The organism is Streptomyces deccanensis (genome assembly GCF_022385335.1).
Lineage (GTDB): Bacteria > Actinomycetota > Actinomycetes > Streptomycetales > Streptomycetaceae > Streptomyces > Streptomyces deccanensis.
In genome coordinates this window covers 5311635-5367629 of the sequence record NZ_CP092431.1, presented here as the reverse complement: position 1 = coordinate 5367629, position 55995 = coordinate 5311635, and the positions used below count along the sequence as shown (strand labels likewise).

At 71.2% G+C, this 55995-nt stretch carries 53 protein-coding genes and 1 pseudogene (2 of these 54 running past the window's edge); 30 read left to right on the top strand and 24 right to left on the bottom strand.

Translation table 11 applies throughout. The annotated features are described in order from the left end of the window. A protein-coding gene (locus L3078_RS23930; RefSeq protein ID WP_239756005.1) for a DUF5753 domain-containing protein crosses the window boundary here: on the top strand, positions 1 to 95 show its 3' portion. Its footprint begins 760 nt before the window's first position; only the last 95 of its 855 coding nucleotides appear in the window; its start codon lies beyond the left edge, outside the window; it ends in the stop codon at positions 93 to 95. A 414-nt stretch (positions 96 to 509) separates the two neighbouring features. On the opposite strand, the gene L3078_RS23925 is transcribed toward L3078_RS23930, so the two are convergent. Beyond that, positions 510 to 851 (bottom strand): hypothetical protein, encoded by a 342-nt coding sequence (locus tag L3078_RS23925; RefSeq protein WP_239756004.1) that lies wholly within the window; start codon positions 849 to 851, stop codon positions 510 to 512. Positions 852 to 1009: 158 nt separating this feature from the next. Between L3078_RS23925 and L3078_RS23920 the strand changes: the two genes are divergently transcribed. Together L3078_RS23920 and L3078_RS23915 are read left to right on the top strand one after the other, a co-directional pair. Then, a complete protein-coding gene (locus tag L3078_RS23920) occupies positions 1010 to 1282 on the top strand; it encodes a GntR family transcriptional regulator (protein WP_239756003.1) in 273 nt (90 codons plus the stop codon). 319 nt (positions 1283 to 1601) lie between these two features. After that, positions 1602 to 3089 (top strand): MFS transporter, encoded by a 1488-nt coding sequence (locus tag L3078_RS23915; protein WP_239756002.1) that lies wholly within the window; start codon positions 1602 to 1604, stop codon positions 3087 to 3089. An 86-nt stretch (positions 3090 to 3175) separates the two neighbouring features. Here L3078_RS23915 and L3078_RS23910 read toward each other — a convergent pair whose 3' ends face one another. Further along, positions 3176 to 4975, bottom strand: a complete 1800-nt coding sequence (locus L3078_RS23910; protein ID WP_239756001.1) for a lysyl oxidase family protein — start codon at positions 4973 to 4975, stop codon at positions 3176 to 3178. 420 nt (positions 4976 to 5395) lie between these two features. Between L3078_RS23910 and L3078_RS23905 the strand changes: the two genes are divergently transcribed. Then, complete coding sequence (locus L3078_RS23905; protein WP_239756000.1) at positions 5396 to 6511, top strand: SCO2400 family protein; 1116 nt, start codon at positions 5396 to 5398, stop codon at positions 6509 to 6511. A gap of 57 nt (positions 6512 to 6568) precedes the next feature. Here the strand turns inward: L3078_RS23905 and L3078_RS23900 are convergent, their stop codons facing one another. Then, entirely contained in the window at positions 6569 to 7042 is a 474-nt protein-coding gene (locus L3078_RS23900; RefSeq protein ID WP_239755999.1) for a MarR family winged helix-turn-helix transcriptional regulator, read from the bottom strand. 316 nt (positions 7043 to 7358) lie between these two features. Here L3078_RS23900 and L3078_RS23895 point away from each other — a divergent pair, with 316 nt between their 5' ends. Both L3078_RS23895 and L3078_RS23890 read left to right on the top strand, forming a co-directional pair. Beyond that, on the top strand, positions 7359 to 8567 hold the full coding sequence (locus L3078_RS23895) for a cytochrome P450 (protein ID WP_239760445.1): 1209 nt from the start codon (positions 7359 to 7361) through the stop codon (positions 8565 to 8567). Positions 8568 to 8593: 26 nt separating this feature from the next. Continuing rightward, positions 8594 to 8794, top strand: coding sequence for a ferredoxin (locus L3078_RS23890; RefSeq protein ID WP_239755998.1), 201 nt, complete (start codon positions 8594 to 8596; stop codon positions 8792 to 8794). A 26-nt stretch (positions 8795 to 8820) separates the two neighbouring features. On the opposite strand, the gene L3078_RS23885 is transcribed toward L3078_RS23890, so the two are convergent. Next, positions 8821 to 9516, bottom strand: coding sequence for a TetR/AcrR family transcriptional regulator (locus tag L3078_RS23885; protein WP_239755997.1), 696 nt, complete (start codon positions 9514 to 9516; stop codon positions 8821 to 8823). Between the two features lie 242 nt (positions 9517 to 9758). Here L3078_RS23885 and L3078_RS23880 point away from each other — a divergent pair, with 242 nt between their 5' ends. Then, a complete protein-coding gene (locus L3078_RS23880) occupies positions 9759 to 11174 on the top strand; it encodes a lipase family protein (RefSeq protein WP_239755996.1) in 1416 nt (471 codons plus the stop codon). 487 nt (positions 11175 to 11661) lie between these two features. Here the strand turns inward: L3078_RS23880 and L3078_RS23875 are convergent. Together L3078_RS23875 and L3078_RS23870 are read right to left on the bottom strand one after the other, a co-directional pair. Continuing rightward, positions 11662 to 12452 (bottom strand): annotated as a pseudogene (locus tag L3078_RS23875) (dienelactone hydrolase family protein). Positions 12453 to 12552: 100 nt separating this feature from the next. Next, positions 12553 to 13305 carry an NADPH-dependent F420 reductase gene (locus L3078_RS23870; RefSeq protein ID WP_239755995.1) on the bottom strand — a complete coding sequence of 251 codons (753 nt, stop codon included), beginning with the start codon at positions 13303 to 13305 and terminating at the stop codon, positions 12553 to 12555. Positions 13306 to 13456: 151 nt separating this feature from the next. Between L3078_RS23870 and L3078_RS23865 the strand changes: the two genes are divergently transcribed. Next, complete coding sequence (locus L3078_RS23865; RefSeq protein ID WP_239755994.1) at positions 13457 to 14056, top strand: TetR family transcriptional regulator; 600 nt, start codon at positions 13457 to 13459, stop codon at positions 14054 to 14056. 88 nt (positions 14057 to 14144) lie between these two features. Here L3078_RS23865 and L3078_RS23860 read toward each other — a convergent pair whose 3' ends face one another. Then, a complete protein-coding gene (locus tag L3078_RS23860; RefSeq protein WP_239755993.1) occupies positions 14145 to 15368 on the bottom strand; it encodes an RNA-guided endonuclease InsQ/TnpB family protein in 1224 nt (407 codons plus the stop codon). 25 nt (positions 15369 to 15393) lie between these two features. Here L3078_RS23860 and tnpA point away from each other — a divergent pair, with 25 nt between their 5' ends. Beyond that, positions 15394 to 15810: an IS200/IS605 family transposase gene (gene tnpA / locus L3078_RS23855; protein WP_239755992.1), complete on the top strand. Its 417-nt coding sequence runs from the start codon at positions 15394 to 15396 to the stop codon at positions 15808 to 15810. A gap of 136 nt (positions 15811 to 15946) precedes the next feature. Here tnpA and L3078_RS23850 read toward each other — a convergent pair whose 3' ends face one another. After that, on the bottom strand, positions 15947 to 16561 hold the full coding sequence (locus tag L3078_RS23850; protein WP_239755991.1) for a hypothetical protein: 615 nt from the start codon (positions 16559 to 16561) through the stop codon (positions 15947 to 15949). 166 nt (positions 16562 to 16727) lie between these two features. Between L3078_RS23850 and L3078_RS23845 the strand changes: the two genes are divergently transcribed. From L3078_RS23845 to L3078_RS23835, 3 genes are all read left to right on the top strand, one after another. Beyond that, positions 16728 to 16916: a hypothetical protein gene (locus L3078_RS23845; RefSeq protein WP_239755990.1), complete on the top strand. Its 189-nt coding sequence runs from the start codon at positions 16728 to 16730 to the stop codon at positions 16914 to 16916. 182 nt (positions 16917 to 17098) lie between these two features. Beyond that, entirely contained in the window at positions 17099 to 17293 is a 195-nt protein-coding gene (locus L3078_RS23840; RefSeq protein ID WP_239755989.1) for a hypothetical protein, read from the top strand. An 85-nt stretch (positions 17294 to 17378) separates the two neighbouring features. Continuing rightward, entirely contained in the window at positions 17379 to 19025 is a 1647-nt protein-coding gene (locus tag L3078_RS23835; RefSeq protein ID WP_338059519.1) for a HEAT repeat domain-containing protein, read from the top strand. 109 nt (positions 19026 to 19134) lie between these two features. Here the strand turns inward: L3078_RS23835 and argG are convergent, their stop codons facing one another. The 4 genes from argG to L3078_RS23815 all read right to left on the bottom strand — a co-directional run bounded on the left by argG (position 19135) and on the right by L3078_RS23815 (position 22632). Further along, positions 19135 to 20589: an argininosuccinate synthase gene (gene argG / locus L3078_RS23830; protein ID WP_239755987.1), complete on the bottom strand. Its 1455-nt coding sequence runs from the start codon at positions 20587 to 20589 to the stop codon at positions 19135 to 19137. Between the two features lie 138 nt (positions 20590 to 20727). Continuing rightward, on the bottom strand, positions 20728 to 21150 hold the full coding sequence (locus L3078_RS23825; protein ID WP_239755986.1) for a VOC family protein: 423 nt from the start codon (positions 21148 to 21150) through the stop codon (positions 20728 to 20730). A 72-nt stretch (positions 21151 to 21222) separates the two neighbouring features. Further along, positions 21223 to 21705: a hypothetical protein gene (locus L3078_RS23820; RefSeq protein ID WP_239755985.1), complete on the bottom strand. Its 483-nt coding sequence runs from the start codon at positions 21703 to 21705 to the stop codon at positions 21223 to 21225. Positions 21706 to 21723: 18 nt separating this feature from the next. Further along, positions 21724 to 22632 (bottom strand): hypothetical protein, encoded by a 909-nt coding sequence (locus tag L3078_RS23815; protein ID WP_239755984.1) that lies wholly within the window; start codon positions 22630 to 22632, stop codon positions 21724 to 21726. A gap of 268 nt (positions 22633 to 22900) precedes the next feature. Here L3078_RS23815 and L3078_RS23810 point away from each other — a divergent pair, with 268 nt between their 5' ends. Next, a complete protein-coding gene (locus L3078_RS23810) occupies positions 22901 to 23899 on the top strand; it encodes an ArsR/SmtB family transcription factor (protein WP_239755983.1) in 999 nt (332 codons plus the stop codon). Here the strand turns inward: L3078_RS23810 and L3078_RS23805 are convergent. The 4 genes from L3078_RS23805 to L3078_RS23790 form a co-directional block, all read right to left on the bottom strand. Continuing rightward, the gene (locus L3078_RS23805) at positions 23874 to 24497 is read right to left on the bottom strand and encodes a 3'-5' exonuclease (RefSeq protein WP_239755982.1); all 624 of its coding nucleotides are present in this window, start codon (positions 24495 to 24497) and stop codon (positions 23874 to 23876) included. The two genes, L3078_RS23810 and L3078_RS23805, sit on opposite strands and share 26 nt — an antisense overlap. Before the next feature lie 30 nt (positions 24498 to 24527). Further along, the gene (locus L3078_RS23800) at positions 24528 to 25856 is read right to left on the bottom strand and encodes a serine hydrolase domain-containing protein (protein ID WP_239755981.1); all 1329 of its coding nucleotides are present in this window, start codon (positions 25854 to 25856) and stop codon (positions 24528 to 24530) included. A gap of 176 nt (positions 25857 to 26032) precedes the next feature. After that, on the bottom strand, positions 26033 to 26974 hold the full coding sequence (locus tag L3078_RS23795) for a hypothetical protein (protein WP_239755980.1): 942 nt from the start codon (positions 26972 to 26974) through the stop codon (positions 26033 to 26035). Between the two features lie 98 nt (positions 26975 to 27072). Continuing rightward, a complete protein-coding gene (locus L3078_RS23790; protein WP_239755979.1) occupies positions 27073 to 27942 on the bottom strand; it encodes a class I SAM-dependent methyltransferase in 870 nt (289 codons plus the stop codon). 110 nt (positions 27943 to 28052) lie between these two features. On the opposite strand from L3078_RS23790, the gene L3078_RS23785 reads away from it, so the two are divergent. After that, a complete protein-coding gene (locus L3078_RS23785; RefSeq protein ID WP_239755978.1) occupies positions 28053 to 28535 on the top strand; it encodes an Lrp/AsnC family transcriptional regulator in 483 nt (160 codons plus the stop codon). An 8-nt stretch (positions 28536 to 28543) separates the two neighbouring features. Here L3078_RS23785 and L3078_RS23780 read toward each other — a convergent pair whose 3' ends face one another. After that, complete coding sequence (locus L3078_RS23780; protein ID WP_239755977.1) at positions 28544 to 29401, bottom strand: DMT family protein; 858 nt, start codon at positions 29399 to 29401, stop codon at positions 28544 to 28546. Positions 29402 to 29642: 241 nt separating this feature from the next. Here L3078_RS23780 and L3078_RS23775 point away from each other — a divergent pair, with 241 nt between their 5' ends. Then, positions 29643 to 33620: a glycoside hydrolase family 2 TIM barrel-domain containing protein gene (locus tag L3078_RS23775; RefSeq protein ID WP_239755976.1), complete on the top strand. Its 3978-nt coding sequence runs from the start codon at positions 29643 to 29645 to the stop codon at positions 33618 to 33620. A 216-nt stretch (positions 33621 to 33836) separates the two neighbouring features. Here the strand turns inward: L3078_RS23775 and L3078_RS23770 are convergent, their stop codons facing one another. Continuing rightward, the gene (locus tag L3078_RS23770) at positions 33837 to 34397 is read right to left on the bottom strand and encodes a peptidoglycan-binding domain-containing protein (RefSeq protein ID WP_239755975.1); all 561 of its coding nucleotides are present in this window, start codon (positions 34395 to 34397) and stop codon (positions 33837 to 33839) included. A gap of 174 nt (positions 34398 to 34571) precedes the next feature. Continuing rightward, entirely contained in the window at positions 34572 to 35453 is an 882-nt protein-coding gene (locus tag L3078_RS23765; protein WP_239755974.1) for an NAD(P)-dependent oxidoreductase, read from the bottom strand. A gap of 98 nt (positions 35454 to 35551) precedes the next feature. Between L3078_RS23765 and L3078_RS23760 the strand changes: the two genes are divergently transcribed. The 4 genes from L3078_RS23760 to L3078_RS23745 all read left to right on the top strand — a co-directional run bounded on the left by L3078_RS23760 (position 35552) and on the right by L3078_RS23745 (position 39915). Beyond that, positions 35552 to 35890 (top strand): winged helix-turn-helix transcriptional regulator, encoded by a 339-nt coding sequence (locus L3078_RS23760; protein ID WP_239755973.1) that lies wholly within the window; start codon positions 35552 to 35554, stop codon positions 35888 to 35890. 11 nt (positions 35891 to 35901) lie between these two features. After that, positions 35902 to 36228 (top strand): hypothetical protein, encoded by a 327-nt coding sequence (locus L3078_RS23755; protein ID WP_239755972.1) that lies wholly within the window; start codon positions 35902 to 35904, stop codon positions 36226 to 36228. A gap of 256 nt (positions 36229 to 36484) precedes the next feature. After that, complete coding sequence (locus tag L3078_RS23750; RefSeq protein WP_239755971.1) at positions 36485 to 38494, top strand: ricin-type beta-trefoil lectin domain protein; 2010 nt, start codon at positions 36485 to 36487, stop codon at positions 38492 to 38494. Continuing rightward, positions 38491 to 39915, top strand: a complete 1425-nt coding sequence (locus L3078_RS23745) for a glycoside hydrolase family 43 protein (RefSeq protein ID WP_239755970.1) — start codon at positions 38491 to 38493, stop codon at positions 39913 to 39915. Before L3078_RS23750 ends, L3078_RS23745 begins: the two co-directional genes overlap by 4 nt. A gap of 34 nt (positions 39916 to 39949) precedes the next feature. On the opposite strand, the gene L3078_RS23740 is transcribed toward L3078_RS23745, so the two are convergent. Then, positions 39950 to 40513: a DM13 domain-containing protein gene (locus L3078_RS23740; RefSeq protein ID WP_239755969.1), complete on the bottom strand. Its 564-nt coding sequence runs from the start codon at positions 40511 to 40513 to the stop codon at positions 39950 to 39952. A 176-nt stretch (positions 40514 to 40689) separates the two neighbouring features. Between L3078_RS23740 and L3078_RS23735 the strand changes: the two genes are divergently transcribed. After that, positions 40690 to 41424, top strand: a complete 735-nt coding sequence (locus tag L3078_RS23735) for a hypothetical protein (protein ID WP_239755968.1) — start codon at positions 40690 to 40692, stop codon at positions 41422 to 41424. Positions 41425 to 41622: 198 nt separating this feature from the next. On the opposite strand, the gene L3078_RS23730 is transcribed toward L3078_RS23735, so the two are convergent. Continuing rightward, complete coding sequence (locus L3078_RS23730) at positions 41623 to 41940, bottom strand: hypothetical protein (RefSeq protein ID WP_239760444.1); 318 nt, start codon at positions 41938 to 41940, stop codon at positions 41623 to 41625. A gap of 282 nt (positions 41941 to 42222) precedes the next feature. Between L3078_RS23730 and L3078_RS23725 the strand changes: the two genes are divergently transcribed. Then, a complete protein-coding gene (locus tag L3078_RS23725; RefSeq protein WP_239755967.1) occupies positions 42223 to 42693 on the top strand; it encodes a DUF6174 domain-containing protein in 471 nt (156 codons plus the stop codon). Here L3078_RS23725 and L3078_RS23720 read toward each other — a convergent pair. Then, positions 42675 to 43109, bottom strand: coding sequence for a hypothetical protein (locus tag L3078_RS23720; protein ID WP_239755966.1), 435 nt, complete (start codon positions 43107 to 43109; stop codon positions 42675 to 42677). The two genes, L3078_RS23725 and L3078_RS23720, sit on opposite strands and share 19 nt — an antisense overlap. Positions 43110 to 43408: 299 nt before the next feature. Here L3078_RS23720 and L3078_RS23715 point away from each other — a divergent pair, with 299 nt between their 5' ends. Genes L3078_RS23715 through L3078_RS23705 form a run of 3 tightly spaced genes read left to right on the top strand, consistent with a single transcriptional unit; the run spans position 43409 to position 44644 of the window. Next, positions 43409 to 43909 (top strand): hypothetical protein, encoded by a 501-nt coding sequence (locus L3078_RS23715; RefSeq protein ID WP_239755965.1) that lies wholly within the window; start codon positions 43409 to 43411, stop codon positions 43907 to 43909. 44 nt (positions 43910 to 43953) lie between these two features. Beyond that, positions 43954 to 44238: a YciI family protein gene (locus L3078_RS23710; protein WP_239755964.1), complete on the top strand. Its 285-nt coding sequence runs from the start codon at positions 43954 to 43956 to the stop codon at positions 44236 to 44238. A gap of 19 nt (positions 44239 to 44257) precedes the next feature. After that, positions 44258 to 44644 (top strand): hypothetical protein, encoded by a 387-nt coding sequence (locus tag L3078_RS23705; protein ID WP_239755963.1) that lies wholly within the window; start codon positions 44258 to 44260, stop codon positions 44642 to 44644. Between the two features lie 72 nt (positions 44645 to 44716). On the opposite strand, the gene L3078_RS23700 is transcribed toward L3078_RS23705, so the two are convergent. Continuing rightward, positions 44717 to 45685, bottom strand: a complete 969-nt coding sequence (locus tag L3078_RS23700) for an alanine and proline-rich secreted protein Apa (RefSeq protein WP_239755962.1) — start codon at positions 45683 to 45685, stop codon at positions 44717 to 44719. A 406-nt stretch (positions 45686 to 46091) separates the two neighbouring features. Here L3078_RS23700 and L3078_RS23695 point away from each other — a divergent pair, with 406 nt between their 5' ends. The 6 genes from L3078_RS23695 to L3078_RS23660 all read left to right on the top strand — a co-directional run bounded on the left by L3078_RS23695 (position 46092) and on the right by L3078_RS23660 (position 55657). Next, positions 46092 to 47063 (top strand): ATP-binding protein, encoded by a 972-nt coding sequence (locus tag L3078_RS23695; RefSeq protein WP_239755961.1) that lies wholly within the window; start codon positions 46092 to 46094, stop codon positions 47061 to 47063. A gap of 28 nt (positions 47064 to 47091) precedes the next feature. Next, positions 47092 to 47484, top strand: coding sequence for an SCO5389 family protein (locus L3078_RS23690; protein ID WP_239755960.1), 393 nt, complete (start codon positions 47092 to 47094; stop codon positions 47482 to 47484). Between the two features lie 442 nt (positions 47485 to 47926). After that, the gene (locus tag L3078_RS23675) at positions 47927 to 51211 is read left to right on the top strand and encodes a SpoIIE family protein phosphatase (protein WP_338059518.1); all 3285 of its coding nucleotides are present in this window, start codon (positions 47927 to 47929) and stop codon (positions 51209 to 51211) included. A gap of 283 nt (positions 51212 to 51494) precedes the next feature. Next, the gene (locus tag L3078_RS23670; RefSeq protein WP_239755959.1) at positions 51495 to 54164 is read left to right on the top strand and encodes an SdrD B-like domain-containing protein; all 2670 of its coding nucleotides are present in this window, start codon (positions 51495 to 51497) and stop codon (positions 54162 to 54164) included. A gap of 161 nt (positions 54165 to 54325) precedes the next feature. After that, on the top strand, positions 54326 to 55033 hold the full coding sequence (locus L3078_RS23665; protein ID WP_239755958.1) for a L,D-transpeptidase family protein: 708 nt from the start codon (positions 54326 to 54328) through the stop codon (positions 55031 to 55033). 111 nt (positions 55034 to 55144) lie between these two features. Further along, entirely contained in the window at positions 55145 to 55657 is a 513-nt protein-coding gene (locus tag L3078_RS23660; protein WP_239755957.1) for a DUF3515 family protein, read from the top strand. 36 nt (positions 55658 to 55693) lie between these two features. Here L3078_RS23660 and L3078_RS23655 read toward each other — a convergent pair whose 3' ends face one another. After that, a protein-coding gene (locus tag L3078_RS23655; protein ID WP_239755956.1) for a hypothetical protein crosses the window boundary here: on the bottom strand, positions 55694 to 55995 show its 3' portion. 130 nt of this gene lie beyond the right edge of the window; only the last 302 of its 432 coding nucleotides appear in the window; its start codon lies beyond the right edge, outside the window — the gene reads right to left on this strand; the stop codon is at positions 55694 to 55696.

Below are 55995 nucleotides of genomic sequence, written 5' to 3'. Positions count from 1 at the left end.
TGTACTTGCGGGCGTTCGCCCGGCTTACGGAACTGGCCGTGTACGGAGCCGACGCGCGAGCCCTGATCGTGAAGGCCATCGACGCCCTGAGCTGACACCGGTGCGGCCGCGATCGCCCGGCGTCTGTGCGCATGGGCACCACCCCGGTCCGGCCGTGGCCGTACCGGGGGCTGGTCAGTTCAGGCGGGCGCCCGGTGCGAGGGCGTTCCGGCGTTCCCCTTCATTCCTGGCGGTTGGAACCGGCACTCCGACCACGTGCATGACCGCTCATCTCTCACCCTCGCCTCGGCGGGCCGCAGACGGCAGCGACAGCATGTCCGGCACGCACGGGAAGTGCGGGGCGCAGGCCCGGCACGCGTACACCGTGAAGCCGGGACCGGTGCCCTGGTGGACCTCGGAGACGACGACCGGTGCGTCAGTGATCGCACAGCAGCGCACGCACATACGTACCGGCGCGCGTGTCCCGCCCGGGGCCGTCCCGGGACGCTCGCCCTGCTCGCTCGGCTCGCTCACCGGGCCACCGCCTCGGCGCCCACCACATGCAGGTCGAGGTCGATACCGAAGTCCGCCGCGAGAACCATGGCGACACGGCGCCGCCGTTGTCGCGCCCGTTCGCACTCCCGCTCGGCGAGAACGACATACGGCCGGACCACGACCGTCGCCTCACCGGGCAACGGCTCTTCAAGACCGTACGGCGACCGCCGCAGCGGCGGCCACGGCGCGGCCGCGCAGGGCGCCTCGGACCCCAGGGTCCGCGCCGCGGCCCGCCCTTCCGCCCGACGTCGGCCGGTACCGGGCGCGAACACGCCCAGGATCCACAGCGCGAGCGCGTGGATAATGCTCACTGTCATCAGCTCCTCAGAGGCTGGTGGCCATGCCCCCGGACGTTCGCCGCGTCGCGGGGGTTCTTGCGTCACGGGAACCGTACCTCCATCTTGTCTACCTCGTCTAGGACGTCTGTGACGTTGCCAATATGCGCAGCGTAGGGAACGTATCTAACGTCCCGGACATGGAAATTGACCGCTTCGATCCGACGCCCATCTACAAGCAGGTGGCGCGAGTCATCCGCACCAAGATCGAGTCCGGCGAACTCCGACCGAAGGACCCGATCCCCTCCGAGTCGAAGATGGTCGCCGACTACGGCGTGGCCAGAGACACCGCACGCCAGGCCGTTGCGCTACTGCGTTCCGAGGGATGGGTGATCACCCTTCCCCAGCGAGGCATATTCGTCAGCGAGCGGCCGCCCGCCGACGCGCCCGAGAGTGGCGAGTCCGCCGACTGACGCACGGCGACCTCTCCCCTGCCCCCTGCCACCCATAAGCTCGCCCAGCCTCGCGCGCTAAAAATTGCTTGACTCAAGTAAGCCAACTGTGATTGCCTAAGTCAAGCAACAAGGAATCGCCGAGCGTCTCGGTGGCACGACCGATCGACCCCCATCGAGCGCATGGACCGGGTCACCCTGAGCGGAGGGCGACCCCAGCGCGCCGGACCCGTGGGGACGGGGCTCGGCGCGATCGGTGGGCCCGGCGGCCGGAACACTCCCCGTTCCGCCGCCGGGCCCGCTGGTACCCACACCGCACTCTCCCTACGAAAGGCCCGCCATGTCCCACGCCCTTGCCCGACCCTCCGACGCGGGGGCCGGTACCCCGTCGCGGCCGAACGCCGTGGTGGCGGTGCTGGCGCTGGCCGGGATCGTCGTCGCGCTGATGCAGACGCTGGTCATCCCGATCGTGCCGGAACTGCCGAGACTGCTGGACGCGCCGGCGTCCGACACCGCCTGGGCGGTGACGGCGACCCTGCTCGCCGCGGCCGTGGCCACCCCGGTCGTCGGGCGGCTCGGCGACATGTTCGGCAAGCGGCGGATGCTGCTGCTGAGCATCGTGCTGCTGGTGTCCGGCTCGGTGGTCTGCGCGCTGGCCGACTCGCTCGTGCCGATGATCACCGGCCGGGGTCTGCAGGGACTGGCGGCCGCCGTCATCCCCCTCGGCATCAGCATCATGCGGGACGTGCTGCCCGCCGAGCGGCTCGCCGGGTCGACCGCGCTGATGAGCGCCTCGCTGGGTGTCGGTGGCGCGCTCGGGCTGCCCGCCGCCGCGTTCATCGCGGACAACTGGAACTGGCACCTGCTGTTCTGGACCTCCGCCGCCCTGGGCGCCCTGTCGTTCCTGCTGGTCCTGACCGTCGTACCGGAGTCGAAGGTGCGCACCGGCGGCCGTTTCGACCTGGTCGGCTCGCTCGGGCTGTCCGCCGGGCTGGTCTCGCTGCTGCTGGCCGTGTCCAAGGGCGGCGACTGGGGCTGGACGAGCGGGACGACGCTGGGCCTGTTCGCCGGGGCCGTCGTGATCCTCGCGTCGTGGGGTTTCTGGGAGCTGCGGGCGAAGCAGCCGCTGGTCGATCTGCGGACCACGGCCCGCCCCCAGGTGCTGTTCACCAACCTGGCCTCGGTGGCGCTCGGGTTCTCGATGTTCGCGATGTCGCTGGTCCTGCCGCAGCTGCTCCAGCTGCCCGAGCAGACCGGCTACGGCCTCGGCAAGTCCATGATGACCGTGGGTCTGGTGCTGGCCCCGCAGGGTCTGGTGATGATGGCGATGTCCGCGGTGTCCGCCGGGCTCACCAAGGCCAAGGGTCCGAAGGTGACGCTGATGGTCGGCGCGCTGATCGTCGCCGCCGGTTACGGCCTGAACATCGTCCTGATGAGCGAGGTCTGGCACATCGTCCTGGTCTCCTGCGTCATCGGCGGCGGCGTCGGCTTCACCTACGGCGCGATGCCCGCGCTGATCATGGGTGCCGTGCCGGAGTCCGAGACGGCCGCCGCCAACAGCCTGAACACGCTGATGCGTTCGCTCGGCACGTCGTTCGCCAGCGCCCTCGCCGGCGTCATCCTCGCCCAGATGACCACCGACTTCGGCGGCTACGCGCTGCCCTCCGAGAACGGCTTCAAGGTCGTCATGGCCATCGGCGCCGGTGCCGCTCTCGTCGCCTTCCTCCTCGCCTCCTTCATCCCGAAGCGCCGCGCGGCCGTCCCGGCGACGGACGTCCAGGGCCCCGCGCGGTCGGCGGAGGCGGAGGTCGCCGCGGCGAAGGCGTGACGCCCCCACGCCCCCGCCACTCACGGCGAAACCCCCAGGCCCAGGGCCTGGGGGTTCGTTGTCGCCGGGGGCGGATCAGACCGCTGTCACTTGGCGTCGATCAGGTCGTGCGGCGGGACCTGGACCGTGCGGGCGCCCTCCGTGCCGCCGAGGATCACCTTGCGGAGCGCGACGTTGTTCTTGTGGTTGGCCTCCTGGAGACGGTTCTCCGGGTTGGCGATCACCTGGATGTAGTACGTGCCGTTCGGCAGGTCGGTGATGTCGAAGGACTGGCCGGGACGGTACTGGGTGTACGTGTCGCCGGAGCCGACGTCGAGGACCTCACGGACGTTGATGGCGTCCTCGGAACCGCACGCGGTGGACAGGTCGGTGTTCTCCGGGTGCCAGTTGGCGTTCTTCACCGTGTAGTCGATGGCGTCGGTGTTGGCCAGGCAGAACGCCTCCTTGCCGGAGCGCACCTCCTTGGTCTGGTCCGCGCTGAGCAGGCGGTAGCTGGCGAAGTCCGTGAAGTGCCAGTGCTCGTGGCCCTCGCGCGGGTCCCACTCCATGGTGCCGGCGGGTGCGTAGCCGACCTGCTTGCCCTTGGCGTCGTAGAAGTACTGGTACGAGTCCATCAGGTTCGCGCCCGGCTTGCGGAAGCCGTCGACGACGAGCGGCGCGGGGCCGGCGTTCCACACGTTGGCGCTGAAGGCGAGGTAGTCCTTGCCGGGTGCGTCGCCGTCCTCGCCGTCGGTGATGGCGATGTCCCAGGCGGGGAGCGAGCGCAGGTCCGGCTTGGGGGTGTTCGCCGGGGCGCCCGCCTTGCCGGTGGGACGCTTGGGGGCGGCCTGCAGCGCGGGTGCGATGCGGGAGCCGTCGGTGTGGCCCTTGCCGTCGCCGAGGTGGTTGGCCAGGCCCCGGTCCTGAAGGGCGAAGGACAGCTCGGGCGGCGTCGGGGCGTCGGCGCCGCGCGGGCCGTAGTGGTGGCTGTCCGGGGCCGGCTGTCCGGCCGGGGCGGACTTCGCGTCGTGACCGCCGTGGGCTCCGCCGTGGTGGGCGGAGGACGACGACTTCGACGGGGCCATGCCCACGCCGCCTTCCCCGCCGTCCTCGCCGGCGGGCTCCTCCCGCACCGTCACCTTGATGGTCGGCCGGTCGTCGGGGATGCCGAACAGGTCGCGGTACTTCTTCGCGACGCCGACCTTGGCGGTGTACTCGCCGGCCGGCAGGTCCACGCCCCTCTCGTAGTCGAACTGGGTGGTGTTGGTGGCCCAGCCCTTCTCGATGCCCCACACCGAGCCCAGCGTCCACGGGTTGGTGGAGCAGCTCTGCGGATAGTGGTTGAGGTCGGGGGCGTCCGGACGGATGCGGCCCGAGGCGTTGTTCGGGCAGAAGGTGTCCGCGCTCTTCAGGACCTCCTCGCCCGCCGCGTTCTTGATCGACATCTCCAGGAAGCCCTTCAGCCCGGAGAAGTCGTCGACGGTGCCCTTCGGCAGCGTCTTCGTCTTGGTGGTCTTGCCGTCGCGCAGGAACTGCTTGACGACGATGGGGTCCTTGTACGACTTGCGCGTCACCTGGAGCTCCAGGGGCGCGTTGTCGACCGACAGGTAGGTCCCGAGCTGGAGGCTGACGCCGCCCATCCACTCGGAGCGGGTGAGCGTCACGGAGTTCGACGCGGCGATCAGCTTGATCTGCGGCGTCCCGGGCTTGGCGGCGGGCGCGGCACCGGCGCCGGGGGCGGCCCCGGCCACGGCGGCGACCACCGTGAGCGACGCCAGGGCGGCGAGGCCCGGGCGCTTCAGGCGACGGCGGCGGTCCTGGCCACCGGACGGGCCGGACGAGCTGGTCGCGCTCGCCGGACCGGTCTCGCCGGTCGGGCTGGAGGAGTTGGTCATCTGGCTGGTCATCGGTTCCTCGTCTGCGAGTGCCCTGGTCAGGGGCATCGGACTGGACAGCCCACGGACGACGGCCGACCGGTGGCCGGCCGAACGGATGCACCCCCACGCACCCCGGGCCGACCGGGCTCGGTCCACTCGTCCTGTGAGCAACCTGTGAGACCGGCAAAAGGCGTGCCCGGGTTGCCTGTTGGGACGGAATTCAACGGAACGTGTGGCGAGCACGGCTCAAACACACGCCCGCACATCCCTGCGGAACCGGTTCCAAGTCCCCGGGGAATCCGCGCAGGAGCGTCACACAGCCTGCACACAGCCCTGAGAATGGCTCGTTAGCGTTGCTGACCGCTCGATCCGCTCGATCCCACGTGCGAACGTGATGTGACCGGGCCGCGGCCCGGCGGGTCGACGGCATGCCAACACAGGAAGACCTCGATGGACTACTGCTCCTCATGTCGCCGACATCTCAACGGCGCCCTCGTGTGCCCGGGCTGCGGCGCCTACGCGCCCGACATAGCCCCGGCCGCGATCGACAGCCGTGTCGACCCGTCCGGGCCCACCGGGGAGGCGACCTCACCGCTGATGATCCCCCTGCCGCCGACGACACCGGCGGCACCGGTGCTTCCGGCCGCGACGTGGGAGTACGGGGCGACGGCGGACGAGGGGTGGCACGGCGGGACGCCGGCGGACGAGCCGGCGGGCATCGACGGCGGGCACCTCGGCCGGAGCACTGACGGGACCGCTGACCGGGCCGCGGACCGGGCCGCTGACGCGGATGGCGCTCGCGACGTGAACGGCGTGAACGGCGTGGATGTCGTGAACGGCGTGGACGTCGAGGGCGTGGACGTGGTGCCGCAGGGGCGGGCCGCGCGCCGGCGTCAGTTGGCGCGGTGGAAGAAGAACCAGCGCCGGGCCGTCGTCGCGACCGCCGTGGCGCTGGTCGGTGGCGGACTGACCGTCATGGGCATGGACCGGCAGTCCACCGACCGCACCCAGGCGGCCACGGCCCCGGACGCCGAGAGCCTCGGCTCCGTCGAGCAACAGGGCTCGCAGCGCGACCGGACGTCGGCGACGGAGACCGACGACGCCCGGCGCACCCCGGACGACTCCCCCTCATGGACCCCGTCCGGCGACCCCGTACGCGACCGCTCCACCGCGAGCCGGTCGAACTCCCGCGCCGAGCACCCCAATGTGCCCCGTACGGACTCGGCCACGCCGTCCGCCCAGGACGCGCGGACCGGCTCCTCCGGCGCCGGCAGGTCGGCCGCCGACGACACCGCCGCCACCCCGTCGGACGGAACGACCACGCCGCCGGCCACCGACGACCCCGGCGCCTCGTCGGACGCGGGCACCGGCACGGGATCGGGCTCCGGCGCGGACAACGGCTCGGGCACCGGCTCGGAAGCGGGAAGCGGCTCGGGCGGGGACACGGGATCGGGCTCCGGCTCGGGCTCCGGTTCGGACACGGGCGCATCCGACGGTTCGAGCTCCGACACGGCGACGACGTCCCCCTCGGGGCTCTGCCTGCTCGGGATCGTGTGCGTGAACTGACGCACGGCCGCACACCGCCGCACGCAGGACACCAGAGGGCTGACCGTTGCCAGGCGGTCAGCCCTCGGCCATGGGACGTGGCCAAGAACGTCCGCTGATACGTTCGATGTCGGTGTTGAACTGCTCCAGGTCGGCGACGAAGCGCCGGAGGCGTTCGGCGGGCCAGTCGGCGATGACGCCGGTGAGCCCGGCGACGAACTCCTCGCGCTGCTCGGTGAGGCGCGCCGACCCCTTGTCGGTGATCCGGAACTTACGGGCCACTCCCCCGTCGGGGTCGAGGGTCCGCTCCACCAGCCCCTCCCGCAGGAGCGCCGAGGTCTGGCGGGTGAACGTGGACGCGTTGAACCCGAACGCCTCCACGAAGTCCGGGATGGACATGGGCCCTTGGGCCTCCAGCCTGGTGAGCAGAACATAGGCGCTGCGGTCCAGGGCACCGCCGTCGCGGACGCCACGGGGCGTCGACGTCTCGCGGTTCCGCGTCAGGATCAGCAGCTCCCGCTCGATGCGCTCCCCCGCCTCTCGGGCATCCACCGGTCTCCTCCTGCCTGTGTGGCCTCCATGGGCCCCTCACCCTACGTCGAGATTGCGCCATGCATGGAGAGTGCATGATGCACCATTGATGCACGATGCACTACCCGTGTAGCGTGCATTGCCATCTCCCTCCCTCCCCCCACTAGGAGATGCCGAGATGAGCAAGGTCGAAACGGGCGACACCGAGACGGGCAAAGCCGAGACAGGCACGGTCGGGACAGGAGTAGCCGAGACAAGCACGGTCAGGTCAGGAGCGGCCGGGACTGGAACGGTCGGGACGAGCGGTGGTGGTGGTGAGGAAGTGGTCCGGCTGCCGATGGTCAGCGACGGGCCACTGGACCCGCCCGCCGCGTGGGAGCGGCTGCGCGCCCGCTGCCCGGTGGCCACGGTCGAGCTGCCGAGCGGCGACCGGGCGAAGTTCGTGAGCCGTTACGACGACGTCCGCGCCCTCCTCTCCGACCCCCGCTTCGCCCGCCCGCGCGCCGGCGAGGACACCGCGCGGCTCTCCGCCGACGGCTCCGGCGGCGTCGCGGCCGACGCGAGCCCCGAGTACGCGTTGGCGATCCCCGAGCACGGCGAGCAGCATCTGCGCTGGCGGCGCCAGGTGGGCCGGTACTTCACCGCGAAACGCATGGCTGCCCTGCGCCCCGGCATGGCGCGGATCGCGGAGTCCCTGCTCGACGACATGATCGAGCAGGCCACGCCGGGTGAACCGGCCGACCTGAAGGCGGCCCTCGGCTTCCCGCTCCCGGTCTACGTCATCTGCGACCTGCTCGGCGCTCCGGCCGAGGACCGCGACCGCTTCTCGCACTGGTCGGACGCGTTCCTGAACGTCAGCCGCTTCTCGAAGGAGGAGACCCGGGCGGCGTTCACGGAGTTCGCGGGCTATATGTCCGCCCTGGTCGAGGCGAAGCGCGCCGCGTCGGGTGAGGATCTGCTCAGCACGCTGATCGTGGAGAGCGCCGCGCTGCCGGAGGAGGAACGCCTCACCGACGCCGAACTCCTCGCCACCGGCATGGGGTTGCTGGTGGCCGGCCACGAGACCACCGCGAACATGATCGGCAAGATGGTCGCGCTGCTGCTGGCCGACCGCGGCCGCTGGGAGCAGTTGCTCGCCGATCCCTCCCTGGTCCGTACGGCGGTGGAGGAGGTGCTGCGCTTCGACGCCAACCTCGGCGCGTTCGGGATGCGGCGCTATCTGAGCGAGGACGTGGAGCTGGACGGGGAGCTGCTGCCGGGCGGCACCACCGTGTTCTGCGGGATGTCTTCTGCCAACCGGGACGACCGGGTCTTCCCCTCGCCCGACGAGATGGACCTGACCCGCAGCCCCAACCCCCACCTCACGTTCGGCGCCGGGCCGCACTCGTGCCTCGGCCAGGCCCTCGCGCGCACGGAGTTGCAGGTCGTCCTCGAAGTCCTCCTCCGCAAGCTGCCCACCCTCGAACTCGCCGTCCCCGCCGATGAGTTGCGCAAGGTCGAGGGCCTCCTCGTCGGCGGCCTGCGCGAGGTCCCGGTGCGCTGGTGACGAGGGTCTTCCCAGGAGGTGTCCCCATGAAGGTCCACGTCGACGAGACGAAATGCTGTGGCGCCGGCCTGTGCGTCCTCATCGCCCCCGAGGTCTTCGACCAACGCGACGAGGACGGCATCGTCGTACTCCTCGACCAGACCCCCGCCGCACCGCACCATCCGGCCGTCCGCGAGGCGGCGGCGGTCTGCCCGACGGCGGCGATCACCCTCGACGGGACGGAGTGACCGGACCGGGGATCCGGATGATCTCGCTACCCCTTGGTCGACCGATGCGGCCCCAACTCTCCCAATACGGCGTGGAGTTGCTCGGCGGTGAGGGCGATCCCCGGCAGGACTGTCGGTGGCGTCGGTGGTGTGGGTGCGGAGGGCCGGAGGCCGTCGAGGAGGAGGGTGAGGGGGCGGCGCCAGGCGTCGGGGGTGGTGGCGGCGGTGAGGGCGGGGACGGCGCGACCGAGGGCGGCGAAGGCGAAGAGGACGTCCTCGGTGGTGACATCGCCACGCACCGTGCCCTCCTCACGGCCGCGCCGCAGCAGCAGCTCGACGGTCCGCCGGTTGTGCTCGTGGACGTCCTCCAGGACGTCGATGCCCGGCAGATGCGTGGTCATGAGGTCGTTGGTGCCCCGGTCGGACGCCAGCGTGTGGAAGACCGCGCCGAGGTACTCGACCAGCCCGGTCCAGGCGTCCGGCGCGTCGCGGACCCGGTCCCCCACGGCCATCGTGCCGGTGAGCTGGTCGTGGAAGACGGCCTCGATGAGCGTGGCGCGGCTCGGGAAGTGCCGGTACAGCGTCGCGTTCCCCACCCCGGCCCGGCGGGCGATCACATCCAGCGGCGCTTCGAGCCCCTGCTCGGTGAACACCTCATGAGCCGCCGCCACCAACAGCTCCCGATTGCGCAGCGCGTCCCGCCGCCGCACCGACGGCGCCCCACGACCCGCACCGACGGTCATCCGATCCTCCGCGTCGCTGAAACACCCCCCGATGCCGAAGCCCGATGCTACGTGGCCACGGCACCCCGCGTCGGACGCCCAACGTGGAGGAAGGGGCGGCGGGACTCCGGTGCGCCAAGGCCGACATACACCGATCCGTCGGAAACCGTCCGTTCGGCGGCCCCGGTGGTCGAGCCGGGCGGGTGCCGGGGGAAGCTTGGGCCGGTGTCGTAACCCCCCAACTCCCAAGGAGGCGACCGGAGATGACGAAACGGCCGACGCGTAGAGCGGTGTTGAGCGGTGGGCTGGGCGCGGGGCTGGCCCTGGCCGGGGCGGTGGGCGGAGGCGGGGGCGGGAGTGCCTGGGCCGTCGGCGGCGGGGGCGTGGACGAGGAGTACGTGCCGGTTCCGGTCGGGGCCGGGGGCGGGCCCGTCGGCAGTGATCGGGTGCATGTGCTGAAGGTGGGGTCGCGGGACGCGCGGACCGTGGTGGTGCTGGTGCCGGGGATGTTCGGCGCGGCGAACGACTTCCGGCTGATGGCGCGGGACCTGGTCGCGCGCGTGCCCGGGACACAGGTGTGGGCGGTCGACCGGCGCGAGGAGAACCTCGCCGACCGCAGCGGGTTCGCGAGGGCGCGGGACGCCGACCCCGTGGGCTACTACCTCGACGGGCGCTACCGGGCCCTGGAGCCCGCCGCCGCCGGGTACGTCGGGCGGTGGGGGCTGGAGCGGGCCCTCGACGACCTGCGTGGCGTCGTGCGCGCCGCTCGCGTGGGCGGGCGGCGGCGCGTCGTGCTCGGCGGGCACTCCTGGGGGGCGACCAGTGCGCTGGCGTACGCGGCCTGGGACTTCGGCGGCCGGCCCGGGTACCGGGATCTGGTGGGGCTCGCGGTCCTCGACGGGGGCGTGCGCGGCGCGTTCGAGGGGACGGGGGCGCCCGTGCGGGACTCGCCGGAGGAGGTGCGGGAGCGGCTCGCGGCGATCGCCGGCGGGCAGGTCTTCGACATGACGCTCAGCGGGGTCGGAATGGGCGAGCGGGCCGAGAGCACCCAGATCTGGTACCAGCTCGCCGGGTGGTACGCCCACCACGCCCCCGAGGGCCGGTCCGTCCTCCAGGACCGGGTGCCAGAGGCGCTGCGGGTGCCGTTCCCGGTGACCAACGCCGCGCTGCTCGGCAGCTTCGTCGACGCGGGCTTCGGCTGGCCGAACGACATCAGCGTCCACTCGGGGCACCTCGCGGCGGCGGCCGACGCCGACGCCGACGGCGTACGGGGGTGGGTCGACGACGGGATCACGCCGATCGGACGGGTCGCGGAGGCGTACGCGGGGCCCGTGCCCGGGGTGTGGGAGTGGTACTGGCCCGCCCGTCTCTCCGTCGACCTCGACGTGAGCGACGCCTACGCGGACACCGACCTGGCCCGCTCCCTCGGGCTGCGCCTGCGTCACGCCGCCGGCCTCGACATCCCCCTCTACGCCTTCCAGACCAGCTACGCCAAGGGCACGGTCGTGGAGAGCGCCCGCCGTGTCGCCGCCGAGTCCCGCGTCCCGTACGCCGTCTACGAGTCCGACAACTCCATGAACCACCTCGACCCCCTCTTCGCCGCCACGTCCCACAACACGGCGACGGACACGTTGGCGGAGTTCCTGAGGGGGGTGACGGGGACACCCGGGGGCCGGTGACGGCCGGGGGCTGGCGGCGACCGGGGAATGGCGACGGCCGGGGAGTGGCGACGGGCCGGGGGCCGGCGGGGGTCGGGGGCCGGCGACGGCCGGGGGCCGGCGACGGCCCGGGGGCGACGGGCCGGCGGGCCAGCGGCGGTCGAGGGTCGCGACGGCCGGGGGTGGCGACAGCTGGGGGCTGGCGGCCGCCCGAGGGCGACGGGCCAGGTGCCAGCGGCGGTCGAGGGTGGCGACGGCCGGGGACCGCTGACAGCCGCGTCCGGCGACGGCCGGGGGCCGGCGACGGCCGGGGGCCGGCGACGGCCGGGGGCCGGTGACGGCCGGGGGCCGGTGACGGCTGGCGTGGCTGGCGGCCTCGTGGTCGGCGGCCCCCGCGCCGACCCGCGCCGGCGGGCGTACGCCGCCGTGCGGTGCGCGCCGGCGCGTCGCGTGCACGCCGCCTTCCCTACGGCCGCCCCGCCTCCCCCTGCCTGCGGCCCGGCTTCCCTCATAGGGTGCGGGCCAGGAGGTCCAGCAGGGCCGTCCAGTGGCGTTGCGTCGCCTCGGGGCTGTGCATGGCCGTGTCGGCCTGGGTGAAGCCGTGGTGGGCGCCCTCGTAGACCTCGGCCCGGTGGCGTACGCCGGCGGCGGTGAGGCTCTTGTCGAGGCGGTCGATCTGGTCGGCGGGGTTGGCGGAGTCGTTGTCGGCGTGCCCGAAGTACAGCTCGGCGGTGATCCGGTCGGCGAGCAGATGGGGGCTGTCGGGCGCGTCCGTCGCGAGGTACGCGCCGTGGAACCCCGCCGCCGCGGCCACCCGCTCCGGGTACGTCCCGGCCGTCCGCAGCGCCAGCCCCGCGCCCATGCAGTAGCCGGTGATCCCGACCGGGCCGCCGTTCGTCAGGGGGGGGAGGCCTCCAGCCAGTCCAGGTAGACCCCGGCGTCGCGCGTCGCCGCGTCCGGCGTCAGCCCCAGCATCGCCGGACGGATCCGCTCGATGATCTCCGGCCGCTCCGCCGGGTTGATGAACGCGGGCAGCTCCACCAGCGGCGCCCGCCCGCTGCGGTACATCACGTTCGGCAGCAGAACGGCGTACCCGGCCGCCGCCAGCCGCTCCGCCATCCCCTTCAGATGCGGCCGCACCCCGAACGCGTCCATGTAGAGGAGCACGGCGGGGTACGGCCCGCCGTCGGCCGGATGACAGACGTACGCGTCGACGGTCCCGTCGGGGGTGGGGATGTCGACCGGGGACGTGCGGACGGAGAGGGCGGACCGCGGGGCGGAACCGGAAGAGGAGCTCATGGGCTGATTCCCTTGCACGGAAGGCGAGTTGGCGGGCTTGGTGAGAGTCCCTGAAGGGAGCCGGGGGACGTCAGTCGTCGTGACGTAGGTCGTCGGGACGTCAGTCGTCGGCGAGGGCCATGCGGGCGGTGCCCGGCTCGCCGCGTACCGCCGAGTCCGTCAGTTCCCTCACCCGGGCGGCCGGGACCGGGACACCGGGGGTCTCGAAGAACCAGCGCCCCGCCTCCTCCTGGCCGAGCCCGGCCGGGCGTTCCGCCAGGTACGGCGTGACGTACACCGGCGTGCCCGGCTCGGCGCGCCAGCTCTCGGCCAGGGGGCCGAGATCGACCGCGTCGTAGCCAAGGGCGTCGAGAAGCCGGATCACCTCGTCCTTGGCCGCCGCGTGGTCGCCCGCGACGGGCAGGGCACTGCGGTCGGCGGCCCCGGCGGGCCGGGCGCTGGTGAGCAACCGCCGGAAGTCGATGGCGTTGAAGGCCTTGACCACGTACGAGTCGGCCAGGTGCCGCTGGACCAGGGCGCTGGAGGTCAGGCCGCCGCCGTCCAGTTCGGCGAGGCGGCCGTCGCGCTCCGGGTAGTAGTTCATGGTGTCGATCACGGTCCTGCCCGCCAGGTCGGCGGCGGAGAGCCGCGTGTAGGCGTGCAGCGGGATCGTCGCCACGACCAGGTCACCGGCCCGCGCGGCCTCGGCGGGGGTGGCGGCGTGGGCGCGGTCGCCGAGTTCGGCGACCAGGTCGGCGAGGGTCTCGGGGCCGCGCGAGTTGCTCAGGACGACGTCCATCCCCGCGGCGACGGCCAGCCGGGCCAGCGCACCGCCGATCATTCCGCTGCCGATGAGTCCGAGGGTCTTGGTCATGGCGTCGGATCGCTCCTTGCTGTCGAGTAGGCCGAGTGGGTCGAGTAGGTCGAGTGGCGCGATAACAAGTACCGTAGATGAAACTGAGTGTCACGCTAGCCACTGAGTCCCACACCCGCAAGCGGGGGTCGGGCAGGGTTAACATCGCGGGGTGAGTGAGGTGAGCGGAGCGGCCCGCGCGAACACACGGGACATCGCACGAGCGGCCGTACGGGCCGAACTGGCCCAGGTCGCCTTCGAGTTGTTCCGCCGCGACGGCTTCGACAAGGTGACGCTCGACGATCTGGCGTCGGCGGCCGGGGTGTCCCGGAGCACGTTCCTGCGGTACTTCGGCACCAAGGAGGACGCCGTCCTCGACGTCTTCGACGCGCACGGCGGCTGGGTCGCGGACGCGCTGCGCGCCCGCCCCGCCGACGAGGACGACTGGACGGCGCTGCGCCGGGCACTGGACACGGTCATCCAGCGCTACCACCAGGACCCGGTCGGCTCCCTCGCCACCACCCGGCTCGTCCGGGACACCCCCGCGCTCTGCGCACGCCAGCTGGAGAAGCAGCACGGCTGGCGGCCGACACTGGCGAAAGCCCTCGCCGAACGTCACGGTTCCCCGGGACCGCCGACCCTCGCGGAGACCGTACGGGCCGCCGCCGCGCTCGACTGCCTCAACATCGCCCTCGACCACTGGACCGCCTCGGACGGCGACCTCGACCTCGTCGCCCTCCTGGACGAGGCCTTCGCGACGCTGACGCCATAGCCGACGCCATAGTTCGACGCCATAGATTTGACATGCTCCTCGCCTTGAAAGACGAGGATTCTGGCCTTCTCCACTGGTTGCCGTGCCGCTACGCGGCGCGGTTTCCGGTGGGGATTCCGTGGCTTCCTGTTTCTTCGCGCTGTGCCGGGATTGCTCCTGGTCTTACCGGCGCTCCGCAGGCTGTTACCGCCAGTCCGGCGGCCTGGTGGACGTTGAGTGCGGCGTTGTGATCCCGGTCGTGGAGGGTGCCGCAGGCAGTACAGGTCCACTCCCGGATGTGCAGCGGCTTGGGACCGTCCTTGACTCCGCAGGTGGAGCAGGTCTGGGAGGTCGGCTCGAACCGGCCGATCTTGATCAGGGTGCGTCCATAGCGCTGGGCTTTGTATTCCAGCATGTTCACGAATGCCGTCCAGCCCGCGTCGTGGACGGACTTGGCCAGCTTCGTACGCGCCAGTCCCGTCACCGACAGACTCTCGACGGCGATTCCTTGGTTCTCGGAGATCAGCCGGGTGGAGAGCTGGTGGTGGAACTCCTTGCGGGCGTCGGTGACCTTGGCGTGGGCGCGGGCGACCTTCAGGCGTGCCTTCTGGCGGTTCTTCGATCCCTTCTGTTTGCGGGACAGCTCGCGCTGGGCGCGCTTGAGTTTCTTCTCCGCACGGCGCAAGAACCGGGGGGAGTCGATCTTCTCTCCGGTGGACAGCACCGCGAAATGCGTCAGTCCCAGGTCGATGCCGATGCTCTGGTCGGTGGCGGGCATCCGGGCGGCGTCTTCGGCGGGGTCGGTGTCGATGACGAACGAGGCGAAGAACCTGCCCGCGCTGTCCTTGATCACGGTCACGGAGGTGGGGGTGGCGGGCAGGGTGCGGGACCACTTCACCTTCACCGCCCCGATCTTCGGCAGGTTCAGCCGGCCGCTGTCGGTGATGCCCCAGCGGGCGTTGGCGGTAAACCGGATCGACTGCCGGGCATCCCTGCGGGACTTGAACCGGGGCGCCCCCAGCCTCGGGCCCTTGCGCGTGCCCTTGCGGGAGGCGAAGAAGTTCTTGTACGCGGCCTCGGCGTCGCGCAGCGACTGCTGCAGGACGACTGCGGAGACCTCACCCAGCCAGGACCGCTCCACGGTCCGTTTCGCTTCGGTGATCAGACGGGTGGACAGCTCACCGGCCTTCAAGAAGGGCTTGCCCGCCCTGCGGGCGTCCTCACGGGCGCGCACGCAGTCGTTGAACACGACGCGGGCGCACCCGAACGCTTTGGCCAGGGCGACCTGCTGACCGGCGTCCGGGTACAACCTGAAGGCGTACCGGAGCTGCATGACCATCACGATACATACTTGGGTTATGGCTGAGATGCATGAGATCAGAACTGGTAGGCACTGTGCTTTCGTGATGCATGTGCACTTGGTCTTCGTGACCAAGTTCCGGCACAAGGTGTTCACCGATGCCCACTTGAGGCGCATGGAGGAGATCATGCGGTCGGTGTGTACGGACTTCGAGTGCGAGCTGGTGGAGTTCAACGGCGAAGACAACCACGTCCACCTGTTGGTGAACTTCCCGCCCAAGATCGCCGTCACCAAACTCGTCAACTCCCTCAAGGGTGTCTCCTCCCGCCGCCTGCGCCAGGAGTTCCCCGACCTGGTACGGCACTACTGGCGGGCCAACAAGCTCTGGTCCGGTTCCTACTTCGCCGGAACTGTCGGCGGCGCCCCGCTCTCCGTGGTCAGGCAGTACATCGAGCAGCAGAACCGGCCGGTATGAGCGGTATCCGGCTCCGCCGGATCTGATTCCGCGACGCTCCGCGTCGCCACCATCAGATTCGCTTCACCACCGGCCTGAAGGCCGATGCACTGCGAATTAATTCCGGTAGCGGTCACGTAGCGGTCAGACGTAGCGGTCAGAAGTACACGATCGGGCAGGCGCGGCGGATCGAGTGCTGGGCCGCGCGCAGGTACAGGGCGACGTAGAAGGCCATGTCGAGGTCGTCGGCCCAGGGGCCCGGGCGGGTCGCCGCCAGCCGCTTCGCCGGCCCGTCCAGGAACCACGTGGTCAGGTCGAGGTTGTCGCACATCTCCGGAACCTCGGCCGTCGGCAGCTCGACGGCCGCCGCGAGCCGCTCCGCCAGCGCCAGCACCTGAGGCGCGCCCGCGACCACGGTCTCGTCCGTGTAGCCGGACTCGACGTCGTCCAGCCGGATGTCCTCCTCCAGCGACAGGGGCACCAGCACGGTCCAGCCGAGCAGGGTCTCCGTCTCCTCGCGCGTGAGGTGGGCCTCGCACAGCGTGACGAACCCGTCCATCGGCGGGACCAGCTTCTCCTCGAAAGCCAGCCCCGAGCCGCGGACCAGGTCCGTGCGCCCAGGCACCGAGTCGTAGGGCGGCAGCCCGCGCCGCGCCAGCTCCTCGTTCAGCGCGGCGGCGACCCGCCCCCGTCCCTCCTCCTCGTCCTCCTCCGCGTCCTGGCCCTCACCGAACCAGTCCTCCGCGTCGACGCTCACCAGGTAGATGCCCATGGCCCGGAACGTACCGCGTGCCACTGACAGCGCGGGGGTGTAGCGGGCTACACCCCCGATCCGGGAGGGCACTCCCTCGTGGCGAGGCCGGCCGAACGGGATCGTGGAAGCACGAGGTCGAACGGACCTCACCCCTCCCCCCTCCTCTCCCCGAAGGGAAACTCCCATGAAGGCCCTGCTCGGCTCGAAGCCCGTCCTGTGGTTCCTGTTCCTGTTCAACCTGGTCGTCGCCGCGGTCGCCCCCTTGGTCGTCGACGGCGCGCAGGGCGTGGCCACCGCCGTCGGCATGGGCGTCGTCTCGCTCGGCCCGGGCGTCAGCCTGTTGCGGGGCCGAGGACAGCGACAGCACGCCTGAGCGCCAACGCCGACCGTGCCGACCGGTTCCGACCGTGCCGACCGTGCCGACCGTGCCGACCGTGCCGACGAGTCTCGGTGACGTGGGCCGTATGCGCGGAACCCCTGCCCGCCCCCACGCGTCCCTTCCGTTGTCCAGCTCACCGAGGCACCCCCCTGCGTCGGCCAGTCAACAGAGAGCGAATGACCACCGTGTTCATAGCCATCCTGTCCGTCGTCCTCCTGCTCGCCATCGGCGGCTGCGTCTGCGTCTACTGGACCGCCCGGGGCGATGCCCCGCGCTGGGCACGGGGCATCGCCAAGACCACCGAGGTCGCGAGCGAGCTGGCCCTCAAGGCGAACAGCAAGTCCCGCAGCGGCGGCGGGGACAACGACTAGGACGCGCCCGGCTTGTACGGCCAGGACCGCCCGCCCGCACAACTCCCGGACCCCCGAAGCGGTCGTTCTCAGTGACATCTCCCCCGTGGCGGGGCGGTGCAGGGGACTCCGAGGGGGACGCGTGGGAGTTGTCAGGGGCGGGGGAGCCGACGGCGCGGCGCATCAAATCGCCCATTTCCTAAGGGAGTTGACAGCCACAGAACCTGGGCGGAGGGCTGCCGCAGTCAAAGGGCTCGGGCGGGTGGGGCGTTGGGCTGCGGCGTACGAGGACGTGGTCGCCGGTGTGGCGGAGGCCGTCGTACGGGCCGCTCAGGACCCCGCCGCCGTGGTGCGGGCCGGGGCGGCGGACGCGCTCGGCCTGCTGGGGCACGTCGGAGGAGACGGCGCGGGCGCGGTGATCGTCGGTCTGATGGGGGACCCGGACGGCGGCGTACGGCGGCGCGCGTCGCTCGCGGCCGAACGGCTGGCGCTGGAGGGGCCGGACGTCGTCGGGGCGTTCCGGCGGCTGATGTCCGACGACTCGGACTGGCACCTGCGGCTCAACGGGCTGCTCGGGTTGGCCCGACGGGAGGGGAACCCCGAAACGGCGGTCCTCATACGGCTGTTGGGGGACAACGGCACCATGGTGTGGGGGCACGCGCGCATCGCCCTCTACGCGTCGCTGCGGGACCGGCGCGTACGGGAGCAGGTCCTGCACACCGCCCGGTACGGCCGGGGCATGTCCCGGGCGCGGGCCCTGGACATGCTGCCGTCGAAGGACCTGGCCCGGCTGCGCGGCTCGCTCCTCGACGGCCTGCGCGACGAGTGCCCCGGGGTCCGGGGCATGTCCGCGTCCAAGCTGCCCGACGACCGGCGCTCCCGCACGGCGGTCCTGTCCGCCCTGGCGGCCGAGACCGACGCGGAGGCCGCCCGGCAGATGCTCCACACCCTCGGGTGGTGGGGGGAGGAGCGGGCCGAACCGCTCGCGGTGCGCTGGCTGGACCACCCGGAGTCGGGGTCCACCGCTGTGTGGGCACTGGCCCGCATCGACACCTCGGCGGCCTGGGAGCTGATCAGGACGGTGGTCGTCTCCGGTCCCGGCCCCGGGCCCGGTCCCGGCCCCGGTCCCGAGCTGTGGCCCGGTCTCGGTCATCACGAGGTGCGGACGGCCGCCGCCAGGGCGCTGGGCGAGCGCCCGGACCCACGGACCACCGAACTACTGCTGCCGCTGCTGCGCGATCCCGACGAGCGGATACGGGCCGGAGCGGTGCGGGGGCTGATGCAGCTCGGGCAGCACGAACCGCGAGGCGCGGAGCAACAGGCGGAGCGGCGCGCGGTGGTCGAGGCGCTGCTCGGTCTCCTGACGACCGACGAGGCGATCCTCCACGACACCCGGAACGCGCTCAGCCACTACCCCGAGACCCTCCCCGCCGTACGGCGGTTGATCGACCACCCGTCCGACGAGGTCAGGGCGGTGGTCGTCTCCCTCCTGGACGTGGACGAGGACGGCGATGTGCGCCTCCTGCTCGGCCACCTCCACGATCCGTCGGAATCCGTGCGGTACCAGGCCCTGTACGGGATCAGCCGGTATGTGGACGCGTACGGCGAGCTGCCCGAGGCGGCCGACCGGGCAGGCCTGCTCGGCGAGTTGGAGGCACTCGCGCACGGTCCTCACTCCTCCGTCACCTCCTTCAACATCCGCCTGACGGCGGGCCGCATCCTCGACAAGCTGGAGAAGGAGGGGAAGGCCTGACCAGAACCTGGAACGGCCGGCTCGACGCGGTGGGCGTCGAGCCTGCCGTTCCAGGTGTCCGTCGGTAATTCCGGGCGTCCGTCGGCGATTCCAAGATGCCCGTCGGCGATCAGTCCGTGCCGGACTCCATCGCGGCGCGGTCCAGGAGGGCGTCCTCCTCGGAGACCTCGCCGCGCGAGGCGATGGCCTCGGCGCCGCCCTGCGGCAGCTCCGGCATGGTGCCGATCAGCCCGGTCGCGGCGGCCTGCGAGGCGCCGACCGTGGGGCTGCCGGTGCCGATCAGGCCGAGGCCCGCGTACTGCTCCAGCTTGGCGCGGGAGTCGGCGATGTCGAGGTTGCGCATGGTGAGCTGGCCGATCCGGTCGACCGGGCCGAACGCCGAGTCCTCGGTGCGCTCCATGGACAGCTTGTCCGGGTGGTACGAGAACGCCGGGCCCGTGGTGTCGAGGATCGAGTAGTCCTCGCCGCGCCGCAGGCGGAGGGTGACCTCGCCGGTGACCGCCGCGCCGACCCAGCGCTGCAGGGACTCCCGGATCATCAGGGCCTGCGGGTCCAGCCAGCGGCCCTCGTACATCAGGCGGCCGAGGCGACGGCCCTCGGAGTGGTACTGGGCGAGGGTGTCCTCGTTGTGGATGGCGTTGACGAGGCGCTCGTAGGCGGCGTGCAGGAGGGCCATGCCGGGCGCCTCGTAGATGCCGCGGCTCTTGGCCTCGATGATGCGGTTCTCGATCTGGTCGGACATGCCGAGGCCGTGGCGGCCGCCGATGGCGTTGGCCTCCATCACCAGGTCGACGGCGGAGGCGAACTCCTTGCCGTTGATGGTGACCGGGCGGCCCTGGTCGAAGCCGATCGTCACGTCCTCGGTGGCGATCTCGACGGACGGGTCCCAGAACCGGACGCCCATGATGGGCTCGACGGTCTCGACGCCGGTGTCCAGGTGCTCCAGGGTCTTCGCCTCGTGGGTGGCGCCCCAGATGTTGGCGTCGGTGGAGTACGCCTTCTCCGTGGAGTCCCGGTACGGCAGCTGGTGCGCGACCAGCCACTCGGACATCTCCTTGCGGCCACCGAGCTCGGTGACGAAGTCGGCGTCCAGCCAGGGCTTGTAGATGCGCAGGTGCGGGTTGGCGAGCAGGCCGTAGCGGTAGAACCGCTCGATGTCGTTGCCCTTGAAGGTCGAGCCGTCGCCCCAGATCTGGACGTCGTCCTCCAGCATCGCCCGGACCAGCAGCGTGCCGGTGACGGCACGGCCGAGGGGGGTGGTGTTGAAGTACGCCCGCCCGCCGGAGCGGATGTGGAACGCGCCGCAGGTCAGCGCGGCCAGGCCCTCCTCGACCAGCGCGGCGCGGCAGTCGACCAGGCGCGCGATCTCGGCACCGTAGGTCTTCGCGCGGCCGGGCACCGAGGCGATGTCGGGCTCGTCGTACTGGCCGATGTCAGCCGTGTAGGTGCAGGGGACGGCACCCTTGTCACGCATCCACGCGACGGCGACCGAGGTGTCGAGCCCGCCCGAGAAGGCGATGCCGACGCGCTCGCCGGCCGGAAGAGAGGTGAGGACCTTGGACATAGAAATTATTATGCATGGCAATGCATGATCATGCAAAGCCACCGTCCGGTGACGGCCCTCACGCCCGACACGATCCGTCCGCCGGTCCGTCCGCCGATCCGTCCACCGATCCGTCCGCCGGTCCGTCCGCGGGCCCCCTCACACGTCGAGTTCGGTGAAGAGGGTCAGCTGCAGGGCGCCGGGCGCTTCGAGGCGGGAGTTCAGCGAGTTCCAGGGGGTGCGGGTCGGCTCGGCGATCACCTCGGCGCCGGCCGCCGCCAGCCTCGCCGTGGTCGCGGTCGAGTCGTCCACCTCGAAGGCGACCCGGATGTGGCCGGCCACACGGCGGCCGACCTCCACCTCGTCGATGAACTCCGCGTGCTTCGGATCGGTGATCTCCAGCGTCGCCCGGCCCGCTTCGAGGATCGACACCCGCCCGCCGTCGGACGAGAACGCCGCCCGCTCGGGCAGCCCCAGCACATCGCGGTAGAAGTGCAGCGCGGCGTCGTAGTCGGCGGCGGTGACGACCAGCCGGAGTTCGCGGACGGGGGTGGCTTCGACGGGGGTGGCTTCGTCGGACATGACAGCTCCTGTGCGGATCGGGTCGGACGGAGAGGGAGGTCCGTCGGTATGCCGACGGACCTCCCTACGACATCACGTCAGCCAGGTGCCCGCCCCGCAGGCGGAGGCGGTGACCCACTGGTGGGACCTGATGTTGTCGTTCACGACCGCGCCGGACTGGTAGTAGTTGTCCGTGAGGTTGTCGGCCCACAGCTCTCCCGGAGCGAGGCAGACGTAGCCGAACTGGTACTGGTAGTCCTTCTCGGCGTAGAAGGCGACGACGTCCTTGCCCCCGACGAACCCGCTGTTCATCACGGAGGACGGTGCGAGGTGGTCCGGGGAGTTGAACACCCCCTCGTTCCCGCTGTCGCCCCAGAAGCGGTCGTTCCCCGGCGTCGTGCCGAGGAGGATGCCCTGGCAGCCCCAGTCCTGCCAGACCCTCAGGTTGCCGTCCCGGCTGTTCGGCCACTCCTCCCCGCAGACGCTCTCGTCCGCCGTCGCGGCGGACGCGGTCGGTGCCCCGAGTCCGAGGGAGGCCAGGGCGAGGACGACGGCGGCTATGGCTGATCTGCGCATGTGTACTCCTTGGTGTGGTCAGACCCGTGGGCCGACGATCTTCCGGGCGAGGTCCAGCGCCCGGTGCTGGAGCCGGGTGTACGTGTCGAGCGCTTCGCCGTAGCGGTCGCGCAGCTGGTCGAGGTAGTGGCTCTCGCGCTCCTCGCCGATGGAGCGGAGGTCCGCGTCCCGGGCGCAGGTCGCGTCGGCCACGGCGAGCTTCTTCTCCGCCTCGAAGACCCCGGGCTCGGTCACCCGGTCGGACCGCGCGATGGCCGCCCGACGGGAGGCGCCCGGGTCCGCGTAGTCGTGGCCCGCCCGCTTCATGCAGCGCGACCAGACGTCCAGCGCCGCCGAGAATCGGCGGTCGGCCAGCACCTTGGGTACGTAGAGCGACCGCAGGTGGCTGGTGACCTTCTCCGCGCGGAACCATTCCCGGGGGTCCCCGTACAGCTTCTTCTCGGACTCGGCCACGCAGCCGCCCAGGCGCTTGCGCACCGTGCCGCCGCCGCCGGGGATCTCGACGCTGATCATCGGCGCGTCGGTCCCGCCGTCGAGCGCCAGGTCGTAGGCGGTGCGGCGCTGTTCGGGGAGACGCTTGCGGTAGGCGAGGTTGGGGTTGGCGACGCGGGCGGCGGCCTCCTCGACCTGGAGGCGGCTGCCGTAGCCGTACGTGCGGGCCCAGTCGACGTCGTCCAGCACATAGCCGAGGGTGCGGCTCTCGGCCAGGCTGAGCCGCTCGGCCTCCCAGAACTCGAAGCCCTGCCGTCGCATGCAAGCACCGATCAGGCGTTGCTGCGCGTCCGCGATCCGCAGGTTCTCGGCGTCGGTCAACTGCCGTGCGGTGGCGGCCTCCTGACGTTCCGTGCTCGCCGGGGAGCCCTGGGCGGCGGCGCAGCCGCTGATGACGGCGGACACGAGGAGCAGGCTGATCGCGGCCTTGCGCATGACGTCCTCTCGCGTGGGGCGTGAAGGAGGGTGCGAGCGGAGGTCGGGTTCGGTTCTGGTGCGACCGGGCGCACGCCGTCAGCGTGATTGATCGGTGAACGAACGTGCCAGGACTTTCAGTGCTCTCCGAAAGGGGCACGTCACGGCCAGACACCGGCACGCCCGACACGCAAAGCGAGTACCAGCGCTCATAAGCACTCATACCGACGCCACGAACACCGGCCCGACACAGCCGGTGCGGGCGTCATCCAGACCACAGGGGGACACCGTGCTGAGCATCCACTTCACGACCGAGGACATGGGCAACACCCGTCTGGCCGCCGAGCCGGACGTGCTCTGGGAGGTGCTGCTGAGCCTGCACGCCCTGCAGAAGCGGCCCGGCACCAAGGAGTTCGGCCTGTGGCGCGAGCGGACCCGCGGCCGGCTGCTCGGCGGTACGGCGCACCTGACCCGCATGCTGTGCGAGCTGGCGCCGCCCGTGGGCTACTCGGCGGACTTCCTCACGCCGACCGCGGGCACCTCCTGCCTGGACGAAGCCCTCGACCACCTGCTCGCCACCCCCCGGACCCGGCTCCGCGCCGACCTCGGCGACCTCGCCCCCCGGCGCGCGCCGGACCCCCGGCTGGGTGCACTGGCCGCCGGTGACCCGGAGGTCCTCGGGACCCTCGGAGAAGCCGTCCGGAGGTACCACCGCACAGCTCTGGCCCCCTACTGGCGGGCCGTCCGCGCCCAGTTGGAGGCCGACCGGGCCACTCGTCTGCACGCCCTGGCCACGGGAGGCGTCGCACGGCTGCTCACCCATCTGCACCCGCAGGCGCGCTGGCGGCCGCCCGTGCTCGAACTCCCCTACCCCGTGGACCAGGACCTCTTCCTCAACGGCCGAGGCCTGGTGCTCCTGCCGTCGTTCTTCTGCTTCGGCGCCCCCATCACGCTCAAGAACCCCGACACGGCTCCGGTGCTGGTCTATCCCGTCGTACGCGGCCGGGGCTGGGCGGAGGGAGGCACCGCGGGGGACGAGCCGGTCCCCCGCCCGTTGGCGGCGCTGCTGGGCCGCACCCGGGCGACGGTCATGCATCTGCTCGTGCACGGCAGCACCACCGGTGAACTGGCCCGTCGCGCGGACATCTCCGCGGCGTCGGCGAGCCAGCACGCCACCGTGCTGCGCCAGGCCGGGCTGGTGTCCACCCGCAGACAGGGCAACACCGTGCGGCACGTGCTCTCCCCGCTCGGCGCCGAGCTCCTCAACTCCCCGCGCGGGCCCCACTGACGCGGAGGAGGCCGTCCGGCAGGACGACCCCCGTCCCCGCCAGGTGGCGCAGGGCCGACGCGATGGAGTGGCAGTCGAAGAGGGCCGAGTGTTCGGCGCCCGGGGTGCCGGGCCGGGGGAGGCCCAGGGCCTGCCAGAGGCGGCCCGAGTTGACGCCGGTCGTCACCGGGGCGACGGCGTTCACCCACGGCCGGACGTTGAGGAAGCCCGGGGCGAGCACGCGGTGCTCGATCGTCTCGCCCCGGGCCCGGGCCCAGCCGATGTTCTCGCCGAGGACGAGCATGTCGTTGCCGTAGGACAGGACCGACCCGCCCCGGCAGAAGGCGAGGAAGTCGTCGAGGGCCCGGGCCGGCGCCAGGCCGTCCCGGTCCACGTCACCCTGGTCGATGCCGGTGAGGGTGGTGAAGAACGGCGAGAGCCGGGGGTTCACCACCGGGCGGACCAGCGTCTCGTACTCCTCGACGACGGCGTACTCCTCATTCACCCGCACCGCGCCGATCTGCACGATCTCGCGCAGTTGGCCGGGGGCCGACCAGTCCTGCTCCATGGCCCCGGGCCAGGTCGTGAACTCCAGGTCGAAGATGACGAAGGTGGGCAAGACGCTGTGCTCCCTGCGGTGCGAGGACGGCTACGGAAGCGTCCTACCCAGCAGACCGTCCGGCAGGAACCGCCACGCGTCCCCCGCCGCCAGCCGCGACTTCGTCCCGGCCCCCGAACCCGAACCCGGCTCCTCCGGCGTCGGGCACAACGCCCCGAAGACGTGTCGCTCGATCGCGTCGTCGATCGGGCTCGGCTCCAGCGCCGTGCCGTCCGCGTTGAGGCGCTGGTACTTCATCAGGTTCCAGCCCATGGAGACCTGTCGGTCGCCGTCCGCGCTGGTGAGGCTGATGGTGCCCGCGCCGAAGACCCCGCCGTCGTGGCCCCAGAACCGCCCGCAGCCGGGCACGTCGAGGGTGTAGATGCCGAGGCCGTAGTCGATCGCGGCGCCCGGGGCGATCTCCACCGGGACCGTGCGCCGCATCTCGTCGAGCGACGAGCGGCGGACCAGGTCACCGGTGAGCAGCTGCCGGTAGAAGCGGTTGAGGTCGTCCGTCGTGGAGACGATCGCGCCGGCCGTGTACGCCCAGGACATGTCGTAGACGCTGTAGTCGCGGGGCGGGTCGATGAGCCCGTAGAACGACTCGTACATCCGCGAGTGCGGGCCCTTGATGTACGCGGTGCGCGGGTACGAGGTGTGGCGCAGCCCGGCGCGGTCGATGACGTTGCGGGTGATGTACGTCGACGCCTTCTGGCCGGTGACCTTCTCCAGGATCAGGCCGGCCACGACGTAGTTGGTGTTGGAGTACCTGCCCGGCTGGGCGCCGGGGCGCCCGGTGGTGGGGGCCGCGAGACCCAGCCGTACCAGCTCGCGGGGGCCGATCGAGCGGAAGCGGTGCTCGTCGAGGCTGGTGGTGGAGTTCTGGGCGAGGGAGGGGAAGGCGCCGAGGACGTAGTCGCCTATGTGGCTGGTGTGGTTGAGGAGCATCCGTACGGTGACGGCGTCCCCGCGCTCCCGGGCGTCCCCGTCGGTGCCGGTGCCCTCGAACAGCTCGGGGACGTAGTCCGTGACCGGGGCGTCGAGGCGGATCCGGCCACGCTCCACCTGCTGCATGATCGCCACGGCCGTGAACGTCTTGCTGATGCTGCCGACGCGGTGCCGCATGTTCGGGGTGACCTCGCGGCCGGTGTCCACGTCGGCCAGCCCGGCCGCGCCGCTCCAGCGCTCCCGGCCGTCCCGCACGGACGCGTACGTGCCGTACATCCCGGCCTCGCGCACCGCGCCGAGCGTCTCCCCCAACTCGCCCCGGTCCAGCCGCTCCCCCGCCGCCGCCGGCCCGGCCGCCTCGGCGGCGGGTACCGCCGCACCCAGCAGAAGTGTGGTCCCCAACACGGTCCCGACGAGACGTTGCCCACGCACGACGTGCCCCCCTCGATCCTGACGCTCCAACGGCCCCGGACGGTCAACTCCGTTGCCCTGCCAGGTAATTGTCACGACCAACCGGTGCGCACTACATCCTTCTCGCGGACGATCACTCTCACAGCGGGGCCATGACATCTGTCATGGCCCCGCCGCACATCGCTGGACGAAGGGTGTCAGAGGCCGTACCGGGACTTCATGTGGCGCCAGAAGTCTCGGAACATCCACTTGTCGAACTCGGTGATCTGGGTGGCGCTGCCCGCCTTCATGAGGAAGCAGCACTGGCCGGTCGGGGTCCAGTCGTAGAAGTCGTCGAGGCCGAAGGTGTGGCCGACCTCGTGCAGATAGATGTGGATGTTCTCCTGGTTCAGGGCGCCGGTGAAGTAGGAGCGGCCCATGCGCTGGCCCCAGTCGCCGCCGGCGCCGCCGCCGAAGCCCTCGGTGAGCCAGAGGGACTGGTCGTAGTGGCGGGCGGCGCCGCCGGGACAGCGGGAGTAGTTGCCGTCCTGGTGGAAGAAGCGGCCGCAGTCGGGGTTGCACTGCGGGGCGCCCGCGCCGTCCAGCATGTTGGTGTAGATGTCGACGGAGTTGTCGCTCCACTGGAGGGTCGAGCGGTTCCTCACCGCCCAGCCGACGATGTTGACGGGGACGTTGGTGTACGGCCAGGCGTTGTGGCCGGCGCCGTTGTCGACCATCGCCGCCATCCACTTGCCGAACTGCTTCTTCAGCGCGGCGTGGATCTGGTCGCGCAGGGCGACGCTGACCGGCTGGTCCGACTCCCAGCGGACGCAGTAGTTGACGCTTCCGCGGTTGGCCATGATCTGGTCCCAGCCGTAGTTGCGGAAGCCGTAGAGGTTGCCGTAGGTCGACTCGACGTGGTTCCAGACCTCGTTCAGGGGCTGGACCAGGTGCGAGGGCGGGTTCCAGGCGGCGGGCGCGGCGGCGACCGCGGCGGCCACCGCCCGGTCCTGGGCCTGTTCCCGGACCTGTTCCTGTGCCGCTCGGTCGTTGGCCGCCTGCGCGACGGACGGGGTGGCCAGACCGGGCGCGAGCAGCACGGTCAGGACCGCGGCGAGCACGGTGAGCAGTCTTGCGATGCGGGTGCGCTTGATGTGCATGGTGAACTCCCTTGTGGGGGCGGGATTTCACGTACCTTCACTTCACCCTGTGGTCGCCGCCGGCAACTCGCGGGTTGCCGCGCGGCCCGAACCCTTTCCTACGCGCGCCGCAGCGCCACGATCCGCATGCCGCCCGGGCCGGCCCCCTCCCGTGTCGGACGCAGCCCGGCGACCCGGAACCGCTCCATGACCCACGCGTGGGAGAGCCGCAGTTTCCGGTAACTGTGCGCGCGCATGGCCCAGTCGCCGCCGGAGCCGTCCCGGCTGTGGACCACGTCGTGCACGACGACCGTGTAGTCGTCGAAGTCACCCGGGTACTCCAGGAAGCAGGTCATGATCCGGTCCTCGGTGGCGCGGACCGGGAGGAAGCGGTCCGTGCCGGTCAGCGGGACCGTCAGGTCGCGGTAGCCGAAGAGGGCCGTCCCGTCGGGCGCGAGGGCGTCGGCGACATCGGCGAACAGCGCGGCCACGTCCGCTCTCGTCGGCAGATGGGTCAGCGTGTCACCGAGACAGACGACCGCCGCCGCCGAACCCGGCCGCACCAGCTCAGGCAGCGCCGTCCGCACATCCGCCCGCACGGGACGCACGGCGGGCAACCCGGCCGCGTGTACCGCGAGTTCGTCGAGCAACGGCTCGCTCAGGTCGACGGCTAGCACGGAGTCGAAGCCCACCCCGGCCAGCGCGAGACTCGTCTGCCCCGGACCGCACCCCAGATCCACGGCCAGGGCACCGGCCCCGAGTCCGGACCCGGCCGAGTGCTCAGCCGCTCCGTCCCGTACGGGAACCACACCCCACTCCGCCAGGAACGCGCGCTGGGCCTCGGCGAGCGCCGGCAGATCACCACCGAGCATCCACGTGTAGTGCTCGGCGAGGAACCGGTCATAGTGATCGACCGCCGTCGAGGCGGTCGCGGCTGTCTTGTCGATCGCGTCGATGGTGTCGACGGTGTCGGTCGCGGCGGTCGTCATGCGGCACGTCTCCCCTTCACATCCGGCGGGCGAAGGGAAATCTAGAGCGGGATACGGCGCTACGGACGCTCCGCCGAACCATATTCGCCCCGCCCAGGAAAATGACGGCCATGGACGACATTGATTCGGTGATCCTCGGTCATCTGCAACGCGATGCACGGCTCACCAACCGGGAGTTGGCCCGCCTCGCAGGCATCGCCCCCTCCACCTGCCTGGAACGGGTCCGAGCCTTACGGTCGCGCGGCGTGATCACCGGCTACCACGCCGCCGTACAACCGCGCCTGCTCGGCCGCTCCCTCCAGGCCCTCGTGTTCGCCCGGCTGCGCCCGCTGAGCCGCGACGTGATCTCCGGCTTCGAGGCGTATCTGGCCCAACTCCCCGAGGTGGTCTCCGTCTTCGTGGTCTCCGGCGACGACGACTTCGTCGTCCACGTGGCCGTACCGGACATCGAGCGCCTGCACGCCTTCCTCATGGACCGCTTCAGCGCCCGCCGGGAGGTGGTGAGTTTCCGCAGCTCGGTGATCTACCAGCAGACGAACGTACGGGTCATGACACCCCTGGACGGCCAGGAGCCCGGCGCCACGGGAAGGTAGGTCACCACTCATGGCCGCCGCCCGGACTCGTCCCTCTCGCCCTCCCCCGCCTCACCGAACCGCGCCAGCGCCACCCCACCCCCCACACAGCCCACGAACCCGACCACCGCCAGCCACCCGTACCCCTCGCGGGTGGTGTCGCCGAGCCACACCACCCCGAAGACCCCGGGCCACACGGTCTCGCAGATCACCATCGCCGCCGTCGCCGCCGTGACCGAGCCGGACTGGAGGGCCTGGACGAGGAGGAGGTAGCCGCCGAGACCGGAGACGACGACGGCGTACGCGGCGGGGTTGCCGAACACCTCCGGCACCGTCGCGTCGGGCAGCAGGCGTACGGCGATCGCGGTGAGGCCGAAGGCGAGGCCCGCCGCCGCCCCGAGGACGACGGTACGGCCCCGCCGCAACCGGCCGCCCAGCACCCACCCCGCCCCCACCACCAGCACCGACGCCGCCAGCATCGCGACCCGCAGGGGGGTGTCCCCGTCACCGGGCCCGTCGTGCCCGGCGGACACCGCGAGCGTCACCAGGCCGAGGCACACCACGAGGACGGCGGCCCATTCGGCACGGCGCGGCCTCAGCCCCAGTACGACTGTGCCGACGACCGCCGTGACCGCCAGCGAGGCGGCGACGAACGCCTCCACCAGGAACAGCGGCACCAGTAGCAACGCCCCGACCTGTGCCGCGAACCCGAGCGTGTCCAGGCCGGCGCCCGCGAGGAACGGCCAGCCCCGCAGCGCCCTCGCCACGACCCGCCCCCGGGTACGCCCTCCCTCGGCCGCCGCCCGCCGCGCCCCCAGCGCCTGCAGCACCGTCGCCGTACCCATGCACACGGCCGCGCACAACGCCAGCACCACACCCGCCACCATGGGGGCACCGTAGGCCGCCCGCCCGGTGGCGTCACGCTCCCACCCTCACGACCGCACAAAGTCCGACAGAGTTATTGATCCGCTTCTGTTCGAAGTCCTAGTGTGGGCCCGGTTTTCAACAACATCAGACAAAAATCGGACCGCATCCGACGCTCCTCGTCCCACACGTCACTCCGTACGTGCACCCCCCGCACGTCACTCCGTACGTGCACCCCCCGTCACCGCGAGGAAGGCCCCGGCAATGCAGCACCCGCACCCGCAACCGCCTCCGCAGCCGCACACCGGCACCCCCGCAGTCCGCCCCGTCGTGAGCCGCCGCCGGCTGCTGGAGGGCGGCGCCGCCGTCCTCGGCGCCCTGGCCCTCTCCGGCGGCGACGCGTACGCCGCCCCCCGCACCGGGACAGCCGCCGCCGACAGCCCCGAGTGGTCCGGCAACATGGCCCTCTTCCAGGTCGGCGCGGAACCGCCGCACACCACCCTCATGCCGTACGCGGACGTCAGACAGGCTCTCGCCGCCGACCGCACCCGCTCCCCGTACCGGCTGAGCCTCGACGGGACGTGGAAGTTCGCGTACGTGGACCGGCCGGGCGACCGGGACGAGGACTTCTACAGGACGGACGTCGACGACAGCGACTGGGACACCATCCCGGTCCCCTCCAACTGGCAGCTGCACGGCTACGACTTCCCTATCTACATCAACATCACCTACCCGTGGTGGGGGCCCAACGGCCTCGGCGAGGAGTCCCAGCCGCCGACCGCGCCGACCCGCTACAACCCCGTGGGCCAGTACCGCCGTTCCTTCCAGCTCCCCAAGGACTGGACGGCCGGCGACCGCCGTACCTTCCTGCACTTCGAGGGCGTCAAGTCGGCCCACTACGTGTGGATCAACGGCCACCTCGTCGGCTACCACGAGGACTCGTACGACCCGGCCGAGTACGACATCACCCGGCACCTCAAGCCGGGGAGGAACCAGATAGCCGTCGAGGTCTACCGCTACTCGGACGGCGACTGGCTGGAGGACCAGGACATGATCCGGCTGAGCGGTATCTTCCGCTCGGTCTACCTCTACTCCACGCCCGCCGTGCACCTGCGCGACTTCAAGCTGGACACCCCGCTCAGCGACGGCTACACGGCCGCCGAGCTGTCCGTCACCGCGAGCGTGCGCGCGTACGCGGCCGGGCACGGGGGGTCGTACTCGGTCGAGACGCAGCTCTACGACGCCCGGGGGCACGCCGTCTGGTCGCGGCCCCTCGTGCAGTCCGTCGCCGTCGGCGCCTCCACGACCGGCGAGGACGTGACCGTCCAGGCGCAGAAGTCCGTCCCCTCGCCCGAGCTGTGGTCGGCCGAACACCCCACCCTCTACACGGCCGTGCTCCGGCTGCGCGACCCGCGCGGCAAGGTCGTCGAGACCCTCTCCCATCGCGTCGGCCTGCGCGAGTTCGCGCTCAAGGACGGGCTGATGCGGATCAACGGCAAGCCGGTCTCCTTCCGGGGCACCAACCGCCACGAGATGCACCCCGACCGGGGCATGGCGCTCACCCGCGCCGACATGGTCCAGGACATGGGCATCATCAAGCGGCTCAACATCAACACCGTCCGCACCTCGCACTACCCCAACAACCCGCTCTGGTACGAACTGGCGGACGAGTACGGCCTCTACCTCGTCGACGAGACGAACCTGGAGACCCACGGCATCCGCGACCGCTACCCCGGCAACCACGCCGAGTGGACGACGGCCTGCGTGGCCCGCGCCCGCGCCATGGTCCACCGCGACAAGAACCACGCCTCCGTCGTCATCTGGTCCCTCGGCAACGAGGCGGGCGGCGGCTCCACCTTCGTCGCCATGCGCGACTGGATCGAGTCCTACGACCCGACCCGCGTCATCCAGTACGAGGGCGACGACCGGCCGACGATCAGCCAGATCCGCTCGGAGATGTACGACAGCCCGCAGCGGGTCGAGCAGCGGGCGAAGGACACCTCCGACACCCGGCCGTACGTGATGATCGAGTACTCGCACTCCATGGGGAACTCGACCGGCAACTTCAAGAAGTACTGGGACCTCATCCGGCGCTACCCGGTCCTCCAGGGCGGCTGGATCTGGGACTTCGTCGACCAGTCGCTGACCTGGCCGGTGCCGAGGCTGAGGGTCTTCACGGACGCCGGTCCGAGCGCGCTGAAGGGCCAACTCCTCACCGCCGCAGGAACGTTCAGCCGGGAGAAGGGGATCTCCGGTGCCACCGGCTTCACCCGCGACCCGGCCCTCGACCTCACCGGCTCGCTGACCCTGGAGGCGTGGATCACCCCGCACGTCACCGGCGGCCACCAGCCGCTCGTCGCCAAGGGCGACACGCAGTACGCGCTGAAGCAGACCAACAACAGCGTCGAGTTCTTCATCTACGGCGGCGGCCAGTGGGTCAGCGTGAGCTGGGGCCTCCCGGCGGACGGCTGGACCGGCCGCGAACACCATGTCGCCGGGGTCTTCGACGCCGAGGCCGGGTCCCTCACCCTCTACGTCGACGGCGAGGTGAAGGCCACCCGCACCACGACCCGGCGGCCCAGCGTCAACACGGCACCCCTCTCCCTCGGCACGGACACGGACAACCCGACGCGCGAGTTCAGCGGCACGATCCGGCGGGCGGGTGTGTACGCGCGCGCCCTGAGCGGGGCCGAACTGGCCTCCGGGGGGCGGGGGCCGGGCGACGAGGGCGTGCGGTTCTGGTTCGACGCGGCGACGGTGAAGGTGGCGGAGCGGGAGCGGGAGGGCTTCGCGAAGGAACGTTCGTTTTTCGCGTACGGCGGTGACTGGGGCGACAACCCCAACGACGGCGCCTTCGTCGCGGACGGCATCGTCAAGGCCGACCGGGGCCACACCGGCAAGGCGGCCGAGGTCAAACGCATCTACCAGGCGATCCACGCGACCCCGGCCACGGGCGCCGCGACCGATGCCCTGACCTCGAAGAAGATCACCCTCACCAACGAGTACCTGTTCACCAACCTCCGTGAATTCGACGGCAGTTGGACCCTGTCGGCGGACGGGAAGGAGATCCAGCGGGGCCGCCTCACCCGCGCCCAACTCGACGTCGCCCCCCTCTCCACCAAGGACATCACCGTCCCCTTCCGCCTCCCCTCCTCCCCCGCGCCCGGCACCGAGTACTTCCTCGAACTCTCCTTCACCACCAAGGAGCGCACCCCCTGGGCGAAGTCCGGCTTCGAGGTGGCCCGGCAGCAGCTGCCGGTGGACGCGGGCAGCCCGGCGGTGACACCGGTCCCCCTGGCTTCCGTCCCGAAGCTGACGTACAAGGACGGCCCGAACGAGATCACCGTCACCGGCAAGGGCGTGCAGGGGCGCGGCTTCTCGGTCACCGTGGACCGTGCCACCGGGACGATCACCTCCTACCGCTCGGCCGGCACCCGCCTGCTCACCTCCGGCCCCACCCCCAACTTCTGGCGGGCCCCCACCGACAACGACAACGGCAACGGGCAGCACACCCGCAACCAGACCTGGCGGGACGCGGGCACGAACCGCAAGGTGACCGACGTGACGGTCCGTGCCCTGGGCACCGACCGGGCCGTGGAGATCAAGGTCACCGGCACCCTGCCGACGACGACCGAGTCGTCGTACACCACCACCTACACCGTCTTCGGCAACGGCGAGATCAAGGTCGACAACACCCTGCACCCGGGCGCGGCCTCCCTCCCGTACATCCCTGAGGTGGGCACCCTCCTCCACCTCCCGCGCCGCCTGGACCGCCTCCACTACTACGGCCGCGGCCCGGAGGAGAACCACTGGGACCGCAACAACGGCACCGACGTCGGCCTCTACTCGGGCAGCGTCGCCGACCAGTGGTCCGGCTACATCCGCCCCCAGGAGAACGGCAACAAGACCGACATCCGCTGGGCCGCCCTGACCGACCGCGACGGCGAGGGCCTGCTGATCGCGGGCGACTCCCTACTCGAGGTCAACGCCTCCTACTTCACCCCGGAGGACCTCTCGACCGGCCTCCGCCACGACTACCACCTCACCCCCCGCGACACGGTCGTCCTCCGCGTCAACCACCGCCAGATGGGCGTCGGCGGCGACAACAGCTGGGGCGCCCACACCCACGACGAGTACAAACTCTTCGCCAGCCGCGACTACACGTACACGTACCGGCTCCGCCCGCTGACGGACGTGGCCGCCGCGACGAAGCTGTCTCGGAGGCCGACGGCGACGGATTAGCCGCCCTGCGGGTGCCCACGCGGCGGCCGACGTGAGGACCGCCGCCAACGGCGCGACGCTCGACCGGGTTCCCCCGGCCGAGCGTCGCGCCGTTCACTGTCCGTCACCAGGCTGGTTCACCAGGTTCGGGCTCGGTGCGGGGCCCGGGAGCCGGGTGCTCCGGGACGTACCGAGGCCGAGGCCCACCGCGTGGCCGTAGGCATCACCCTGCCGGTGTCAGCTGCAGTTGCGGGACGTGTACGAGGCGTACCGGATCGGGGTCCCGTTGTCGTTGTCCGAGCCCTCCCAGAAGCCGTACCTCCCGGCACCGGACCGGGTGATGTAGAAGTGGTGCGTGGGCCCGTTGTAGTGCATCCACAGGGTGCCTGACTCGCTGCCGTCGTAGTGCACCAGCCGCCTGCCGTCCAGGTAGCCGAAGGTGTCGGGCCCGACGATGCCGTCGACGTCCTCCAGCTTCCAGCGTCGCTGCAGGTCCATCGTCGCGTGCCGGGTGTTCTCCCCGAAGACGCCGTCGATGTCGGAGGCGTCGAAGTCGGTGCCGTTCTGCTCGCTGGCCCCCTCCGCCCAGAGGATCTGCTGCCACAGGCATGTGGCGTTGGATCGGGTGTTGCTGTTCATGGAGAGTGGGCCCTCGTCCCCCCAGTCGTTGTCGAAGTCACCGCCTCCGCTGACAAAACCGTCCGAGACGCTCGCGGAGGCCGGGGAGGCGCTCAACCCCAGGACGGCCACCGTGGCGGCACCGATCACGGCCGAGATCACTCGCTGACGAAAAGACATGGCTCCCCCTGGGAATGTGATGGCAGGTCCGGCGCCAAGTCTTGGAGGACTCGGGGTGGGAGGGAACCTGGAAACTCTCAGGTTGCGCGTCGCTCGTTGCCGTCGTCACCCACGACCCGGGGAGCGGCCACGGGTGAGGGGTGCGCCGGACGGCCCGCGGACACCCGGTGCCGGTCAGCGCAGCAGCAGGTCGATCACCCCCGTCAGGTCCTCCTCTGCGGTGCCCTCGGCCAGGCGACGACGCATCAACGCGAAGTAGGGGGTGAGGAGTTCGGGGCTGACGCCCTGTTGCTCGGCGGTGGTGAGGAAGGTCGGGGTGCCGGCCACCTGCATGGCCAGGTTGGAGACGACGCCTCGCGTGTAGTCACCGCTCCGCAGTTGCTCGGCGGTCTGGTGCACCGCCGGGGCCATCGCGGCGAGCCAGTCCGCGAGCAGCGGGGCGAAGGACGCCGGGTCGATGTCCTCCTTGCGGATCAGGGCGAAGGCGTGCGCGGCGCCGGCGAACATGCCGTACATCGCGCTGAGGAGGGCCACGTCGTGCAGGGCCGCGAAGCCCGCGTCCTCGCCGACGTAGGTGGTGCCGACCGGGACGGCCAGGGCGGCCCGGTGCTGGTCGAACAGCTGCCGCGAGCCGCTGTAGAACACGTAGCCCCCGGCCTCGGGGACGCCGACCATCGGCGGGACGGCCATGATGCCGCCGTCCAGGTAACGGGCGCCCCGAGCCTCGGCCCACTCGGCGCGGGCGCGGGCCTGGGCGGGGGTCGTCGTGGTCAGGTTCACCAGGTCGCGGCCGGTGAGGTCGGCATCGGCCAGTGCCTCCTCCACGGAGGCGTCGTCCAACAGGCAGACGACGACCAGGGTGTTCGCGGCGACCGCCTCGGCGGCGCTGTCCGCGACCCGCGCGCCCTCGGCGGCGAGCACCGCGGAGCGGGCCGGTGTGCGGTTCCAGACGGTGAGCGGATGGCCTGCGGCCCGCCACGCACGGGCCAACGCGGTGCCCATCGCGCCGAGGCCCAGCAAGGTGACGGCGGTCTTCTCGGAAGGATTCTGTGTCATGCCGAACAGGCTGGTCACGGGCGCGAAAGTGATCAAGTACGTACTTCGGAGTGGGTGGTTACCCTGAGGTGAGCGAGCACGTCGGAGGGGTGGGGGACATGGCGACGCTGAATCGGCCGGGCGCACCGGACGGCCACATCTGCGGGATCGACACCGCGATGGAGGTGATCGGTGGCAGGTGGAAGGTCCTGATCCTCTGGGCCCTGCACGAGCAGCCCTCTCGCCGCTTCGGTGAGCTGCGCCGGCTGCTTCCGGGCGTCAGCGAGAAGGTGTTGGCCTCCCATCTGCGCGAGATGGAGGCGGACGGAGTCGTGCGCCGCGTCTCCTACGACGAGGTGCCGCCGCGCGTCGAGTACTCACTCACCGAGGACGGCACACGCCTCAACGACGCGCTCGAACCGCTGGCCGCGTGGGGCCGGGAGCGGGCGGCGCGGTAGGCGCCGCGTATGTGGGCGGACTTCCTCACCCACGTGAGCGCCCGGATGAAGGACGCCCCGGCCTTCGACGCGTTCGACCTGTCGCCCGGCGAGAACAACCCCGTCGGCAGCGGCACCACCAAGGCCCGCCACCTCACTCCCTCCAGCCTCCGCCAAGAGGGCAGCGCACCAAGGACCGCGACACCTCACCCACCGTCGTCGGCAACCTCGCCGCGAAGCTGGAGAACCTCGGCGGCCACCTCGACGCCGCCATGGACCGGGACGGCGGCCACGGCGCGAGCCAGAACGCGGCCGATTTCATCCAGTGGATCGCCAAGGTGACCGGTCACAAGAGCTGACCTCGCCGTTTCCCCGACTCGGCGCGTCTGTGTTCCCGTCATAGAACCGGACCGCCGAAGCACGACGCCGAGCCCTTCCCCGGCCCGGCGTCCTCGCTTTGTGACCGGTTCAAAAACCACCTCTGTCACAGCCGTTGACTTCCGTTCCTCCCGGCTCTACTTTCGGCCAGCCGAAGCGTTCGGCGAGCCGATCCTTGTTCGAGATATCGAGCCCCCGCGTCCCCCGCATCCCCCGGATATCCCTCGTAGGAGCCGCATGTACCCCCCTCCCCGCGCCAACTCCCGCAGTCTCAGACGCCGTTGCAGATCCGCCGCCGTACGCGCCCTCGCCCTCGCGACGACCGCGACGGCCGCCCTGCTGTTCGTCCAGCCGACGGCCGGGACGACGGCGACCGACACCCCTGTCACCCAACTCGACGCCGTACCAGTAGCCGTGACGGACCGTCAAATATCCGTCCCCGAAGCCCCGATGGGCTGGGCCTCCTGGAACGCCTTCGCCGCGAAGGTCGACTACAACGTGATCAAGCAGCAGGTCGACGCGTTCGTCGCGGCCGGGCTGCTCGAGGCCGGCTACGAATACATCAACATCGACGAGGGCTGGTGGCAGGGCACGCGCGACAGCGCGGGCAACATCACCATCGACGAGGCCGAGTGGCCCGGCGGCATGAAGGCCATCGCCGACTACATCCACAGCAAGGGCCTGAAGGCGGGCATCTACACCGACGCCGGCAAGGACGGCTGCGGCTACTACTTCCCCACCGGCCGCCCGGCCGCGCCCGGCAGCGGCAGCGAGGGCCACTACGTCCAGGACATGACGCAGTTCTCGAAGTGGGGCTTCGACTTCGTGAAGGTCGACTGGTGCGGCGGCGACGCCGAGGGCCTCGACCCGAAGACGACCTACCAGGCGATCAGCGACGCCGTCGCCACCGCGACCGCCACCACCGGCCGCCCCCTCGCCCTCTCCCTGTGCAACTGGGGCTACTCCAACCCCTGGAACTGGGCACCGGGCATGGGCCCGATGTGGCGGACGAACACGGACATCTTCTACCACGGCCAGACCTTCACGTACGGCAATGTGCTCACGGCCCACGACCGGAACCTGCACCCCACGGCCCAGCACACCGGCTACGTCAACGACCCCGACATGCTGATGGTCGGCATGGGCCTCACCCCCGCCCAGGACCGCACCCACATGAACCTGTGGGCGATCTCCGGCGCCCCGCTGCTCGCCGGCAACGACCTCTCCACCATGACCACGGAGACGGCGAACATCCTCAAGAACCCCGAGGTCATCGCGGTCGACCAGGACCCCCGCGGCCTCCAGGGCGTCAAGGTCGCCGAGGACACCACGGGCCTCCAGGTGTACGGCAAGGTCCTCTCCGGCCCCGGCAACCGCGCGGTCGTCCTGCTCAACCGCACCTCCACCACCCAGAACATGACCGTCCGCTGGTCCGACCTCGGCCTGACGAACGCGGCGGCGACCGTCCGTGACCTGTGGACCCGTACCAACGTCGGTACGCCCGGCACGAGTTACACCACCAGCGTCCCGGCGGGCGCCTCGGTCATGCTCACCGTCAAGGGCGGCACCGAGCAGTCGGCGAGCACCTACAACGGCACATCGAACTTCTCCGGGGTGGTCGCCGGAAACACCGGCCTGAAGACGGTCGACGTCTCCTACACCAACAACACCTCCGCCGCCCGGGTCGCCACCCTCACGGTCAACGGCCAGACCCCCACCAAGGTCTCCTTCCCGCCGACCGGCTCCTCCCCCGGCAACATCTCCGTCGCCATGTCGCTCACCAAGGGCAGCGCCAACACGATCGCCTTCTCCGGCGCCCCGACCCTCGAAGGCATCGTCGTACGGCCGCTGCCGGGCACCAACGGCACCTTGATCACCGGCACGGGCTCCGGCCGCTGTGCCGACATCAACAACAACACGATCACCAACGGCACCGACGCCCAGCTGTGGGACTGCTCCGGCGGCCGGAACCAGGTCTGGCAGTACACCTCCCGCAAGGAACTCGTCGTGTACGGCAACAAGTGCCTGGACGCCTGGGACCGCGGCACCTCCAACGGCACCCGCGTCGTCATCTGGGACTGCCACGGCGGCACCAACCAGCAGTGGAACGTGAACACCGACGGCACGATCGTCAACGTCAACTCCGGCCTCTGCCTGGACGCCTACAACGCCGCGACCACCAACGGCACGAAGCTCGTGCTGTGGTCCTGCAACGGCCAGAACAACCAGAAGTGGAGCCTGACATGAGCGACATGAGCGATGTGAACTCCGCGGGCGGCGTGACCGGCAGGCCCGGCCTCTCCCGCCGCATGTTCCTCGGCACGGCGGCAACCGTGCCGCTGGCCGCGACCGGTGTGCTCACCCTCGGCGCCGGCACCGCCCACGCGGCCGACTCCGCGTACGCGATGGTCTACTTCACCGAGTCCACCACCATGCTGGAGGCCAACTACGGCCTGCACCTGGCCGTCAGCCAGGACGGCCTGAACTGGACCCCGCTGAACCAGAACGCCCCCCTGGTCACCCCGACCCAGGGCGCCGGCGGCCTGCGCGACCCGTTCCTGATGCGCAAGCAGGACGGCACGTTCGTCGTCCTGGCGACGGACCTCAAGGGCACCGACTGGAACTACAACAGCACGTACATCCACGTCTGGGACTCCGCCGACCTGCGGACCTTCACCGGCTACCGGCGGCTGAAGCTCCACGACATGACCACCACCCACAGCTGGGCCCCGGAGGCCTACTGGGATGCCTCACGCGGCCAGTACGGCATCCTCTACTCCTCGGTGAACAGCAGCGGCCACAACGTGATCATGGTCAGCTACACCACCGACTTCGTCACGTCGTCGAACCCGCAGGTCTTCTTCGACCCCGGCTACGACATCATCGACGGCAACCTCACGATCGGCGTCAACGGCGTCAACTACCTCTACTACAAGCGCAACCAGCAACTGGTCGGCGCACGGTCGACGTCCCTCGCCCCGGGCAGCTTCACACCGTTCAGCACGCCTGTCGCGCACGGCGGCACCGAGGCCCCCACGGTGGTGAAGTCCCTGACGTCCAACGCCTGGTACCTCTGGGGAGACACGTACACCCCCAACGGCGTGTTCTACGTCTGGCAGTCCACCGACCTCGCCTCCGGCACCTGGACGGCCCTCGACCAGAAGCTCTACACCCAGCCGCTCAACTCCAAGCACTGCGGCATCCACCCGATCACGTCGACGGAGTACACCAACCTGCTGGCCAAGTGGGGCGCCCCCGCCTGGAACCGCCTGAAGTCGTACAACTTCCCGTCCCGCTACGTCCGCCACAGCAGCTACGTGGGCCGTATCGACGAGTACCCCTTCGATCCGTTCACCGACTCCCAGTGGAAGCTGGTCCCGGGCCTGGCGGACTCCTCGGCCATTTCCTTCCAGTCGGTGAACTTCCCGACCCGCTACCTGCGCCACTACAACTACGCGCTCCGCCTGGACGCGAACGACGGCACGTCGACGTTCGCCGCGGACGCCACGTTCACCCGCGTCGCCGGCCTCGCCGACTCCACGTGGTCCTCGTTCCGCTCGTACAACAACCCCACCCGCTACATCCGGCACAGCAACTACCTGCTCCGCATCGACCCGATCTCGACGGCGACGGAGCGGGCGGACGCGACGTTCCGGGTGGGCTACTGACACACACCCATGCCCCCCGAGCCGGTCCGGAGCCTCAGCGGCTCCGGGCCAGCTCGGCCGCGCCGAACGACACGTTGAAGCGGTCGCACCAGATGGTGACGCTGCCGTAGTCACCGGGATCGACGTCACCTGGCACCCGGTAGTTCTGGTCCCCCTTGTTCCCCTTCAGCCCGCCGAGGCTGACGTGGTCGTACGCGTCGTCGTCGAAGAGATGCCAGCCGTCCTCGCCCTCCTTCACCGGCGCGTCGCTCAGCCACACCCGCAGATCGGGCCCGTTGCTGGTCTCGAAGTCCTCCAGCCGCACGACGTACGACCCGTCCGCGAGCCGCAGCAGCCGGACGTTCCCGGAGGTCGCGTGCTCGTGGCTGAGGAACTCCCCGCGGGCGACGGTGTCCGTATCCCCAGCGGACTTCTCCGGCGTCGCCGACGCCGTGGCCGTGGCCGTGGCCGTGGCCGACGGCAGGGTCTCTCGCACGGTCTCGTCCGTCCACAGCTTCCACGGCTGGAACCAGTACAGCCCGATGCCGGCCACCACGGCCCCCACCACCAGGATCGCGATCACCACCGGCTTGGTCAGCACCGAGCGCAGTCGCCCCATGGGCCGGCCCTCCTCGTTCCTCGTCCGTCGCCGTCGGTCGGCTCGTGCCCGATTCAACTCCCGTCCGGGCAGAAGGCGAAGCCAGCGGACCGGACGGGGCGGATCGAACGTTCTGGCGGGCCCCCGCGTCTCAGTATCGATCGTGCGGTCGTACGAGCAGAAACGCGGAGGGCGTCATGGGTGAGCCGGACAAGCGCGGGTGGACCCGGACCTGGACCCTGACCCGGGCCTGGGCCAATGCCTGGAGCGGCTCGGGTGCCCGCGTCCGTTCCCGAACCGGAGCCGCCGCGGCCGTGCTGGGCTCCGTCGTCGTACTCGGCGGCATCCAGGGCTCGGCGGCCGACGCCCAGACCGTGGAGGTCGTGTCGACCCCGACGCGGATCTGCCACGGCACCCAGCCGCAGGGCAGCCTCGCAGGTCACGCGAGGGACGGCTTCCCTGAGGACACCCCACTCGACCGCACCCTGAGCTACGTGGACGAACTGGTCACCGGCCGCCACGCCTCGATCTACACGGGCATGGTCCTGGACGAGGACGCGACCTCCCTGGACGTGTACCGCATCCCCTCCGCCCCCTTCGACACGGCCGTCTGCGACGCCGCCGAGAAGAGCGTGACCGTACGCCTCCACGACCGCGACATCAACGAGAAGGACCTCAACGCCCTCCTCGACCGCGTCACCGAGGACATGAGCCGCTGGGACGGCACCTTCGCCCTGCGCGAGGTCGGCCTGGACGGCACCGGCTTCGTCGAAGTCGGCGTCGACGACCCCGAGACCGCCGAGCCGATCCTCCACAAGGCCTACGGCGAACGGAACGCCAAGTACCTCCGCGTCGAGTACGCCCCGCAGGCGCACTTGGCCGGACCGGCCGCGACCGAGGATGCAACACCCTCGAAGATCCGCTATAGTTGATCTCGAGCCGCTCACCGGAAAACGAACTCCCGGTAGCACTCGATGCGTTGGTGGTCCAAGGAAAGACGCCCCGCTTCCTGCGGGGAAATGCAGGTGCAAGGCCTGCCCGGCGCTCCAGAGAATGAGCCCCGCTTCACAACACGTGAAGCGGGGCTCATTGCGTTGCACGCCCGTCGAGAAATGGTGGCGGCGCCCCGGCTACGCCCTGTGCCGCTGCCGCCCCAGCAACAGGGCGCCCCCGACCCCCACCACCGCCGCCCCCACCGCTCCGGCGGCCATGAACCCGCCGTTGGAGCGCCACGACAGCACCGACCAGCGGGAGTGCGCGGACAAGAGGGACCCCGTGCTCAGCCATGAGCCGGTCGAGATCAGTGACAGCGCGGATCCGATCGAGCCGGCGGACAGGGCGCTCCCGATCGAACCGATCGACAGGACCGACCCGACGGACCCCACGGAGAGCACTGACCCGACGGACCCGATCGACAGCACGGAGTCCTGGGACCACAACGACAGCAAGGAACCGGAGGAGGAACAGGCGGAAGGCGCGGAAGGCGAGGAGGAGGAACGCCGGATGGACGGCACGGACTGCACGGACGGCTTCGTCATGGGGACATCCTGCCCGTGACGTCCTCCCGGACGGGACCTTCCGACGACGACGGCCGGAAACCGTGTCGGCTCCGCTCCGCACCGCACCGCACCGCACCGCACCGCACCGCACCGGAGACCGGACCCCGCCCGCTGAACGTTCTCACCCCCGCCGGCGTCCCAGGGGTGACCGTTCTCGAAGGGGGCACCGCCATGCCGACGACCACTGCCGTACGACTCCGTCACCGCGCGCTGTCCGCCGTCGCGACGGCGGGGGCGTTGCTGTGGGCGATCTCAGGGTGCGGAGAGGACTCGGCGACTACGACGAAGCCCTCGGCGCCCGCCTGGAAGGAACCGGCGTCCTACACCTACACGCTGAGGTCGGCGGAGGGGGAGCGGGCGCTGATCGGGACGTTCGAGGTGACGGTGCGGGACGGAAAGGTCGTGAAGGCCGTCGGGCTCGATGACAGCGGGCGGCGCGTGGTGGAGCGGACACTGCACGACATACCCACCATCGCGGACCTGTTGAAGGAGGCGGAGGTGGCCCGCGAGGAGGGTGCCGACAAGGTGGACGTCTCGTACGCGGCGGACGGCCGCCCCGTCACCCTCGCCATCGACTGGGAGGAGAACGCGATCGACGACGAGGCGGCGTACGAACTCAGCGCCTACGACGCACTCGGCTGACTCAGGTCGCGAACCGTGCCGCCCACCTTGGCCTTCAGCTTCTTGAGCACGTCGGGCTTGGCGGAGATGGCCCAGCGGGGGCCGACGAGGTACTTGCCGCCGTACATCGAGGCCGACTCCAGCCAGACTTCCTTCAGCTCGTCCTTGGGGAAGGTGGTGATGAGGTAGTCCCCCGCGCCGGTCTGACACACGCCCTCGCGCAGTTCCTCGGCCTCGGTCCGGATCTTCACCTCACACCCGGTGAGCTCGGCGATCACCTCGACCTTGGCCGGCGCGACGACCGCGGCAACCGGACTGGACTCCTCACCCGCCTTGCCCGAGCCCTTGTCCCCACCGCCACCGCTACAGGCCGCCACCAGAGGCAGGACAGCCAGCCCCACAGCCACCACACCGCCCCGCGACAGCTTCCTCATCACGTCCGGATCTCCGTTCGCGTTCTTCGTACCCGAGTGCACTCGCCAAGAGGTACGTAGGGACACGGCCGGATGCTCACCACCGGTCGAAACGGTGACGTCGACGGCCGAATCCCCACCTCAGAAGTAGCTCAACGGCACGCTGCGCTGCGGATTCCCGGCGTAGATTTCGTGACCGCGAGCACAAGCGACGCGCAAGGCCGTGGTCAAATCCCGTGGCCGGCACTTCTTTTGGGGAAATGATGATCCCGGAATCGACAAGCCCGGCACGTTGTCTACGCACCCGCCTCGCTGTCGCTGCCGTGGCCGCGCTCCTCGTCACAGGGTGTTCCACGCTGGAGCAGCAGCTTTCTCAAGGGTCCGCGCTGGAAGGCGGAATCCAGGAAAGCGGAACCGTCGGGAGCGAGAACGTGAAGGTCGGGGACACCTGGTGGTTCGCGCTCCCCGTGCCCACCAACAAATCCGCCGAGCCGATCGAAATCACCGGGGTGTCACTCGTTGAGGTTCCCCAAGGGTTGAAGGTCCTGGGATACGGCGCCTACAGCCTGGAAGACACCGAAGGACTGGCTCTGCTGGCGAAGGAGGGCGAGAAATGGTCACCACGGTTCGCCGCGCTGCGCGACTACTCCGACAAGCCCGTCAAAGTGGCTCCACACGCGTCGAGCGATATCTACTACCTGGTACGGCTGAAGATCACCAGCCTGCCCTCCCGGAGCGCCCGCTACTGCGAGTTCGGCTATCGGCAGGGCGGTCGCGCGTACACACAGACACTGGACTGCGAGGTGGAACTGACAGGCAAGTAGGACTTGCCCCGTAGCCAGATGCCGGCGCTGCTACGGTCGGGCGCATGTTGATCGTCGAACTTGCCTTGACCGCTTCGCCTGAACGCCTCGCGGCACGTCCGGCGCATCGCGCACTCCTCAATCGCCTCCACGAGGAGGGACATCTCGTCGCCGCCGGTCCGTTCGCTGACGACACCGGCGCGCTGCTCGTCTTCGACACGGACCGCGCAGAGCTGGACCGCATACTCGACACCGATCCGTACTACCGCACCCCTGGTGTCCAGGTGGTCGGTGTGCGCGAATGGGCGCCGGTCGTGGGCCTGACCGGACTGCAGCGCGACCCTTCCTGAGCAGCGGGACGGTGCGGCCATGCAGCTTCCCGCCCCGGCCGTCGTCGCGGCCACCGCGCTGATCGAGGTCGTCAGGATTTCGGGGCTGCCGGGGAAGCGGGGCGCCCCGTACCCCGGTGCCGTCGTCGCCCACTGGGCCGGGGACGAGGTCGGCGACGTGCTGGCCCTGATCGCGAGCCTCCCCGGCAGCGCACAGCACCGCTGCGGGTTCTCACCGGGGTGGGGCGTGCGGGCGTACGACGACGTCCTCGACCTGCCGTTGTACGAGGCCGCGTTCTGCTTCAGCTGCGACGAGGTCCGGATGCAGGGGCCCGCCGTGCCGCCCGCCCTGGCCAAGCAGTTCTTCGACGCCGACACCGAACAGGCCCAGGCCCTCCTGGTCCGTTTCCGCGGGGTGGTCCGGTAGCCGGGCACGGGGCGCCGAGCGGTGTCCCCCGCCTCCGTGGAGGTGGGGGACACCGCATCGGCGAGGCAAGGGCTACGCGCTCGTGCGGCCCGGGCCGCGGCGGCGGGTCACGGCGAAGATCGCGCCGCCCGCGGCGACCAGGGCCGCGGCGCCGATGGCGATCGGGATGGCGTTGCCGCCGCCGGTCTCGGCGAGGTCGCCGGGCTCACCGCCGTTGGGGGACGGGGCGACCGGGGTGGAGTCCGAGGGGGACGGGGAGGGGGAGGAGTCCGTCTTCGGGGTGTCGTCGGCGGGCGGGTTCTCGTCCGCAGGGGGGTTCTCGTCGGCCGGCGGCTGCTCGTCGGCGGGCGGGTTCTCCTCGGCCGGCGGCTGCTCTCCCGCCGGGGGCTGCTCCTCCGCCGGCGGGTTCTCCTCGGCCGGCGGCTGCTCGTCGGCCGTGCAGTCCTTCGTGCCGCCGTTCCAGGCCGCGATCAGCTTGTCCTTGATGACCGGGCGGTCGGGGCCCTTGGGGACGTCGCCGTGCTCGAAGCCGTCGGCCGCGTCCAGCTTGCCGTCGAACTTCACCTTCCCCCGGTACAGGTCGATCTGGGCGTAGCAACCCGCGTCGGGGACCGCGATGTCCAGGGAGTCCGTGGCGCCCGGCTTGACCGTGACCGTGTCGAAGTCGACGAAGACCTGCTCGCCCGACGTGTCGAAGGTCGGGCCGTGGGCCAGGTACGACGCGAGGGAGACCGTGCAGGTCGTGGCGTCGGAGGCGGCGCGGACCTTGATGTGGACCTTGCCGTCGTCGGTGGGCTTGAGGTTCTGGTCGTCGAGCTTGACCCAGTCGGCGAACGTCACGCCGTCCAGCGAGAACTCGCAGCGGTCGGTCTCGGTGGGCGTGCCCGCGCCCTGGCCGGGGGCGTAGCTCTTCTTGCCCCAACCGTCGCCGCCGGGTGTGCCCGTGGCGAAGGCCGGAGCCGAGACCGCCGCGCTCAGCGCGAGAGCGGCGATGCCCGTCCCCACCAGGCGGCTCACGATGACACGTCTCACTATGGACATGCAGATCCCATTCTCGAACTCGGAACGTCGGTGCGTACGAGACCCCTGGGCGCGGGGGCAGCACGGCAGCACGAGGCTGCCGGAGGCCGCGCCGGGGGTTGAGTGGTCGAAGAAAACACCGGGCTCAGGGGTCACTTGAGCCACAGGGTGGGGACATCGTTTACCAAGGGGTAGGGGCTGTCAACCTCGGGAAACGCCGGTCGGGCCCGTGGCCCATGAGGGCCTCATGAGCGTCCCAACGCCGAGTCGCCCGACCGTAAAGGGTTGACCAACTCGGCGGTCGGCGAGGTGAGTTGATATGGGACGGATTTGACAAGCACGTCCCCGCTCCCGAATCTACGTTCATGACATCCATTTTCATTATCGGCGTCAAGGGTGCCGCCGAGGACGAGCGGGGTGACGGTCCATGCGTGTGGCCTTCGTAGGCAAGGGCGGCAGCGGCAAGACGACGCTCTCCGCGCTCTTCGCCCGGCACCTCGCCCGGTCGGGCGCGCCGCTGGTCGCGATCGACGGTGACATCAACCAGCACCTCGCGCACGCGCTCGGTCTGGACGAGGACGCGAACTTCGGCGCTCCGCCGCTGAGTTCGCGCACCGGCGAGATCAAGGACCTGCTGCGCGGCGACAACCCGCGGATCGTCTCCCGCGAGGCGATGGTCAAGACGACCCCGCCGGGCCGCGGTTCCCGCCTGCTGCGGCTCCTCGGCGACGACGACCTGCACACCCGGCACGTCGAGCGCGTGGGCGACGTGCCGCTCATGGTCACCGGCGCGTTCGACGAGAGCGACCTCGGGGTGGCCTGCTACCACTCCAAGCTCGGCGCGGTGGAGCTGTATCTCAACCATCTCGTGGACGGGCCCGGCGAGTACGTCGTCGTCGACATGACCGCCGGCGCCGATGCGTTCGCCTCCGGGCTCTTCACCCGGTTCGACATGACCTTCCTGGTCGTGGAGCCGACGCGGAAGAGCGTCTCCGTGTACCGGCAGTACCGGGAGCACGCCGCCGAGTTCGGCATCCCGATCGCGGTCGTCGGCAACAAAATCACCGGCGAGGACGACCTGCTCTTCCTCAAGGAGCACGTGGGCGACGACCTGTTGGCGTACTGCGAGCAGTCGTCGTACGTCCGCGCTCAGGAACAGGGTCGGCCGCAGGGCGAGTTGGAGGCGCACAACCTGCACGCGCTGAACCGGCTGAAGGACGCCGTCGACGCCCGCACCAAGGACTGGGCCACCTTCCAGCGCCACGCCGTCGAGTTCCACCTCCGCAACGCCGCCGCCTGGGCCAACGACGCCACCGGGCACGATCTGGCCGCCCAGGTGGACCCCGAGTTCCGCCACGGACCGGAGGCGTTGGCCGCCGCCCCCTCCATAGCTCCCTAGTCTCCTTCCGATCAGAACAGGAACAGCCATGTCGCTCGACGTCTCCCCGCAGTTGCTCGCCGATGCCGAGAAGGGCGAGGTGCGGGAGGAGGAGTTCGTGGAAACGGTGCGTACGTCGCTGCCGTACGCCTACGAGCTCATCGCCTCGCTCGTCGGTGAACTGCGGGCGGATGCCGCCCCGTTCGCCGACAACCAGACGCCGCCGCCGTCGGAGAAGGAGCGGGGCCAGCTGCTGCGGGCGCTGTCCAGCGACGCGATCCGGGGGAGCCTGGAGCGGCACTTCGGGGTGGCGCTCGCCTTCCAGAACTGCCACCGGGTGGCGGTCTTCCCGCCGGAGGCCCGCGGCGGCGAGACGTACGTGCGCTTTACGTCACTGCGGTCGCAGATCCTCAACCAGTCACCGGAGTTCCGCGACTGCTGACGCCGGGCCGGGGCGACCGGTTCGAAATCGGCCACCCTCCGCCCCCTCCGCCCCCTCCGCACCCCTCTCGCGGAGGGGGCGGTCCGTTCCGTACGCGGGAGCTCGGGGGGCGTACGGGGGCGCGTTACCGGCGTACGGCTGCATCGGGGGTCGGCGGCTGGGGCGGCTCCGTGGGCGGCTCCGGGCAGGCCGTGTGGGCGGCTTCGTCCCTATCGCGCACTATCGCGCCCTGTCCCGCCCGATCGTGAACGCTTCTGGCGAGCTCGGCGGGGCGGTCGGGGCCCGTGAGGGGCTCGGCGGGGCCTTGTGGGGTCGGGTGCGTGCCGGTCCGTGCGCCGTGGCGTGCGATCGTGCGATATGCGCCGTCACAAGTTGGCCTACCTGCGATCACACAAGGTGAATAATGGGGCCTGAGGGCGTCTCAGCGACAGAGAGGGTCGCCGTGGGGACCAGCAGGGACAGTGCCGTTTCCCGTCAGCGCTTCGACGTGGCCGACGCCGCGCCGTTGCTGATCGACGCGGACGGGTTCGTGACGAGCTGGACCCGGGACGCGGAGCGGCTCTTCGGGTATCCCGCGGCCGAGATCCTGGGCCGCAGCGTCCGTACGCTCCTGGCCGACGAGGACGGCGAACGCATCGGCGCACTGGCCGAAACCCATCGCGTCCTCGGCGGCTGGTCCGGCATCCTCACCGCCCGCCACCGCGACGGCCACCCCATCAAGGTGATGGTCCGCGTCGTCCCCACCCGCGAGGCACCGACATCGGCGCCGGGTCGGGCGGGGGCAGAAACGCCGTCTGCGGGTGCCGCGCCTTTGACAGCCGGTGCTCCTGGTACCGGTTCGGCCGGTACCGGTCCGGCCGGTTCGCCCGGTACCGAGCCGGCGGGTGCACCCGGTTCCGGCTCCGCCGGCGTCCCCGGTACAGGTTCGCCCGGTGACCCCGGTACCGGTCCGGCCGGTCCCCCCGGCACCGATCCGTCGGGTGCACCCAGTTCCGGGTCGCCCGGCGTCCCCGGTACAGGTTCGCCCGGTGCCCGTGGCTTCGGGCGTGATGCCGGGGGACGGGCCTCGGCGGCCGCCCCCGGAGTGCGGCCCGCGTCGCGCCCCGGTGGTCCCGACGCGTCCCGGGGCGACACGCCACCCGCGTCCCCGGGCCGGGCCGCGGTCTCGCCCGAGGTGGGGCGCGTCCCCGCGGGGGAGGCCGGCGCGTGGCCGGTCGGCGGAAACGCCGGGAGCCCGCCCAAGCCGAGCCCTCACCCGCCGAAGCCCGCCCCTCCACGGACCACATCACCCCAGACCGCGCCACCGGCGGTGCAGGGAGCGGCCCGACCGCCGGCGTCCACCGCACGGGAGCACGACGCCTGGCCCGCCGCCCGGCACTCCAGCGGCCCCACCGCCCGGCAGACCACCCCCGCCCCCAACTCCCCACCCCCCACCGCGTCCCCGTCCGCCCGCCTGCCCTTCTCCCCCTCCCCGCTCTCCCCGTCCTCACCGTCGGCCCCCGCCTCCCTCTCCCCGTCTCCGCCTTCAGCCGCGTCGCCCGCGTCGCCCTCCCTGTCCCCGGCCTCGCCCCCTCCCTCCCCCGACCCCCTCAAGCCCGCCCACTGGGTCGCGCTCGTGTCCGATGCCACTCAGGCGCCCGGGTGGGACATGAGCCGGACCGTGCTGGAGCGGATGACCGCGTGGTCGCCGGTCGGGATCGCGATCGTGGACACGGAGCTGCGGTTCGTGTGGTCGAACGCGGCGTTGGAGCGGTTCGGCGGCGGCCGGGCGCACGAGCGGGTGGGGCTGCGGCTCGCGGAGGTGCAGCCGGGGCTCGACGCCGAGCGCATCGAGGCGCAGATCCGGAAGGTGCTGGAGACGGGCGTCCCGGTGCTGGACTACGAGCACGTGGGCCGGGTGCGGTCGGCGCCGTACCGCGAGACCGCGCACGCGATGTCGTTCACCCGGCTGGAGGACGACCACGGGCGGCCCATCGGCGTGTACTACACGGTGGTCGACGTGTCGGAGCGGCACCGCGCCCGCACCCGGCTCGCCCTGCTGGACCGCGCCGGTGAGCACATCGGCCGCACCCTCGACGTACGGCGGACCGCGCAGGAGCTGGCGGACGTGGTCGTACCGGCGCTCGCCGACTTCGTGACCGTGGACCTGCTGGACTCGGTGCTGCGCGGCGCCGAGCCGGGGCCCCTCGGCGACGGTTCCGTCCCGCTGCGGCGGGTCGCCCAGCAGTCCGTGCACGACGGGGTGCCGGAGGCCGTCCTGGAGATCGGCGCGGTCGCCTCCTACGCGGCCGGATCGCCCCCGGTGCGCGCGCTCGTCGAGGGCCGGTCGTGGTCCGAGCCGCGGCTGGACCCCCTGTCGGCGGAGTGGGCGAGAGCCGTCCCGGGCGGCCGCGCGGTGCCCGCGGAGGCACTCGGACTGCACAGTGCGATGATCGTTCCGGTGCGGGCGCGCGGTATCACGCTCGGCATCACCACGTTCTTCCGGCGCGACCGTCTCGACCCCTTCGACGCGGTCGACCTGGGCCTCGCCGAGGAACTGGTCGGCCGGGCCGCCGTCTGCGTCGACAACGCCCGCCGCTACACGCGCGAGCGCGACGCCGCCCTCGCCCTCCAGCGCAGCCTGCTGCCGCGCCGGCTGCCCGAGCAGGACGCGGCCGAGGTCGCCGTCCGCTACCGGCCCGCCGACGAACTGACCGGCCTCGGCGGCGACTGGTACGACGTCATCCCGCTCTCCGGCGCCCGTGTCGCCCTCGTCGTCGGCGAGGTGGCCGGCCACGGCATCGACGGCGCCGCCGCCATGGGCCGCCTCCGTACGGCCGTACGCACCCTCGCCGACCTCGACCTGCCGCCGGACGAGGTGCTCGCCCACCTCGACGACATGGTGGCGAAGTCGGCGCGGCAGGAGGGTGCCGAGCCGGGCGGGGGCAGCCGCCAGACGGTCGGGGCGCGCTGTCTGTACGTCGTCCACGACCCGGTGTCCGGCAGCTGCGCCATGGCCGCCGCCGGGCCGTTCGCCCCGGCCCTGGTCGCCCCGGACGGCACGGTCACCTTCCCCGAGCTTCCCGAGGGGCCCGCGCTCGGTGTCGACCAGCAGCCCTTCGAGGCGCTGGAGCTGGACCTCCCCGAGGGCACCGTCATCGCGCTGCACACCGACGGGCTGCTCGCCGGAACCTCGCGGGAGGCGCTGTGCCGTGCGCTGGCCCGGCCCGAGCCCTCCCTCGAGCGGCACGCCCAGCACGTCCTGGACTCCCTCGCCCCGGCCCGCCCCACCGACGACGTCGCCCTCCTCCTGGCCCGCACCCGGCGCCTGCCCGCGCACCGGGTGGCGTCCTGGGAGCTGCCGGCCGACCCGGCGCTGGTCGCGGAGGCCCGCAAGACCACCTCGCGGCAGCTCGGCGCGTGGGGGCTGGACGAGCTGGCGTTCACCACCGAGCTGATCGTCAGCGAGCTGGTCACCAACGCGATCCGGCACGCCGCCGGGCCCATCCGGCTCCGGCTCGTCCTCGAACGCACCCTGATCTGCGAGGTGTTCGACGGCGGCGCCACCGCGCCCCACCTGCGCCACCCGCGCACCACCGACGAGGGCGGCCGCGGCCTGTTCCTCATCTCCCAGTTCACCCAACGCTGGGGCACCCGCTTCCTCCCGGAGGGCAAGGTGATCTGGGCGGAACAGGCACTCGCGGAACAGTCACCGACGGAGCAGGCCCTCACGGAACATTCGTTCTGACCTACCGCCGATCCGCCGGGTACGCCATGCGGGGACCCCTCCGCTGGTCCGAGCGGATGAACCCGCCGGGCCCGGCCGCGTCCCGTACCGCCTTCCCGTCCCCCTCCCGCACCCCTCCGCCTCCCCCGAATCTCCACATTTCCGGCATCCCGCCCGCCTTCCCCTTCCCCTCCCGTGCCCCGTTCAGCCTGATTAGTGGCGGTTGGCACTTCATATGAATGCAGGCGTCGGCTTCGGGCACCGGGCTCCGTCGCCTCGGCAGGACATCAGGGAGAAGAGGGACGTGGTGAAGCGAAGAACACCGGGGGGTGTGGGCCTGGCCCTGGCCGTCACGGCTGCGCTCGTGGTCGGACTGGCCGGCGAGGCGGTCCCCGCCGTCCCCGCCGCCCCCGGCGCCAGTGGCACCGCGGACGGCAGGGCACCCGGCGACGGCAACGTGACCGTACGGGTCGTCAACGAGTTGGACGCCGACGGGAAGTACGACCACGGCCAGGAGAAGGGCCGGGCCGGTGTGCGGGTCACGCTCACCGACGACCACGGCACCGTGGAGACCCGCACCACCAACGCGTACGGCATCGCCTGGTTCCAGCCGTCGGCCACCCCCCTGCGCGGCGGCAAGTACCGCGTCCAGGCCTACAACCCCGACTCCCGCACCCTCCAGCCGGCGGTCGCGGGCCTCGGCGACGGACCGGGCGTCATGCGCAGCAGCGTCGGCTTCGTGGATGTCTCCGGAGGCCGGCACACGACGTACACGACCGGCTTCTGGGAGCCGGGGGTCTACTGCCAGGAGAACCCGGACCTGGTGACCTGCAACCTCACCAAGGGCGACGCCCCCGACACCCACAACGGCCTGGTGCGGTTCGCGGGGAACATCTCCGACACCCACCCCGGCGGCACGGTCACCCGACTGACCAACAACCAGCAGCAGGGGGCCGTGTTCGGCATCGGCAACGACCGGACCGGCAACACCTACCTGGGCACACTGGTCAAGCGGCACGCCGCGTACGGCCCGGCGGGCGCGACCAACACGATCTACCGCCGCAACAGCGCCTCCGGGGTGAGCACCTTCGTCACCCTGCCGGGCCTGCTGACCGAGCACGACGAGGCCGAGGACTGGCTGCGCGACAACCCGGTCTACAGCAGGGTCGGCCGGGAGGGCATCGGCGACGTCGACGTCTCCGGCGACGGCAAGACCCTCTACGCGGTCAGCCTCAACGACTCCCGCCTGTACTCCGTGCCGATCCGCGGCACCGGCGACGGGGTCTACCCGGGCACCTACCGCTCGCACGTCATCCCCCGCCCGGAGGAGTGCGCCGGTCACTGGCACCCGTACGGCATCGGGGTGCGCGGCGGCCGGGTCCTCGTCGGCGGGGTGTGCGGCGCGGAGAACACCGTCACCAGGAGCGCGCCGTGGGGCGACCCCTCCCAGGTCACCTCGCACGTCTACGAGTTCACCCGGGGTTCGTTCCGGCCCCTGTTCAGGACGGCGATGAACTACCCGCGCGGCTGCGCCTACCGGTTCACCGGCACGCCCGCGACCGCGCCCCGCTGCACGAAGCCCTCCACCGTCGGCAGCCCGCTGAGCGCCATGTGGGAGGCGTGGAACCAGCGCGTCCCCACCCCCGGCCGGCTCTCCTTCGTCTCCGCGCCGCAGCCGATCCTGTCCAACATCGAGATCGCCGACAACGGCGACCTGATCCTCGGCTTCCGCGACCGGTTCGCCGACATGCAGGGCACGGCGACGTACCCCTTCAACGCCCACCGCGACGCCCCCAAGGTCCGGGCCGTCGCCGCCGGTGACGTGCTGCGGGTGTGCACGACCCGGACGACGTACACGCTGGAGAACAACGCCCGGTGCGACGCGCTCTACGGCGCGCTCCCCCACAACGACGAGGGCCCGGGCCACGGCGAGTTCTACGCCGACTCGACCAGGATCACGGACGCCCACATGGACCAGGTCACCCAGGGCGGCACGGCCCTCCAGCCGTACCGGGACAAGCTGTGGAGCACGGTCCACTCGCCGTTCGACGGGCACCCCTGGGAGCAGGGCGTGCGCCGCTGGAACGCCACCAAGGGCAAGACCGAGGGCAACCTCCTGGTCCAGCGGACCTGGAGCGCCGACGCCGCGCAGCGCGCCATGCTGTTCGGCGAGGGCAACGGCCTCGCCGACCTGGAGCTGATCTGCGACCGGGCGCCCGTCCAGGTCGGCAACCGCGTCTGGTTCGACACCGACGGCGACGGCGTCCAGGACCCGTCCGAGCCGCCCGTCAAGGGCGTGAAGGTGACGCTCGACCCCACGTCGTCGTCCGGCCCCGACCTCGTCACATACACCGACGCGAACGGCGAGTACTACGTCGGCAGCCAGGGCCAGGGCGGGCTGCGGCCGAACACCACCTACCAGGTCTCCTTCGACCACAGTGGCGTCGACACGAACGCGCTGCCGGGCCGTCCGAGCCGCGCCTCGCTCAAGTGGACGGTCAAGGGCGCCGGTTCGAACCGTGCCATCGACTCCGACGTCGACGCCCACGGCCGGACCACGGTCCGGGTCGGCGACGCCGGCCATGTGAACCACACGGTCGACGCCGGTCTCACCCAGTCGGTGCGGCTGACGCTCGTCAAGCTCGACAAGAAGAGCGCCAGGCCGTTGCCCGGCGCGGTGTTCGAGCTGTGGCAGGACACCAACGGCGTCCGCGGCCTCCAGCGCCACGGTCTGCGCAAGGACCGGTTCGTCAACGACTGCGCCACCTCCCGCACCGGCCGCTGCTCCTTCGGCTCGCTCCTGCCGGGCGCGTACTTCCTGGTGGAGACGGACGTCCCCGAGGGCTACCTCAAGCCGAGGCAGCCGGTCACCGGGCCGTACGTCCTCACCCCGCGGAACGCCTCCCACGGCAACGGGCTGTTGGTGAAGCTCTTCAACGCGCGGGGCGAGGCCTGCAAGGGCAAGAAGTGCTGACGCCCTGACGGCGGAGCCCGTTCGGCCCAGCAGGACGTCTCCGGGGCGGGCGGCATGCCGTATCTCTGAGAGGGGGTTCGGCGAGTGAGCGAGTACCGGAGGCCGCGTTGACGAGACGAAGGACACGGAAGGCCCGCAGGACACAGAGGAGCCGGATACGTGTGGTCGCGGTGCTGTCGTCCGCCCTGCTGGGGTGGACGGCGGCACCCGCCGACGCGACGGCGCCCGCCGACTCCGCGGCGCCCGCACCGGAGTGCACCGCGCGGACCGGCCCCTACCAGTGGGACCTGGAACGTCATCTCAAGCTCCCGGCGGACGGCCGGCAGTCCACCGCCGACTGCGTGGCCATCCGCGCCTTCCAGCAGCGGACGGGCGTGAAGCCCGCCGACGGCTACGCGGGCCTCGCCACCTACCGCACGATGCTGGTGGTGCAGGCCCGCGCCAACCCCAACGCGGCCGGGAAATGTCCGGTGCGGACGTACCAGGTGACGTGCGTGGACCTGGACCGGCAGCTCGTGTGGGTGCAGCGGGGCAAGGAGGTGATCTACGCGCCGGTGCCCGCGCGCACCGGCAAGGACGGCGAGGAGACCCGCACCGGCTGGCACACGGTCTACTGGAAGCACCGCGACCATTTCTCCGACCTGTACAACAACGCGCCGATGCCCTTCGCCCAGTTCTTCAACGACGGCCAGGCCTTCCACGGCGTCCTCGACGACCTCTTCAGGGGCGGCTCCCACGGCTGCGTGAACCTCCGCTACGCCGACGCCGAACGCCTGTGGCGCGTCATGCACGAGGACGACGCGGTCTACATCTGGGGCGCCAAGCCGGGCACCTGGCGCTCGATGAGCCCGCCGGCCGACCGTGGCTGATCCTTCTGAATGCGAACATATGGGCCTGAGCGGAGGGGCCCGGCAGTGGTCCCTCCCTCGGCGTCACCACGACGTAGCGCCATCACCACGACCCACCGCAGGAGTTGACGGATGAGACGGCCTTCCCGGCGTGCCCGGATCGCGATCGGGACAGCCGTGGGAGCGGTGCTGATCGCCGTACCGCTCGTGGCCCGGGAGGTCTCCTCACCCGCCCTCGACCTCCGGCCGGCCGCCCGCGCCGAGGACCCGGCCTGCGCCCGTATCGCCTACCGCTACCCCGACCGGATCGCGGGCGAGTCCCGCGACCCCGTCTCCGTCACCGGTGTGGCCTCCTGGGGCAACGGTGGCGTGGTGCTGCGCTGCGGCCTGGAACCGCCGGCCGAGACCGCCGACCCGTGCGTCGAGGTCGACGGCGTCGACTGGGTGTTCCGGGAGGACGGCTCCACGGGCTCCGGCTACCGCGTCCTCGTCACCTACGGCCGGTCCCCCGCCGTGCAGGCCTTCGTCGACGACCGGGTCACGGCGATCGACGGCGTCCTGGTGGACCTCAGCGACGTGGTGCGGCCGATCGAGCGGGCGCCGGACGACGTGTGCGTGTCCGCCGCCGACGCCACCCCGCGCTGACGGGATCCGGTGCGGCCGCCGTGGGGCGAGGCCGTGTCACACCACGCGGGGGCCACCGCTCAGACGGCCCGAGGGGGCCGTCGGGACGAGGCGGTCGTAACGCCAGGCGCACAGCCCCAGAGCCATCAGGAACTGCAGGTCGATCAGGGCGAAGGTCATCATCATGAAGGCACCGTCCACCGCGCCGGCCGGCCCCTCACCCGCCCACAGGCCGGTGGCCACCAGCGACAGCAGATACAGGACCGCGTACACCGATGTGTCGATGGTCGCGGTGCGCCAGCGCGACAACGCGGGGAGCGCCTTGCGGACCACCGTCAGCACGGCCGCCGCCACCAGCG

Excerpts from the sequence above, each read along its gene's own strand:
- L3078_RS23925 (WP_239756004.1), bottom strand. The coding sequence starts at position 851 with ATGACAGTGAGCATTATCCACGCGCTCGCGCTGTGGATCCTGGGCGTG.
- L3078_RS23920 (WP_239756003.1), top strand. The coding sequence starts at position 1,010 with ATGGAAATTGACCGCTTCGATCCGACGCCCATCTACAAGCAGGTGGCG.
- L3078_RS23915 (WP_239756002.1), top strand. The coding sequence starts at position 1,602 with ATGTCCCACGCCCTTGCCCGACCCTCCGACGCGGGGGCCGGTACCCCG.
- L3078_RS23910 (WP_239756001.1), bottom strand. The coding sequence starts at position 4,975 with ATGACCAGCCAGATGACCAACTCCTCCAGCCCGACCGGCGAGACCGGT.
- L3078_RS23905 (WP_239756000.1), top strand. The coding sequence starts at position 5,396 with ATGGACTACTGCTCCTCATGTCGCCGACATCTCAACGGCGCCCTCGTG.
- L3078_RS23895 (WP_239760445.1), top strand. The coding sequence starts at position 7,359 with ATGGTCAGCGACGGGCCACTGGACCCGCCCGCCGCGTGGGAGCGGCTG.
- L3078_RS23890 (WP_239755998.1), top strand. The coding sequence starts at position 8,594 with ATGAAGGTCCACGTCGACGAGACGAAATGCTGTGGCGCCGGCCTGTGC.
- L3078_RS23885 (WP_239755997.1), bottom strand. The coding sequence starts at position 9,516 with ATGACCGTCGGTGCGGGTCGTGGGGCGCCGTCGGTGCGGCGGCGGGAC.
- L3078_RS23880 (WP_239755996.1), top strand. The coding sequence starts at position 9,759 with ATGACGAAACGGCCGACGCGTAGAGCGGTGTTGAGCGGTGGGCTGGGC.
- L3078_RS23870 (WP_239755995.1), bottom strand. The coding sequence starts at position 13,305 with ATGACCAAGACCCTCGGACTCATCGGCAGCGGAATGATCGGCGGTGCG.
- L3078_RS23860 (WP_239755993.1), bottom strand. The coding sequence starts at position 15,368 with ATGCAGCTCCGGTACGCCTTCAGGTTGTACCCGGACGCCGGTCAGCAG.
- tnpA (WP_239755992.1), top strand. The coding sequence starts at position 15,394 with ATGGCTGAGATGCATGAGATCAGAACTGGTAGGCACTGTGCTTTCGTG.
- L3078_RS23850 (WP_239755991.1), bottom strand. The coding sequence starts at position 16,561 with ATGGGCATCTACCTGGTGAGCGTCGACGCGGAGGACTGGTTCGGTGAG.
- L3078_RS23845 (WP_239755990.1), top strand. The coding sequence starts at position 16,728 with ATGAAGGCCCTGCTCGGCTCGAAGCCCGTCCTGTGGTTCCTGTTCCTG.
- L3078_RS23840 (WP_239755989.1), top strand. The coding sequence starts at position 17,099 with ATGACCACCGTGTTCATAGCCATCCTGTCCGTCGTCCTCCTGCTCGCC.
- argG (WP_239755987.1), bottom strand. The coding sequence starts at position 20,589 with ATGTCCAAGGTCCTCACCTCTCTTCCGGCCGGCGAGCGCGTCGGCATC.
- L3078_RS23825 (WP_239755986.1), bottom strand. The coding sequence starts at position 21,150 with ATGTCCGACGAAGCCACCCCCGTCGAAGCCACCCCCGTCCGCGAACTC.
- L3078_RS23820 (WP_239755985.1), bottom strand. The coding sequence starts at position 21,705 with ATGCGCAGATCAGCCATAGCCGCCGTCGTCCTCGCCCTGGCCTCCCTC.
- L3078_RS23815 (WP_239755984.1), bottom strand. The coding sequence starts at position 22,632 with ATGCGCAAGGCCGCGATCAGCCTGCTCCTCGTGTCCGCCGTCATCAGC.
- L3078_RS23795 (WP_239755980.1), bottom strand. The coding sequence starts at position 26,974 with ATGCACATCAAGCGCACCCGCATCGCAAGACTGCTCACCGTGCTCGCC.
- L3078_RS23790 (WP_239755979.1), bottom strand. The coding sequence starts at position 27,942 with ATGACGACCGCCGCGACCGACACCGTCGACACCATCGACGCGATCGAC.
- L3078_RS23785 (WP_239755978.1), top strand. The coding sequence starts at position 28,053 with ATGGACGACATTGATTCGGTGATCCTCGGTCATCTGCAACGCGATGCA.
- L3078_RS23780 (WP_239755977.1), bottom strand. The coding sequence starts at position 29,401 with ATGGTGGCGGGTGTGGTGCTGGCGTTGTGCGCGGCCGTGTGCATGGGT.
- L3078_RS23775 (WP_239755976.1), top strand. The coding sequence starts at position 29,643 with ATGCAGCACCCGCACCCGCAACCGCCTCCGCAGCCGCACACCGGCACC.
- L3078_RS23770 (WP_239755975.1), bottom strand. The coding sequence starts at position 34,397 with ATGTCTTTTCGTCAGCGAGTGATCTCGGCCGTGATCGGTGCCGCCACG.
- L3078_RS23765 (WP_239755974.1), bottom strand. The coding sequence starts at position 35,453 with ATGACACAGAATCCTTCCGAGAAGACCGCCGTCACCTTGCTGGGCCTC.
- L3078_RS23760 (WP_239755973.1), top strand. The coding sequence starts at position 35,552 with ATGGCGACGCTGAATCGGCCGGGCGCACCGGACGGCCACATCTGCGGG.
- L3078_RS23750 (WP_239755971.1), top strand. The coding sequence starts at position 36,485 with ATGTACCCCCCTCCCCGCGCCAACTCCCGCAGTCTCAGACGCCGTTGC.
- L3078_RS23745 (WP_239755970.1), top strand. The coding sequence starts at position 38,491 with ATGAGCGACATGAGCGATGTGAACTCCGCGGGCGGCGTGACCGGCAGG.
- L3078_RS23740 (WP_239755969.1), bottom strand. The coding sequence starts at position 40,513 with ATGGGGCGACTGCGCTCGGTGCTGACCAAGCCGGTGGTGATCGCGATC.
- L3078_RS23735 (WP_239755968.1), top strand. The coding sequence starts at position 40,690 with ATGGGTGAGCCGGACAAGCGCGGGTGGACCCGGACCTGGACCCTGACC.
- L3078_RS23725 (WP_239755967.1), top strand. The coding sequence starts at position 42,223 with ATGCCGACGACCACTGCCGTACGACTCCGTCACCGCGCGCTGTCCGCC.
- L3078_RS23710 (WP_239755964.1), top strand. The coding sequence starts at position 43,954 with ATGTTGATCGTCGAACTTGCCTTGACCGCTTCGCCTGAACGCCTCGCG.
- L3078_RS23705 (WP_239755963.1), top strand. The coding sequence starts at position 44,258 with ATGCAGCTTCCCGCCCCGGCCGTCGTCGCGGCCACCGCGCTGATCGAG.
- L3078_RS23700 (WP_239755962.1), bottom strand. The coding sequence starts at position 45,685 with ATGTCCATAGTGAGACGTGTCATCGTGAGCCGCCTGGTGGGGACGGGC.
- L3078_RS23695 (WP_239755961.1), top strand. The coding sequence starts at position 46,092 with ATGCGTGTGGCCTTCGTAGGCAAGGGCGGCAGCGGCAAGACGACGCTC.
- L3078_RS23690 (WP_239755960.1), top strand. The coding sequence starts at position 47,092 with ATGTCGCTCGACGTCTCCCCGCAGTTGCTCGCCGATGCCGAGAAGGGC.
- L3078_RS23660 (WP_239755957.1), top strand. The coding sequence starts at position 55,145 with ATGAGACGGCCTTCCCGGCGTGCCCGGATCGCGATCGGGACAGCCGTG.